We start from the raw sequence: 57,288 nt of genomic DNA, 5'->3' as shown, positions 1-57,288 counted from the left end.
CGCCTGGCGGCGGCCACTCGACGACTGGCTCGCCTCGGTCGCGTTCCGGCTCCTGGAACCGGTTCCGTTCCGTGCGGCGCTCATCGGCTTCGAGGTCTTCACCGACCTCTACCTCAACCTGGCCGACGGCGAGCCGATCGAGGGCTACGCGCGGCTGGCCGACCGCTACTCCGGGATCGTCCTCTCGGGCCCTCCGCCCATCTACCACCCGGCGAACCGCTGACGTTCCGGTCACCGCCAGGGACACTGCCCGCCACCGCAGGACACCGGCACCGGGCCGGCCGCCAGGAGGTGACGACGTGGACGAGCTGCGCTTCTTCGCGCCCGACGAGGAGTTCTTCGAGTTCACCAACTTCGCGCCCTTCCCGGTCCTGATCGAGGGGCTCCGGTGGCCGACGACCGAGCACTACTTCCAGGCGGCGAAGTTCGCCGATGCCGGGCTGCGCGAGCGGATCCGCACCTGCCCCAGCCCTCGCGCAGCCCTCGATCTCGCCCGGCAGCTGCACCGGCACGTGCGCCGGGACTGGATGTCGGTCCGCGTCGACGTCATGCGGACGGCGCTGCGCGCCAAGTTCACCCAGCACCCCGCACTCGGCGTCCTACTCGTGGGCACGGGCGACGCCCGGCTGGTCGAGGCCAGCCCGCGCGACTCCTTCTGGGGGCGGGGGCCCCGCGGGACGGGAGCGAACGTGCTGGGTCTGCTGCTCGTGGAGCTGCGCAGCGAGCTCGCGGCCAGCACCGCCGCCGATCCCGCCGATCCGGTGCACCGGGGCGGGCAGCCGGGAGCAGCGGACGGTGACGCGAGCTGACCGCGACGGCGCGCTCCAGCGGCGACCGGAGGTGCTCCCGCAGCCCGTGGTGCCGCTCCAGCGCCACGATCCCCCGGGGCCGACCTCACGCTCGTGCGCACTCCTCCGCCGGGTCCTGGCAGCAGGACGGCGCCGGATCGTCCTCCCGGACGGCATGCAGGCACGAGGCCTGCGCCACGGGCCGGGCCCGACCTGCGCGCGTTCCCGCGGGGCACGTGGTACGCACCGACCTCGACGCCCCGTCGAGGACGCCGGACCGATCTGCCGCCACCGTCAGGGATGCGGGATGGTGAAGAACCAGTTGACGAGGCCCTCGACGTCCTGGTTCACACCCTTGGCCCAGACCTCGTAGGGCTTCGAGTCGTACGTCCAGACGAGGAGGGCCATCCCGTCCTGGTCGGGGAAGCAGTAGAGGGTGCCGGTGTCGGTCACGGCACCGGCAGTGCTCTTGATGGTGAACGTGTCGCACGGGTTCTGGCCGAGCCCCTGGACGGCTGCGTCACGGTCCAACGTGTCCGCGTACTCGTAGACCGCCAGGTCCCGGCTGTAGTTCTCCCCCGTCCGGTACGTGCCGGGGACGACGCAGCCCAGCCCGGCCGTGGCCGGCGGCACCGGGTTGATCCCGCTGCACTGCGCGTACAGGTCGCCGGGCAGCTCCTCCCAGATTGCGCACTCGCTGCTGGTGAGCAGGGCACAGGGGTCGTCACCCCCACCACTGCCGGTCCCGGTGCCGCTGCCCGAGCCGCTGCCGGTCCCGGTGTCGCTGCCCGAGCCGGTGCCGGTGCCGGTGCCGCTACCGGTGCCGCTGCCGGTCTCGGTGCCCGTCACGTCTTCGGGTGGCGGGTCGGGCTGGGGGATCGTGCGCATGACGCCCAGGACGACCGACACCAGCACGACCGGGGCCGCCGCACCGATGAGCCACCACTTGCGCCGCACCGACCGGCCGGCCGGCGTCCCGGTGCCCGGCGGAGGAGACGGTGGTCGGCCGGGGTGCCCCGAGGAGGGATGACCCGCTCCGGGCCCCGGTGATTCCTGGCCGCTCGACGCTCCGAGCGCCGCTGCCACGGTGCCCACCGCCCATGCCGCGTCCAGCCGCGTCAGGCCACGCCGCTCGACCAGCTCCGCGGTCAGCCGATCGAGCTCGCCGGTCAGCCGATCGGGCGGCGTGTCGAGGACGCGCCGGGCCACGCCGTGCTCGAGGGCCGCCGACAGCAGTGCCGTCTGGTGAGACGCGGAGGGGACGGCGTCGTGCAGGACGGCCCGCACGCGCCGGGGCTGGTCGAGGAAGGAGGGCCCGCACCGGCGCACCCACTCGGTCAGCACGTCGCGGGCGTCCGTGGGCGTCGTCATGCCGGCACCACTTCGTCTGGCTGGAGGTCGCTACAAGGTAGGTGGCGGCCCCTGGCACGGCAAGGCTCGCGGCCACCGGGGCACCAGCGGCGCGGGGTCAACCGAGCGCCCCGGTCACGACGACGAGCTTGGGGTCGGCACGGGTGCGTGGTTCGGTGTCGAGCGCGTCCCAGAGCCGGCGGTGCACCAGCGGGATCCGCGAGGACCCGCCAGTGAGGTAGAGGGCATGCAGGTCGCGGGGCGTGCACCCGGCCTCGGCGATGGTGGCCACCATGAGCTCGACGCTGCGGTCGACCAGCGGGCCGATGAGCCGCTCCAAGTCCTCGGCCGTGACGGTGACCGATTCCTCGGCGCCGGGTACGTACACCGTCCAGGCCGGATGGGCGGAGAGCGCCTCCTTGGCCGCACGGACCTCGCGCTGCAGCTCCCGCCGGTGGCGCCGCCAGGCCATGTCGGGCGGGTCGTCCAGCTTGGCCCAGACCTCCGGCTTGCGGTCGGCCACGACGTCCCCGAGGTGGTCGAGCAGGAGGCGGTCGAAGTCGACGCCGCCGAGCGGGTCAATGCCGGCCGGTGGCCCCGCCAGCCGCCAGCCGTCGTCGGTGCGCTCGACGACGGCGGCGTCGAACGTGCCCCCTCCCAGGTCGTAGACGGCGGCCAGCGCCCCGACCGCGACCGAGTCGCCCGAGGTGTAGGCAGCGGCCGCGGCGACCGGTTCGGGGACGAGCGTGACCTCGCCCAGGCCGGCGCGCCCGGCCGCATCGACGAGCATCCCCAGCCGTGCCCCGCGCCAGTCGGCGGGATGGGTGAGCACCACCGGCAGACCGCGTCCGTGCTGCCGGTGGACCTCGTCGGCGGCGTGCCGCAGGACGGCGGCGACCAGGTCCACCACGGCCATCTCCTCGCCACCGAGGACGACGGTCTCGTGGCCGACGAGCCGCTTCGGGGTGGGCTCGAAGGCGTGCGGGTGCATGGCCGCCTGGGCCTCGGCCTGGGTAGCGACCAGCAACGACCCGCCGGGCTGCCGCAGCACCCCGGAGGGGTACCGGGTGTGGCCGCTGTCGAAGGCGATGGTGGTCACCGTGCCTGCGGCGTCCCGCACGGCGGCCGAGGTGTACGTGGTGCCGAAGTCGATGGCGGCCGACGGTCCGGCCCGGGCCCGCTCCGGTGTCCCCCGCTCCCACCGGACGGGCCGGATCCCGTTCACCGGATCGGAGCGCGGTGGACCCGCTGGGCGTGCGACCGCGGGGCCCACCCGCGCCGCCGCTGCCTGGTGAGCCCCGCTCCAGACGGCGCGGAGCACCTCGGCGAGGTGGTCCGGCCGGGCGACATGCACGGGGCGGGCGTCCGGCCGGCCGAGGAACTCCTGCAGGACGGCGAGGTCGGCGTCCGGACCGATGCCCACGGCGAACCGCTGCGCCCGGGCTCCCCACGGTGCCGAGGCCAGGACCTGGAGGCCGATCTGGTATTCGTCGGTCGGCTCTCCGTCGGAGACGAGGACGAGGACGGGCGGCAGGGCGGTCGGGTCCTCCGGCAGCGCGCCCAGCGCACCCGACACCTCGCGCAGCGCCGCGCCCAGGTCGGTGTAACCGCCGGCCGGGGGCAGGGCGGGCCAGGTGAGGTCCTCCACCGGCACGGGCTGCGCGACGTGCCACCGCGCGCCGGAGGAGAAGGTGAGCGCGCGGATGAGGACACGGATCCGCGGATCGCGGGAGACGATGCTCGCGCAGTGCAGGAGGGCGTCGCGGATGGCGCCGTCGACGGCTCGCAGCCTCCCGTCCAGCTGCATGGAGCCGGAACAGTCCACCAGCCAGATGAGGTGCAGAGGCGCGCCCGGGCGACCTCCAGGTGACCGCTGGTCCATCGGCGCCCCCGTCCGGCCGGCGTGTCGCAGGATGACGCGGGATGGTAGGCCCCGATCCGGTCCGGCGGTGTCCCGCGCGCCGGGCTGCGCGGAACCGGCCTGGCACCGCTCACCAGCAGTAACGTCCCCTCCCCGCCTCACGACGGGCGCGCACCCGGTCCGGTTCGCCCCGGGCCGCGCGCCCCAGCGCACGGGAGGACCCCGGTGACCGACCCCCAGCAGACCGGGCGAGCACCCTCCCCCGCGGCTTCCGCGTGGGCCGTTCCCGGCGCTCCCCCGCCGCCGCAGGTCCCGCCGCCTCCCGGGCACCACCGATGGGTCCTGGCGGCGGTGCTGGGACTGGCGGCCCTGGTCACGGTGGCGGTGGTCCTGGCGGTGAACCTGACGCTCGGCCTCGAGCCCCGCCCGTCCCCGGATGCCGCGCCCCCGCCGACCACCGGGGCCGCTCCCCCGCGGTCCCCGACCCCTCCGACCGGGGCCGCACCCGCCACGGGGCTCGACGGGTCCTGGACCGGCACGGCCGTGCTGCGCTCGTGCCGGGGAACGGAGGCCCCCTGCCCCGAGACGCTCCCCATGGAGCTGACCATCGACTGCCCCGAGCGGCCCGGGTCGCCGTGCTCGGTCGTAGCCCGCAGGGGCTACGACCGAGCGCCGCTGTCCCCCGCCGACCCGCTCGGCAGGCACACCGCCAAGGGGATAGTCCCCGCAGGACGCGCGGCGGTGTGCGAGGGAGCGGGGCCGGCGAGCACGGGGTGGCTGCTGCGGTTCTCGGGCGAGGACGGCAGCCTGACCGGCGACTACGCGGAGCACTCCTCGGGCGCTACCTGCCCCGGTGCCGAGGCACGCTGGCGCTTCGTGCTCACCCGCGACTGACGGGACGGCGGTCGGCCGGCGGCCCCCGTCACCGGCGGCCCCCGTCACCGGCGGTCCCTGGCCGCCCGGTGCGCGAGCACCGCCGCCCGCGTGGAGGCCACACCCAGCGCGGCACGGGCCGAGGCCAGCCGGCGGTTGGCCGTGCGCAGCGACAGGAACGACCGCGCTGCGGCCTCGGGGATCGACGCGCCGTCCGCGAGCGCGTCCAGCACCGCTGCTTCCTCGGCCGTCAGCGCCCGGACCGGGACCGGCCGGGTGGCCGTCCCCGCCTCGCCGACCAGGCCGATGCGGTGGAGCTGGTCGAGGAACGCCTCCACGCTCACCGGGTCGGCGACGTCGACCACCACCACGAGCCCGGCCCCCCGGACCGCGAGCTCGACGGCGTCCGGGAGGGCGGCGTCACCGACCGTCATCGCCACCACGTGCCCGCGGTCGCGCAGGTCCCAGGGCTCCCGCGGGACGGCGTCGGGACCGGTGACCGTCCAGCCCTCGTCCCGCAGCGCGGCGGCCGCCACCCGCGCCGCCGCCTCGTCGGGAGCGACGAGCAGGGGCGGCGGGACGTCGTCCGTCATCGACCCTCCGCGGCGAACAGGACGGCGGCCTCGGTGCGGTTGCGCCCGCCGAGCTTGGCGACGGCCGAACGGACGTGCGTCTCCACCGTCTCGGCGGAGACGAGCAGGCGGCGGGCGACGGCAGCCGTGGTCATGCCCGCCGCGACCAGGGTCATGACCTCGCTCTCCCGGTCGGTGAGCCGACCCCGCACCGCCTGGCGGCGGGCGTGGGCGGCGGCCTCGCCGTCGCTGGCGGCATCGGCGGCCTCCGCCGCGGCCTGCCAGAGCTGCCGCCGGCGCTCGCCCCGGGCCAGCCCGGCGGCGAAGGCGAGGAGGCGGGCCCGCTCGCCGGCGCCGAGCTCGCGGGCGGCCCGGATCGCCAGCCCGACGGCGCCCTCGGGATCGCCGGACCCGGCGAGGTGGCGGACCCGGTCCCACGGGTCACGGCTGACCGCGGCGAGGTGGCGGTGCAGCGCCGCGAGCGCCTCGGCGGAGGCCAGCGTGCCGGCCAGGGCGTAGGTGGCGGCCGAGGGGAAGGCCAGGAGGGGGTCGTCGCCCGGACCCGCCGGCATGGCCAGGCCGTGGTCCACCAGCTCCGCCGCGCCCGGTCCGAGGCGCCCGGCGCGGGTGGGGCGGCCGCGAAGCCCCAGGACGACGAGCGCGGTACGGCCGGCCACGCTGAGGGCCCGGGCGCGCACGGCGAGAGCCCGCCGGGCCGAACGGCTGTCCCCCGCGACCAGGGCGAGGGCCGCTGCCGGGTTCCCCCGGGCAGCGGCCACGATCCGCGCCACGTCGTCCTCGGGAGCCGCCGGGTCGGCCCGCCGGACGAGTGCGGCGACATTGGCGTCGGCCAGGGGGGCGAGCCGGAACGTGGTGCGGGCCGCTGCGCGGGCGACCGGTGCAGACGTCCCGGCGTCCCCTGCCCCACCGGCCTCGTGACCCTCCTCGGTGACGCAGAGCAGGGTGCGGACCGCCGCCGCCGACGCCACGGTCACCCGCACCGAGTGCGCGTCGGCCCACTGCACGTCGTCGAGGAGCAGGACCCCGTCGCGGGTGAGGGCGACGACGAGCGTGGCCGCGTCCTGGGGCTCGGCGGGCACGGGCACCCGCACGGCACGCGCCAGGGCCAGGCCGGGACGGTCGGCCAGGGCGGGCAGCCCCCCTCCTGCCCACACCTCCCGCCCGGTCCGGTCCGCGGCAGCCGTGGCCACGGTGGTCCTGCCGATCCCCGCCGGGCCGGCCACGAGCTGCACCCCGGCGTCCTCGAGTGCGCCGCTGATCGCCGCGATGGTGTCGGCCCGCCCGACGACCGGCGTCCCCTGGCCCGTGCCGGTCATCTCCGGCCTCCTCGCTGCGGGTCGGTCGCGATGGGTGGACGCTAGAGCGCCGGAGCGGCGAGGGGATCCTCGTTCCGCGCCACCCCCGGCACCCGTTCAGGAGCCGGCCCCACCAAGCATGCGGAGGAGGATGCGGGCCGCCTGCTGGTCGAGGTCGTCCCGGCCGCGGTCGGAGACGGCCTGGAGCAGCGTCCCGGTGTCGTCGGCGTCGGCCGGCGGTGGCATCCCGGGAGCGGCCCGCCGCCACAGCAGCTGGGCCACCTGCGCGATCTCCGGGTCGCCGGGGAGGTCGTCGTCGGCGTCGGTGTCCGTCCCGCCGGGGAGCACCGAGGGGTCGACCCAGTCGCCGGCGAACCAGGACCCCAGGTCGCCGTCCTCGTCCCCGTCCGGGTCGTCCTCCGGGTCCCCGTCCGGGTCGTCGTCCGGGCCGTCGTCCTCGTCGGAGGGGTGGTCGCTGCCGTGGCCGGGGTCTGCGGCCTCCGGCGCGCCGTGGTCCGCGGGCTCGTGGGCGTACGGGTCGTCGGGGGTCCCGCCGACGCCCTCGCCGGCGAGGGACGTGGCGCCGTCGTCCGGCCGCCAGCCGCCGTCCGTGCGGTCCGGGACGTCCTCCGGGCCGGGCGGGTCGGGAGTCATGGTCACCTCACCGCAGCCGTCCGCCGCCCGGGCGGAACGGCGAGCGGCGACCTCAGCAGGGTGTCGACCCGTTCGGCGTGCTTGGCCAGCGTCCTGCGCTGCGTCTCAAGGGCCGTCCGCTGTGCGGCCAGCTCGGCCGCCGACCGCTGCCGAGCGGCCTTGGACGCGTCCAGGAACTCCTGGGCCTCCGCCTTGGCCTGCTGCAGCGCGGCCCGGAAGGCCTCGGCCAGGGAGAAGCGCGCCTGGACGGTGTTGCGCTCGACCTCCGAGCGGATCTCGGCCTCGGCCTGGGTGATCCACGAGGTGAGGGCCGCGCGGACGTCGGCCTGCCGCCCGCTGTCCCGGGTCACCCAGTGCCGCAGCGCGATCCCGGCGACGCCCCCGACCGCACCGAGGGCCCAGCCGAGCGGCCCGAGGCCGGTGAGGGCGACCACCGCCGCACCGGCACCCCCGCCGAGCCCGCTGCCCATCAGCCACCCGTAGTAGAGGTCCATCGTGTCCTTGACCCCGTGGGACCGGTTCGGCGGGAGGCGGCTCGGGGACGGCAGGACGGCGTCCGTACCAAGGCTGTCCAGCGCCGTGACGACCGACGCCGTGTCGGCCAGTTCGGCGAACAGCTCGCCGGCGACCGCCCGGAAGCGGGTGCAGGTCAGTGCGAGCACGTCCCGGCCGATGACGCCGAGGTCCCCCTGCAGCTCGTCGCAGAGCCGGGCGAAGGTCGCGTCGTCGGGTGCCCGCCGCAGGGTGCGCAGCCGCTCGGACCACCTGTCCCGCTGGTCGTCGACCCGGGTGGCCAGCTGCCGGTTGATGTCGATGCGCAGCAGGTTGAGGTCCTTCTCCAGGCGCGGGGCCCAGGTGCGCTGCTCGTCCTCGAGCTCGACCAGCCGCCGGTGGTGCTCGGCGACGGCCTCCTCGAGCGCGGGGTCGGCCTGCAGCTGCGCCAGCCGCAGGGCCAGCTCGCGGTCGGCCCGGGCGGCGATCGACCGGACCGCACGCAAGGTGTTCGCCGCCGCGAGCGTCTCGGCCGCCGGTGCCAGCTCGGTGCGCACGACGTCCAGGAGCTCGCCGACCCCCGACTCCTCCCAGTCCTCGAGCGCGTCGGTCACGTCCTCGTCGGGAACGCCGGCCGCGGAGCCGACCTCGGAGGGGTGGGCGTCGAGGCTCTCGAGGGCCTGCGCGGCCAGCCGGGAGTCGACGGCGACCCAGCGAGCGGAGGCGAAGCGCGGCGCCGCCGCCGCGAGGTTCGCCTTGTTCTCGTCCAGCACCGCCGACCAGCCCGGCTGCGGACCGATTTTGGTCAGCGCGAACACGACCGTCTCCACGCGCTCGGACACCTGGCGCAGGAAGTCCAGCTCCACCCCGGACAGCGGGGCGAGCGCGTCGGTGACGAAGAGCAGCGCCGACGCCCGGCCGGCCGCCTCGAGCGCCGCCGTCGCGTGCGCCGCGACGAGACCGCCGGCCCCGGGGGTGTCGACGAGCACGAGGTCGTCGAGCCACGGCGCGGCGACCGTGACCTCGGCGTACCGCACCGGGGCCGGCGCGTCCGGGGTGGCCCACGCCGGCAGGTCGGCGACGGGCACCTGGACCGGCGGCGCGCCGTCGGCGAGGTGCAGGGTCGCGCCCTCAGGTCCACCGGACCGGAACAGCAGGTAGGTGGAGGTCGTGACGGTGACGTCGACCGGGGAGGTCCCGGGTCGGCCCACGAGCGCGTTCACCAGCGAGGACTTGCCCTGTTTTACCTCGCCGACCACGACCACGACCGTCCGCCCCGCGGCCCGCGCCGACGCCTCGGCCTCGTCGATCTCCCGCGGCAGCCGGTCGTCCACGGCGGCGACCGCGCTGCGCACCCCGGCGATCGTCCGGTCGAGGGCCGCACGGGCCGGGTCACTCATCGCGCCTCCTCCCACACGACGACCGCGGCGCGCCGGTAGAGGCGGCCCTGCTGCAGCAGCCCGACCTGCTCGACCGCGGCGATGGTCCCCGGGGCGGCGCCGTCGGTCGCCGCCTCGGTGTCCACGGCGGTGTGGACACCCGGGTCAAAGGGCTCGCCCGGGGCCGGCGTGATCAGCTCGAAGCCGGCGCTGCGGATCCCGTCGTCGAGCCGGGCGCGCAGCGCCGTGTTGTCCAGCAGGTCCCGCACCTCGAGGACCCTGCGGACCAGACCGTCGTCCGGCTGCGGGGCCGCCACCACCGGCTGCGGCACCGGCAATGGCACCGGCGGCTGCGGGACGGCCGGCGCCGCGGCCGGACGGGCCAGGGCGTCCCGGAGGCCCAGCGCCAGCAGGGCGCCGCCGAGGGCCGCGGCCAGGACCAGGGCCGCCCGGGCGGCGAGCGCCCCCGTGCCGAGGTCCCGGACCCACCACGCGGTCTGGGTCACGGCCCCGGCTACGAGGACGACGCCGAGCACGGCCGTGAGCAGCCCCTGCCGGACCGGGACACGCGCCGTCCCGGCGCCGGTACCGGCGGGCGCAGCGGTCATCGGGTGCTCCCGTCGGTGCGTCGGAGGTGGATGCTGCGGGCGGCGACCCTGGCGACGTGGGCGTCCGCGGGGGCCGCGTCGAACGCGAACCGGGCGAAGCGCTCCCCGAGGCCGCGCAGCTCGGCGTGCGAGCTGGGCACCGGACCGTCCTCCCGGTCGGCGTCCACGAGCCTCCGGAACTCGACCTCCAGGTCACCGGGCAGCCGGGCGCGGCCCGCCGTGAGCTCGCCCAGGGCGTGCAGTTCCGCGATGGCGTGCATCGCCGGGTCCAGGCGGAGGAGCTCGACCTGGTCCCCCAGCCAGGCGCGCCCCTCGCCGGACAGGGACCTGTCCCACGCCATCCGGCCGAGCCGCGCCAAGGCGGCGGAGGCCTTGAGGGCGTCCGCCCGGGCCGCGAAGGTCTTCTCGACGACGCCGCGGACGTCCTGCAGCCGGGACCGGCCGGCCAGGACAGCGGTGAGGCCCGCCGCGGTCCGCGCGCCCCCCCGGACCGCGGCGATCGCCGTGTCGACGCCGTACAGGGACAGCCGCGCGAGCAGGGACGCCCGCACGGCTCCGGAAACGGGGACGTCGCGGGTGCGGAAGGCGTCCGCGGTCCGCAGGAGGCGGCGCAGGCTCCGGTCGTCGAGCGCGGCCAGCAGGTCCAGCGCGTCGGCGTCGGCCTCCGTGAACGCGCCGGCCGCCACGGTCTCGGCCAGGAGGCCGCTGACCGGCACCACCTCGGTCACCTCGTGGACCAGACGGGTGCGGAAGTCGGCGGCCAGCCGCTCGGCGACCGGCCATGGGTCGTCCCCCGGATCGGTGAGCAGGTCGGCCTTGGTCAGGACGCCGAGGGTGTTCACCGGGGACGGCGAGCCGACGGGCGACGTCGTCCGCCGGAAGGCGCCGATCGTGTCCCGCTCGTCGGCCCGCAGCGACGCGGCGAAGACGAACAGCACCGCGTCGGCCCGACCGGTCGCCTCGGTGGACCGCGCGTCCATCATGGAGGCGTCCGCGTCGTCGCGCCTGCCGGTGCCCAGGGCGGCCTCGGTGCGGGCGCTGTGTCCCCCGGTGGCCGAGGCCAGGCCAGGGGTGTCGACGATGGTCAACCTCTCCAGTGCGGCCACCGGAAGGCGGACCTCGAGCCGCTCCACGTCGGCGGTCGGCGCGCCCACGTCCTCCGGCAGGCGTCCCTCCGGGGTGAGCCGGACGGTGCGGGTGCCGCCCCGGCGGAGGACGACGTCCACCTTCTCGACCGGGCCATGGCGGTACCAGGTGACCAGCTTGGTGCATTCCGTCTCGCGGGTGGGGGCGACCCGCCGCCCCAGCAGAGCGTTGACCAAGGTGGACTTCCCCGAGCTGACCCGGCCCGCGACGGCGAGGCAGAGCGGCTCGCGCACCGTGGCGGCGACCCGCGCGGCATGGTCGGCCAAGACCGGGTCACCGACTCCGTCCGCCCGCTCACACAGATCGACAACTTTCGACGACAGCCGGTTCAGGGTCACGGACAGCTCTGATCCTGCACGGTCGAGGGCTGCTCTGGCGCACGCGGCCTAGTACGCCGCAGGACCGCATATCGCCGTTTCAACCCGGGTGACTCCGTGACCGCTGTCCTCGTGGGTCTTCCTACAAGAGCGCTCGCTTGAACAGAAGGGGGTCTAAGCAGGGGCCCGGCGACACATTGCGGACACAAGACTGCGCTGATCGTCCACTCGAAAACTCCGACCGGCACGTCCCGGTCGTCAGCACTGGCCTTCGTCACAGTGACGTCGACGGTCAGAGGCGCGTGCGAAACCATGGCGGCCCACCCTTCCGGCGTCGTCGGCCTCTGGACCCGGAGGCCAGGTCAGGAAGGGTAGTTCTGCGACGGTGCCCCACCATCCCCAGACCGTGCCGTCATGTCGTGGGGGGCCACAACCCCGCTCTTCTATCCCGCCAAGCCCTCAGCCCACTGGCTGATGGTTGCCGAGGTCGCCAGCCGCGTCTTGACCGTGCCCTTAACGGTCGATCAACTCGGCGATCTCCCGCAGCGAGCGGCCGACGGCGTACTCGGCAAGCACGAAGGCCTCCAGCTGCGCCTGCAGCCGCTGGCTGGGCACGGTGCCGGTGCGGCGGTTCCGCCAAACGCCGGCAGCGGGCGCAGCTGCGGTCGGGGCGGATACGGCATGGCGCTGCGGCCCCTACTAAGAGGCTCGGTCGAGGAACTGTCGGCGGGCGCGGTTGACGGCCTCCGCGGTGCTCATGGGCAGGTCCATCTCATCCTCGCCATCGTGAATGTCCACGATGCGTGCGACGTAGGTTTCGGCCTCGGCGCGGCTGCCCTCGTGGTAGGCGACCCACATCGCGTCGAGCAGCACCTTCTCGTCGTCCGGCGCGACGAGAAGGGCAGTTGCGGAGGCGGCGCGGGCCGCAGCCAGGTCATCGCCAGTGAGAGCAGCGGTGACGACCTGATGGGCGACGTCGCAGATGCCCGCGGTCAGCGTGAGGTCCAGGCCGTCCAGCCACTCGTAACCCGCGGGACGCTGGGCGAACGGCGGTCCGGACACCAGCTCGAGTGCGGCAAGCAGATCGGGCAGACCGTCGTCGCCGCGAACTTCGGCACGGGCGCGCAGCTGGCGAAAGAGGTCGGCGTCGACGAGCACGCCGGTCAGCGTGTAACGGCCGCGGTAGCCGGAGCTTAGATGCTTCTCGCCGGTCGCCGGGTCGTCGCCGAGCCAGGCGCGGGCACCGGCGGTCATCCGGTGCACGTAGGCGCGGACGCTGACCGGGTCGGTCTTGCCGCCGCGGGCCGGCTGCAAAGCGGTGGCGGCCTCGTCGGCGGTGGCGCCGTGCGGGCGGGTGGCCAGGTAGGCGACCACCTCTTCGTAGCGGCGCCGCCGCCCGGACCTGGCGACGGCGTGCTCGTCGCCATGCGCGCGCAGGGTGACCGGTCCGAGGAGGCTCAGCCGGGGCCTGGCGCAGTCCGACGACCACCAGTCCGCCAGATCACGGTCGAGCTGCTCGAGGTCGTCCTCGATCCGCTGACGCAGCTCGGTCGGGCGCGACTGGCCTGGCGACTTCACGCCGTTGCCATCCGAACCCTTGGGGCGGTCCTCCGGCGGCACCGGCCCGAGTGCGGCGCCGCCAGCAGAAGCCCGGCGGGGTGGCCGTGGCTGAGGCAGGCGGTGCGGAGCGTCGCCGGGCTCCTCCGCCTTCGCGTCATCCAGCAGCGCTCCGGCGGCGTCGGTGTGGACCTGCCACGGCCGGTCCCCGCCGGATGCGGGGATGGCGTCGTCCATCGCGTCGCGCTCGAACGACAGGAGGGTGGCGATGTCGCGAGCTTGTTGGGCGGTCAGCTGCGGGGCGGGGAGCCGCAGTCCGAGTGCCGGGACGAGCAGCGATCCGTCGTCGGTCAGCGTGAGCAGCCCCTCGTCGCTGGCCTGTGCCGGCTCAACGCCGAGCACGAGTGCGAGCGCTGCGCGCTGCTCCGAGCCCCGCAGGACGGCGGCGGCCTCGGCCAGCTCGCCGTCGTCCTGACGCGCTCGGTGTGGAGTGAGGACGACGTGCGGCATCCAGCCGTCGCCGGCTCCGGCTCGTAGCCGCCCGTCCAGCAGGTCGTCGGAGTCGCGCTCGACTGCTTCACACAGGGTGGAGCGAAGTTCGGGGTCGGCGGGTGTGTCCACAGGGTGGATGCGGTGTGGTGCCAGGTCGACCAGCTCGTCGCCGAAGCCGACGGGAGTGATGGTCAGCAGGTCCGACCAGCTGTTGACGGCCAGTTCGGCGGCCAAGTGCCGGGCGAAGTCCTGACGCCGGTCGGCCGGTCCGGTGATGTACACGGCGCCGAGGCGTTCCAGGTCCAGCAGCCAGCGGTCTGCGCCGTTCACGCCGATGGTCACCAGAGTCGGGTAGGGCGCCAGGCGTGCCCGGGCCACCTCGGGAGCGACGCCCGTGTCCTGGTCCAGCTGTACCGACCACCACAAGCCGGTGTCGTCGGCGGTCCACGGCTCGGGCGGCGGACGGTCGGCGGGGGTGTGCAGCCGGAGGTCGAGTCGGCCGTCGTGGAGGCGGGCGGCGACGACGTCGGGCAGCCGCCCGTCAGGGTCGTCGGAGATCCGGACGGCGAGGCTGCGCAGAGCGAGGTCAAGCGCGGCGTAGTCGGCCGTGCCCGCGTCGGCAGCCGAGGTCACGGCCGTCTGCGTGGCCGACAGTTCCTGCGGCACCGGGGCCAGTCGTCGGCCGGTACGCCGGCGGCGCAGCCGCTGGCGGCGGTGGGCCAGCCACGCCACACCCGTGCCAGCGGCGAGCAACGCCCCGCTGCCGGCGAGGACGGCCGCCAGTTCCGACGGGAACTGGTCGGCCTCGGCATCGCGGCTGTCGGCTGCCGGTGGTGCTGGTTCGTCGGAACGACTCGCCGATGGCGGCGAGACCGGTGGTGTCGGCGAGGGCTCGGCCGGCATGGGCGCCTCGGCCTCACTCGGCGGGGGCGGCGACGGCGGCGCGTCCTCGGCGGGTGGTTCCGGAGCGGCCGGCGGAGGCGGGTCGGGGGTTGCGAGCTCGGCGGGTGGGAGGTCGAGGACCTGCCCGGGGCGGATCAGGTCGGGGTCGGTGAACCGGCCGCCGCCGGGAAGCGGTTCGCCGGCGTTGATGTCGAAGATCGGCTGCCAGCCGTTCAGCCCCTGCTGCTCGGCGATGTCGGCAAGGGTGTCGCCGGGCTGCACCGTCACCTCAACGGCGGTTGCTCCAGCCTCGGGCGGGGTGGCGTCGGCTGGGAGGACCAGGACCCAGCCGGGGCGGATCAGCGCCGGGTCGGCCAGGACGGCGCCGTCGGGCTGGGTGCGACCGCGATTGAGCTCGAGGATCTCCTCGAACCGCGCCCAGTCCCCCAGGGAGCGGGCGGCGATACGGCCGAGCGTGTCGCGCGGTTGCACGGTGTAGGTGGGGCCGTTCGCGGCAGGCTCTGCCGGCTCGGCATCCGGTGATGGGGCAGGTAGTGGTGGCGGCTCGTCGGTCGGCTGCTCCGCGACCACGGGTGGTCCCGCGATCGCCGGGGCGGCGAGGAGGGGCGCACCCCCGACGCCGACGACGGCGGCAACGAGGAGGCCGGCCAGCTGCTGTGGTGCCGCCAGGCCGGGCAGCCGTAGCGGTGGGAGACCGCGCAACTGAGCGGCGAGCTCGACGGCCACCGAGAGGGCGAACACCGCCCACGCGGCCCAGCCGATCACGACGAGCAGGCCGAGGAAGACCGCGCCGGTGTCCGGCCCGCTCAACGCAGCCGTGACCTGCTCCCATGAAGGGAGTGCCGTCGGCAGGTAGGCGGCGCCGAGCTGCCAGAGCGCGGTCGGGACGCCAGCAAGTGCAGCTACCAGAGCCAGAAGCGCGAGCAGCCGGCGCAGCAGGTCGAGCGACCGCGGTGTGGTGGTCATGGTCCCGCTCCCCCGCTCTGGTCGGTGATGAGGTCGGCGATCCCGGAGCCCTCCACGGTCATGGTCTGAATGCCGATGAGGCCGAGGAAGGTGGTGGGCTCAGTGATCGTCGTGGTCACCGTCAGGGTGTCGCCGTCCACGACCGTCACCCCGCCCTGCACGCCATTGCGGTCGAGATAGTCCTGCGCGGCGGCGACCGCGGACGCTGGGTCCACCAGCACCTGCCCGGCGAGGGCGGCGGAGACGTCGAGGGCTTGGCCGCCGGCGCGGGCGGCCTCGTCGGCGATGGCGTTGGCGCGCTGAGTGGCGGCCACCTTCACGCCGCCGTCGACGGCCAGGCCGATGATCAGCAGCAGCCCAGGGACGAGGACGGTGAGGAAGACGCCGAGGGCCCCGCGCTCGGCGTCCTGGCCTTGTGGGCGCTCGCGGGAGGTCATCGTTCGCGGTAGGCGTCGACGGGGCTGGTGAAGGTCGCGTCCACGCTCACCGATCCGGGCAGGCCGGGCGCGAGCAGGTCGGCCATGCCGACGACGCACGTGATCGACACCGTGACGTCGCCGGGCTGGCCGGGTGGTGCCTGGAAGCCGGCGGTGTCGACATCGATGGCGGTGCGCTCACATCGCAGGTCCTGAGCGGCCAGGGTGCGCTCCGCCTGCGCGGTGGCCGAGGCCGTCGCGATGGCGGGATCGCGGGACAGGGACGCTTCCCGGGCGGCCGCGCGAGCGGCCTCGGCGACGGCGGCTTCGGCGACCTGGCTACGGCCGGCGACAACGGCGAAGGACAGCAGCAGGAGCAGCGCCGGGGCCAGCAGCGCCAGCTCGACCGACACCGACCCCCGCTCCCCTACCGGACCGTTCACGGGGCGGGCCGTTCCACCGGGCCGACGGCACTCTGGGTGACCGACCAGCCGGACAGCCCGGGGAAGAGACTGATCGAGGTTCCGCTCACGGTCACCTCGATGCTGCTCGGCGAGCCGGCCACGGTCACGACCCGGCCGGTGAGCAGGTCGGAGGCGGTCTGATCGAGGAAGCCCTCGGCCGCCGTCTCGGCGCGCGCGGTCGAGGCAGGCTGCACCCGGCCCTCGCGGGCACCCTCCTGCGCTGCACCGAGGGCGATCGAGCGGGCATGGAACCACAGGGCCGCCTGGATCAGAGTCATGACCAGCAGGAGCACGACCGGGAACGTGACCGCCAGCTCCACCGACGCCGCGCCACGCTCACCGGACAGCCGTCGACGCACCACGTCGCTGGCCTGGCGGCCATGGACGTGGCCGAGCCGGGACGGCGGTCTGGGGCCGCGCGGGCTGGCAGAGCGGGCCACGAGTGGCTACTGGATCGAGCTCGAGCGAGAGGTGACCGCGTTGGCGATCACTGCGACCAGTGCGACGGCGATACCGATCAGCGCCACCGTGATGATCACCTGCTCCACCGACAGCGAGCCGCGTTCCGGCTCGTCGCGCAGATCGTGGAGCCGGTCGCGCAGGGCAGCGGCGAGGGCGGTGAGGGTACTGATCAGCGGCATCATCGGGGTTCCCTTCGACTCGGGGACGCTGGGGTCAGCTGGCCATCAGTCGGACCAGGGCGGGATAGAGGAACAGCAGCAGGAAGGCGATCGACAGCAGGGCGACCGGAGCGGTGAGCTTCTCGCTGGCGGTGTTGGCCGCGGCCTCCTCCTCGGCCAGCAGCTGAACCCGCAGCGACTGGGCGCGGGCCCGCAGCGTCGGGGCGATCGAGGCGCCTTCGACGGCGGCGACCGCGGCGATGTCCGCGACGTCGGCCAGCTCGCCGACGCCGGTGTCGGCGGCCAACCGGCGCAGCCCGTCCCACGGCGGTTCGCCGGCCAACCGGGCGGCGACCAGCGCGTCGGTGATCCGGGCGAACACCCACCCGTCGCCGAGCGCGGCAGCCCGCTCCAGGGCGATGGTCGGGCCCTCGCTGGCGTCGCGGCGGAGGCTGACCAGGTCTAGGTAGGAGCACAGCGCCCGGCGCATCTGGGAGCGCGCCTCGGCGGCCTCATCACGTACGACGAGGTCGACGACGAAGAAGAGGACGACGGCCAGCGCCAGCGATCCGACCACCGGGACCGCTACTGGCATGCGGACGCCGATCAATCCCAGTACGGCTGTCAGCAGCGGCACGAAGACCGCGCCGAACGCGGCGAGGCCGACCTTGCGGACGGCGTAGCCCTCCGGCGTCCACCCGATCAACGCCAGCGCCTGGCTGGGCGCCCGCCGTCCCGCGACCGGCAGTCGGGCACCGACCCAAATTCCGGCGCGGCCGGCTGCGCGCGCCCACCGGTCACTCGCCTCGGAGACCGACGCGACCCGTACCGCGGAAGACGCGCCGTTCAGCCGGGCCAACGCGTCGGCCAGCTGCGGCTGTTCGGCCACCAGGGCGGCGCGCAGCAGCAGAAACACGCCGAGCCCGACGACCGCGCCGGAGCCGATCAACAACGCCTGGGTGCCGCTCACCGGGCCGGCACCTCGTCCGGGTCGAGCTCGGTCCGCCGTCCGCCGTCGCGATCGACCAGGAACCGTGCTGACGGCGCGGCCACGGTGAGCCGGCGCATCCACAGCAGGCAGCCCACGATCAGCGCGCAGATGACCGCCAGCACCAGCTGGCCCAGCCCGGTGCCGTAGGGCGCGAGGTAGTCGCCGTTCAGCGCCGCCAGCCCGGCCGCGGCGACCGTGATCAGCAGCAGCCAGCGGGCGTTCGCGCGGGGTTTGGCGCGGTCGGCCTCGACCTTGCGGCGCATGGTCACCTCTTCGGTGAGGCTTCCCGCCAGTTCGGTCAGCACCCGTGCCAGCCCCGGCCCGCGCAGTTCCGCACCGAGAAGCAGGGCGCCGACGACCAGGTCACCGGCGGCGTCGTCGAGATCGTCGGCGAAGGCCAGTAGCGCCCGCGACGTCGGCCACCGCGCCTGCAGCCGCGCGCCCAGCGTGACCACCTCCGCCTGGATCGGCCCGGGCGCCGTGCGGGCCGAGCGGATCAGTGTCTGCTCCAGCCCGCCGCCCGCGGCCAGGACGTCAGAGGTGCGGCGCACCCACTCCTGTAGCGCCTCCAGCCGCTCGACCGCGGCGTTGCCGGCGGAGAACTGCGCCAGCAGCCACGGCACCCCTATCACCGCCAGCCCGACCAGCACCCCGCCGACCGGCCAGCCGGAGGCCAGCCACACCGTGGCCGCCGCCACGGCGGCGGCTCCCCACAGTGCCCGCTGCCACCGCGCCGGACGGTCGACCGACGACGCCGGACGTGGTCTGCGGCGCCGCGGCCGAGCTGGTGTGTCTGGGGCGGTGAGCGCGTGCGCGGCCAGCAGCAAGCCGGCGACCAAGAGCGCCCCGCACACGCCGGCCAGCAGGCCCGCGCCGCTCAACGTCGTCCCTCGACCGTGCCGGACCAGGCTCGTTGGCCGACGCGCAGCCAAGCCGGATCGAAGCCGACCCGGACGTAGTCGGCCAGGTCCACGGGGTCGTGCTCGGGTACCGCTCGACCGTCGGCTCCCGGAGCGAAGACCTCGGTGACCGCCGGGCGCCCGCCCTCGCCGATGCCGTTGCACTCGACGACCTGGCTGACGAACCGCTGCCGCTCACCGCCGATCCACCGCTCGTCCACGGTGGTGATGTGCACGATCAGGTCGATCGCCGACGCGCACGACCTGTAGGCGTGGTCCGGGGTGACCGCCGCGCGACCGCGCATGCACAGGTTGGCCAGCCGCTCGAAGGCGTGGTGCGCGGAGCGGGCGTGCAAGGTGCAGCACGAGCCGCCCTCGCCGGCCTCCATCACCTCGATCAGCGGCCAGGCCTCCTCGCCGCGGACCTCGCCCAGCCATACCCGGGACACGTTCATCACCAGCGCCTGCTCCACCAGCTCGGTCAGCGTCACCTCGCCGAGACGGCGGCCGTCCGGGCCGCGCTCGCCGGTGCCCTCCCGTGCCTCAAACGGCACCACCCGGGGGTGCCGGTCGGACAGCTCGTGCAGCAACAGCTCGAAGTGCTTCTCGATCGTGGCCAGGTTCTCGCTCACCGGCAGCTCGTTGGCCAGCGCGCGCAGCATCAGCGTCTTGCCCGCACCCTGCGCGCCGGTGACTACGATGTTCTTCCGCGCCCGAACCGCCGCCCGGAGGAACTCCGCCAGCGGCCGGTCGATCGCGCGGAGGCCGATCAGGTCGTCGAGGTCGACGTTGCGGATCCGGTGCCGGCGGATCACCAGCTGCGGACGCGGCACGGTCTCGATCACGGCGGCCAACCGCGACCCGTCCGGCAGGCGCATGGTCAGCAGCGGGCTGGCCGTGGTCAGCGTGCGCTCGGCGCGGCCCAGCCGGGCGGCGATGTGCTGGAGCTGCCGCACCAAGTCCTCGTCCGAGTCGGCGATCGGGTCGACCCGGACGTCGCGGCCGTCGGCGTAGCCGACCCACACGTTGTCGTGCCCGTGCGCCTCGATGTTCTCCACCCGCTGGTCGTCCACGTAGGGCTGCAGCCGGCCGAGCCCGAACTGGGCCGCGAACACCGCCTCGGCGATCGCCTGTTCGTCCTCCGGGGTAGGCACCGCCTGCCCGGCGCGCATCCGCTCGCGCACCAGTTCGTCGACGCCGTCCTGGACGAGCGTGCGGGCAAGCTCTTGCTGCGCCACCGCGCTGAGCGTCGGACGGCGCTTGAGCTCCGCGGCCAGCGCCGTCGCCGTCGCCTCATGAAGTCGGCGCACCAGCGCCCAGTCCACCGAGACCGGTGGCACATCACGTCGACGAGGCACGGCCCCGACGCCCAGGAGGCCAGCAGCGAGGTCAGCGGACACGGCTGTCCCCGATCGCGGTCGCGGCCGAAGGAACGGGCGCCGGCGGTGGCGCCAACCGGGTTTCGTGCGCCGCGGCGAACTCGTCCAAGCGGGTCGCGACCGTCCGCGCAGCCCGCAGCAGCGCTGACTGGGCGAACAGCCGGCCGGCCGGCGCGCCGTCACTGAGCACCGACGCCGCCTTGGCATCGCGCGGCAGCGAACCGATGACCTGAACGCCGAGCGCCTCGCCGATCTCCCGCTCGCCGTACGGCTCACCCGGACCGATCACCAGCGTGGCCACCAGGCCGGCACGGCCCTCTCCTCCGCGAAGCTCGGCGATCGCCTGTGTCGCCGCACGTACGGCACGCAGCGTCGAGCCGGTGGCCAAGACCACGGCGGCAGCCCGCCGGACGACGGCTGCCGGAAAGTGCTCGGCGCGCAACCGACCGCAGTCGGCGATGACGTCAACCGCGCCGTCCTCCACCGTCGCCAGCACGGCTGCCAGGCGGTCCCAGTCCACGTGCCGGGCGCCGGCGGGGTCGGCCAAGCCGGGTAGGAGGCGCGCTCGCCCCTCGGAGTCGAGCCGCAGCAGCTGGCTGTCCAGGTGTCGGGCCAGTCCGCCACGCCGCGCCGCCAGCTCCAGGTCGGCCAGCCCGCCGGCGGACAACTCACCTCGGCCGTATCCGGCCAGCACGTCGCCGCCGGCCGGGTCCAGCTCGGCCAGTACCGCCGGCCGCGGCCAGGACAGCGCCAGCGCCAGGCCGCTGGTGGTCACTCCGGGCGCGCCCTTGGCCGAGCACAGCGCGACCAACACGGCAGCCGCCTACTCGCCGGCGACCACGACGATGGCGATCAGGCCTGCAGCGGCGCGGGCGGCGACGTCGGGCCCGTCGGCCGCGGCGACGAGCACGTCGACCACTCGCAGCCCGTCGGTTCCCGGCGTACCGGTCTGCACCACGGTCGCGTCCACCACGCCTGGAGCTCCTGCCTCGTTCCCTGCTGGAGCGCTGCCTGCGGCCACGGGCACCAGGAGGACGTCATCGCCGGGCCGCAGCGCGGTCGCCGGCAGCTGCACCGCCGACACCCCGACTCCGACCAGTTGCTGACCCGGGGCCGGGAGCCGCTGATCGGTCAGCGCGTCGCGGGTGAGCAGCGAACCTGGCGCCAGGGTGGTCGCCGCCACCATGCCGATCACCTGGTCGCGATCACCGTACGGAATCGGCTGCAACGCCGGATCAGGCGAGATCCTCGCCTCCACCAAGTCGGCAGCGGTGATGACCTGGCCCCAGGGCACCTCCCGTGCCAGCGCGATCACCGGAGACGTGTGGCCCAGCGAGGTCGCCAGGTAGGTCGCCCCCAGCGCTCCGAGGACCACCATGGTCACCGCCAGCGCCAGCAGCGCCGGACGGCGTCGGCGGCGCGGAGGTGGCAGCACCGGCGCCCGGGGGAGCCCGTTGCCCGCCGCCGCAGGGGGCAGTGCGCTGGCTTTCGGTGGCTGGGTGCGCGTCATCGACTGCCCTCGTCCTGGTTCAGGACGTGCAACTCGCCGACGAACAGTTCCGCCGACGAGGACAGCTCCAGCGTCTCGGTTCCCGACAGCCCTCCGCCGGACCAGGTGACCGTCCATGTGCTCGTCGCGGTGATCGGCCACGGGCCACCGCCTGGCACATGTCGGCTCGACGCCTGTGCATAGACGTGGCCGCAGTCCGGTGAGGAGCCCTCGGCGCCCGGCGAGTACGGCGTTCCGGCGCCGCAGACAACCGTGGTGCCGTCCCCCATGTCCCAGACGATGCGGCTCACCTCGCCCACGGCGGCGACCGTGACACCACCGGCCGACACCGACTGCCGGGTCGGCCCGAGGAACTCCTCCCCGCGCTCGGTCCACATCCACACCGGCAGACCCACCAGACCCCCGGTAGACCCGGGTGGCGGCGCCATTCGGATCTCTGGGGCACGCATGACGAGCGAGGCGATCGCCTGCTCGGCCAGGACACGCGGGTCCACGGGTGGTCCGGCCGGCGGAGCGGAGCCGGTCGGTATGTACACGAGCAGCGTGGTGAGGCCGGACCCGTCCACCCGTGGACAGACCTTCGCGTACATCGCTCCGTCGGCCGGAGACTGTCCCGCCCAAAGCGCACTTGTAGACGCCGGCTGCGGCTGCGCTTTCGTGTACGTGCACGGGTCCTGGGGCGAGGCCTCACCGCCCGTCGCCTGGCTCCCACCAGGCTTGGCGCCGCTGGCCACCGGGTCCGCGCCCGCGTCCTGCCCGGGAGAAGTCGCCTCGACCAGGCAGATGCCGGTTTGTGCGTCCTGCTTCGCGCAGTCGACAGGTGGGGCAGCCATGGCGCTGGTCAGCCCGCCCGGAACGGCGAGCATCGCAGCCGTCAGCAAGGCCACGCGGGACAGCCTCAGCACGGTCGATCCGTCAACGGGTCAAGCTGGTTAACCAGCCACGGGGATCCAGGTTCGGCCTCGTACCGGGTCACGGTGATGTCCCAGACGTACCGAAGCGGGGTCCCTGGCGGCACGACCTCGCCGGACTCCACCTTCACGACCCGCGTGCTCTGGCTGTCGTAGCAGCCCGTGATCCTCACGGTCGGCCCTTCGGGAGACGCCAGGTCGACGCCGGCGACCTCCAGGTCGACCGCGGTGTCGCCTTCCTGGCGGAGGCCGATCGTCGCGTAGTCCCGAACTGCAGTGACGGCGAGCAGGGCAGCGGGGTCGCCCGCGAATCGCCGGATCTCCGGTTCCCAGTCCCTGGCGCCTGGATCCTTCTTGGCCGCGTCGGTCACGCGCAACATCTCGTCGACCGCTGCGGTCGCAGCCTCTGCCGCCTCCTCCTCGGGAGTCGGCGCGCTGCTCGTTACAGGAACCGGCAGAGTCTGCGACGCCGAGGTCGTCGTCGGGCTCGGCGAGGAGTCCGGACTCGCGTTGCTCTCCGCGCAGCCGGCGAGAAGCAGAAGCGCCAGCAGTAGGCCAGCCGTCCATCTCTGCGTCGTCATCGCGAGTGCACTCGCCGGAGAGGCCGCGGGCCACGCTCCGGCAGGAGCACGCCCCGAAAGCAGGCGGGCTACGAGCTTCGAGGGCACGCCCGCCCAGGTCGCGCTCGACTCTGTCGTGCAAACCATGGGCACCTCCCGGGCAAGTGGTGGGGGAAATTACCACCAAGATCGCCCGTGAAGACAAGCTCTTCCTCCCGTAATCCTCCTGTTTAGCTGCCGAAGGAGGCCACGGCCGCGTGGTCGCTGCGAGAACGGCGGACGGCCGCCTCCACGCGAGCGACGTCCACACCGAGGACTTCGGCGACGGCGGCAATCACCGTGGCGGAGTGATCTACACCGGGGCGACCGTCCTCCAGGCGCACGTACGTCATGACCGACAAACCGGGAGCAGTCACCTGGTTCGTGGCAAATCCAGCCGCCAGGCGGAGAGCCGCCAAGGGCGGGTCCCCTGCATCGACGTCCAGGAGATGCAACGGATCGACTTTCAGGGCAGCCGCCAGCTGCGGTACGAAGCGGGGCCGCGGGCGTTCGAGCCCGGTCTCCCAGACCCGGATGCGCGCCGGGCCGGAGAGATCCAGCTTGGTGGCCAGTTCTTCTCTGGTCAGCCCCACGGCCTCACGGGCAGCCCGTAAGCGGTCACCTCGAAGCAGTGGCCGCGCCATGGCAGCTCTCCTCCACGTCACCCGTTCGGTGGACACCCCGCTCGTGTGCCGCCGAACCCTAGCCGCAACCTCGACTTCGTCCGACGGGCCTCGTCGTGGCGCGATCGGGCTCTCGACGGGAGAACTACAGGAGCAACACCGGAGAACGCACTCGGAGCTCCAGGTAATGCAGTCGGAATCTCGAGGCGTCGTCGTCTCATGACTCCTGCATGGTGGAGCAGCCACCCAGGAACGTCCGCGTGCGTCCGTCCGCTCAACCCTCATCCCGAACCGGGTCACAGGTGCTGAACGCGGCATTGCCGTCCTTTCGCCCCGTGACAGGTGGCCATCGCCACCGCGGTGGGACGGCTGCTGGCCTGAGGCATGCGGACCTGGCGAAACCCGCGCTCCCAGCCGCCCCGCGGTCGTGCGTCGGCTGCTGCCGGTGGCCCCGTCACTGGGTGCCTGAGCCCGGGCGGTTGCCCACAGTGCCCTCGGCCGGCGGCACCAGAAGGGGACGCCAGTGCACCGGCTCGTTGACGGTGCCTGGCCCCCGGGCACCGGGGCGGGCATGGAGGAGTTGACGGGACCTACTCCGGTCCGGATGCTGTTCGCCGGGCCGGCGCGGGGGCCGCCTCGGGCAGATGGGCGGGAAACAGGATGCTGTTGCCAGCTCCTCCGACGGCAGCGACCGGCGCCCGGTGGCGCCCCAACAGCCGCCGATGCCGCCTTACGGGGGCACTGGCCGCAGGCGTGCTCCTACTGACGTCGGGTTGCACCGCCGACGAGCCCGCCGATGTCGGCGGCACCACGGCCACCGACACGGCCACCGTCGACGTGTCTCCTACGGAGGCGCTCGAGGTGACCCTCGACGGCGTCGGCCAGCTCACCGCACCGGCCGGTACCTTCGCCACGCCCGGCACCGTGACCGTCACCCCGTCCGCCGACGCCCCACCGCCGACCGACGGTCTCACCCCGGCCGGGTCGGGTATCGACGTCACCTTCGACGGGACGCAGCCGGCCACGCCGCTGCGGCTCGTCCTCACCGACGTCGCAGCCGCCCGCGGACCCGACGACATCCCCGTCGTTCAGCACCAGCGGCACGACGGCACGTGGGAGACGCTTCCGGCCGAGGTCACCGCCGACGGGCACATCGTGGTCGAGACGACCGAGTTCTCCCCTCAGTGGCCGGCCTGGCTCAACCCGGTGAACTGGGTGCGTAGCCTGGCCGACGCCACCACTGACGCGCTGCTGAGCCGGACCGATGCACTGGCATGTGCCGACAACGGGCCGGGCTTCGCGATGATGCGGCCGGCTACGACGCTGCTGCACAGCTGCCTCATCACCAACACCGACTCGGACAGCGGCCGGGACCGGGCCGAGGTGCAGCTGACCCCCAACCGCCGCTTTTACGTGTGGATCAGCGTGCCCGACGGCGTGGAGTACACCTGGCTGGAGACCCAGCCGGCGGCGCTGCGGGCCGCGCTCGGCCAGGTGTTCGGCTTCGATTCCGACCGGCAGGTGCTCGTCGACTCGGGAACGCTGTTCACCGCCGGCGCCGGCCAACCGGGCCTGGACCGGACGCTGACGTTCACCTCCTACACCGACGGGAAGAGCGCAGCACTGTCCCTCGGCGCGGGGCTGACCGGGCTGCTCGGTCTCGAGCCGCGGCAGGGGCTGCTTGCGGTCACCTACCTCAGCGTCCAGTGCGCCGACAAGATCCCCGCCTCGATCGACGACGCCGGCGGGATGGCCGACTTTGCCGTGTGCTTCGCGCAAGCCGCGCTGTCGGCACTAGAGGACCCCGACCGGGCGTTCGCCGGGGCGCTCAACCTCTTCGGTGAGGACGCCTACGCGCGCGAGGCAGAGGCGGCGCTGGAGAGGACGTCGAAGACGCTGCGGCTGCTGGGGAAGGCGCTGGCGGTGGCCGGCGCGGCCGGCGCGGTGCGCGACATCTGGACGCAGCTGCCCGACGCGTTCTCGCAGAACGGCGTCGACCGGCCCGGCGACGTGCACCTCGACCTCGCCGGCCGAGGCCCGGTCACCGACGTCACCGTCGGGCTGGACGGCATCGGCCCGGTCCCGTGGGGCACGCCGGTTCCCGCAGCCGAGGAGGCGCTCGGGGCGCGCTTCGACGTCAGCGAGGACAACGGCCTGGGCTGCGCTCAGGCCACCCTGCCCCAATTCCCCGGCCTGACGTTCGGCCTGCAGGACGGTCAGGTCGCCGTCGCGGCCTACGGCGGCGGTGACGCGCCGGCCACCGACACCGGGGTGACGCTGGGCGGCGATGTAGCCGAGGTGGAGGCGGCCTACCCCGGTGCCGTCGTCGACGCCGACCCCAGCGACGCCTTCACCACTCGGTACACCGCCAGCTCCGGGGGGCATGCGGCGCAGTTCCTCAGCTTCGACCAGGCCACCGTGGACTACATGCAGTTCGGTCTGGCGGCCGCCGTCGGCGAGGCGCCCTGCGTCTGACCGCGTCCGCGTACGCCACGCCGACATGCGCTCCGCGGCAGGCCCTGCCCCGGAGCGATCCGGCCGCCCTTGCGAGCGGCGCGGCCGGCGCTCGGCGGGCGGGCGAGGCATCCGGTGCAGGGAGTTAGGCGGTGCGCAGGGATCGCCTCCATCTCCATGCGACGCCGACGACGGAGGAGAACGCCCCTGGCAAGCTGCTGCCCGCCGACCACCTCCGCCATGTGCTCCAGCCGACACTGACCAGATGGGGTCGGCCGCCGGTCGCGCGCCGGCCGCGGCTTGCATCCTCGCCAGCGACGGCAGCAGCCCTTGACCCCCAGTGGCGGTCCTGTGACGCTCCCTCGGCCAGGCTGGCGGCGGGCCGGCCGCGGGGGCGGGGGCGATTCACCATGACAGCTGGCATTTTCTCCATCCGCCGTCTGGGCGCGGCCGCGGCACTCGGCGCGCTGCTGGTCGTCACCGGCTGCGAGGACGACACCGCCGCACAGGCGCCGCAGTCCTCGGCAGCCGCCGAGTCAGCGACGCAGGACCAGGAGCCGACCACCGAGACGTCGGCGCCACCGGCGCCTACGTTCGTGTCGGCCGTCTGCGACGAGATCGGCGGCCTGTTCACCGAGATGCAGGCCTTCTCCGACCGGATGGCCCAGAGCACCGGGGGTGGCGCCGCGGACTCGGCGCAGGTGCAGCAGATGGTCACCGAGGCGGCCGCAGCGAGCACAGAGTTCGCTGACCGTGCCGCTGCGGCGCAGGTCACGCTGGCAGCGGCGGAGGAACCGACCTTCGACGGCGGCGAGGCCGTCGCAGCTCGTGCGGACACCGCCATGCAGCAGGTCGAGCAGGCGCTACGGGGCATCAGCGCGAGCCTGTCCGACCTCGACCCGTCCGCCCCCGACTACCGCACCAAAGCGCTCGGGCAGCTCGTGGGCATGGCCATCGCCGTGCTGCCGGTGATCACCATCTTCGTCGACCAGGACACCCTCACCAACAGCGCCGGCCTCGACGCCGCGCAGGTCGTGGCCCGGTCCCCGGGCTCCGTCGGCTTCTACCGGGAGGCCCGGGACACACCCAGCTGTGCGGTGTTCTTCGAGGGCTACGACCGGGCGGAGATCGACGCGCTCATCGGCACGGACGACAGCGGCACCGCGGCCGAGGACCCGGCCGGCGTGGACTCCGGTGGCGGGGGCACCGCCGGCGGGCCGCCGGCGGAGTTCCTCGGCGACTGGTACGCGCACGGGGCGCAGCTGACAATTCACGGCGCCGGCGGCGTGATGACCTACGGGTCCACCTGCGGGGATGAGTGGTGCAACGACGTCGAGCAGTTTAGCTACACAGTCGACGACTCCACCCTCACCGCCACGATCACGGCGGTCACCGTCACCGACACCCAGGGCGTCGACCGCAGCGCCGAGCAGCCGCCCTTCCACGACGTCGGCTACCAGTTCATGCTGGAGCTGCAGGCCCCGCACGTGCTACTGGAGACCCCGCTCAGCGATAGCGTGAACGGGCCCGGATCCTGGTGCCAGGACGGCGCCGCCCCGGAGGACGCCTACAGCTGCGGCCAGTGACCCGAGCGTGCGGCACCTCACCGCGGGGGAAGCCACATCATTCGCACCCGAGCACCCACGCGCCACGTTGCCTGGGCGCCCACCGGCTCGTTCCCGCCGGCCCCGGCACCGGCACGGCGGAGACCCGCACACCCGCGGCCGTCGCATCACCTCACGACGCCTCGGCCGAGTCGTTGTGACCAGCTCCGGGCGCTCGCCGTGGAGCGCTGCGCCGCTCGGGACCGCGGCGGGCCGGGTCCGGGTGCGGCGGGACGTCGACGGTCGTGTCCCTGCTGGCGCCGGCCGTCGACCAGCAGCAGGGTCAGGGGCCGTACCCGAGGAAACCGGTCACCTCGTAGCGGATTTCCTCACCCGGCGGCGCCGTGTATTGCCCAGTGGTTGGGTCGTACTCGCCGTTGACCGGCTGCACGGCGAAGGTCAGCCCTGTCCCGTGTGCTGCGCCGGCGTCGGCGTCGAAGAGGACGAGGCACTCGGCGCTGATGTCCCCGACGGCCTCGCAGCCGTCGACCTGCCACGCGGTGGCCGGCACCGTCGTCACGTCCGCGATGGCGCTGCGTTCACCCTCTGTCAGCCCGCTGTGGTCATCGTCGACCAGGGCGCGCACGACCCGGCACACCGCGGTCGTCAGGGCGTCGACGTCGCAGCCTGCTCCTGAGGCCGGTCCCGGCGGCTCAGGAGCCGCCCGCTGTACGGTGATCGTGTAGCTGCTCTGCCCGCGGAGGTCGTCGACCAGGGCAGCGGTGCTGTTCCACACGTACGCGACGGCCGACCCGATGAGGTTGGCGAACTTCAGCACGATGTGCCCGGCGATGTTGCCGAGGGTGTTGGTGATGGCGTCGGGGTCGAAACAAGCGGCGACCGTGGAGCCCACCCGGCCCTCGTCGCTCACGTCGAAGGCCAGGTCGATGAGCTTTGGCGCGCAGGCGGCCGCGTTGAGCGTGTTGTCCATCAGCTCGGCGCGGCCCACCCCGGGACGGGCGATGGACGCGATCGTCACCATCGCCTCGGCCGCCACCTGCAGGGAGACCAGCGACTGAGCGAACCCGTCGAAGTCGGCGACGAGTCGGCTGGTCTGCCCCGGCTGCAGCCGGACGTCGAGGGTCGTGGTGCCGCCGGGGCTCATGGTGATCTGCCCGGTGGTCAGCGCGTCTGTCGCTGCCTGCGCCAGGCGCACGCCCAGCTCCCCGGCCGTGGTCTGCCGGACGCTGAACCCGCCGCCCAGGACCGCGACGAGCGGGTAGCGGCGGCTGGCGATGATCTTCAGTTCGGGGCTGCCGTCCGTCCGCAGGCCCAGGCACCACTGCAGCACCGACGTCCGGGTGGAGGTGACCGAGTAGCCGGCGTCACGCGCTTCACGCTCCCGGGCGCAGCGCGGCGGATCGGGCGAGAAGTCGATGTTGCCGAGGATCCCGTTGAGGATGTCCTCGGTCTGTGCGCGCAGGTCGGCGAACGACGGCAGGCGGACGTCGAAGATGGAGAGCCGGTCGGTGGAGACGGTGACGACGCCGCGGTCCCGGTCGAGTTGCCCGGTCAGTGGCTCCCAGTCCTCCCCGCCGTGCCGGTGCGCGACGAGGACGTCGTCGTCGGCGTCTGCGGGCAACGACTCGTAGGCCGCCAGCGCGACGGGGATCTCGACGGTGACCGGCTCGGTGGGCTGGTCGCTGGCGGTCACCTCGACGGCGCCGGCGGACGGGAACCCCGAAAGCTCCAGAAGCCCTCCGGTGACCTGCCCACCGGCGATGTCCACGGCGTCCGGGAGTGCCCCGGCCGGCGCGATGAGCCGCGCGCCGCCGCCGAGCTCATAGGTGTCCGGTTCACCGTCAGCCGCTCCAGTGGTACCGCTGCCGGTGCACGCGCTGAGCAGTACCACGGTCGCCAGCAGCCCGGCCGAGTACCGACGCATCCCGCCTCCCCCGTTAGGGGGAACCTACGCAGCCGCGCGCACGGACGACAAGGATCGCGGCCCTGCGGCCCGTCTCCGAGGAGGACGACCGTGGTACCACCTCATCTGGCCGACGGTTCGCGTGTCGTCCTCCCCAGTTCGGCCTCCGCTCAGTCTGAGCGCCTCGGACCCGCCCGGCCCGGAGACGCGCTCGATCAACAGCCGGCTCGCGTCGACCCCACGTCCGCAACGAGCCTCAAGGGCCGCGCGACCGCTACCGCCGACCTGCCCCTCCCGCCGTCGGGACGCGACTTGGGGCAGGGTTCCGGGTCGCGTCGAGGGTCAAGACTCGGATGAGTCGCCCGCACGTGCTCAGCAGCGACGCCGTGGCCCAGACGACGGTATGCGGCCTCGTGGCGACCCGGCACGTCGGCGGGCGGTCTGCCGTCACGACGTCTCACAGTCAGGTGAGCCGTCATGCCGCCTGCGAGCTGTGGCGCCGGGCGGGACGAGTCAGGCGCACGCTTCTCGTCGCTCGACGCCAAACGAGGTGCCTGCCTGGGTATCCGGCGAGCGGCGAGCTGATCTCCGCCTCGGCTGCCCCGTCGGGGCATGAGATGACTCGCGGAACCGGAGGACTACAGGAGGAAGACCGGGGGACTTGCGAGCGGACCTTGTGGCTCACCGAGACGTCGCTGCGGTCACTGGCGGAAAACCGGAGGGGCAGACATCACGCTCACCCACATGAGCCGACCGAATCCTTTGCGCGCCGCTACGGCCCACGCCCCACAGGATGAACTGTTGACCATCGGTCAAGCCGGGGAGTACCTCGGGACCGGCGAGCGATTCATCCGCCGACTCGTTGCCCAGCGGCGCATCTCCTACGTCAAGCTCGGCAAGTACGTGCGCCTGCAGCGCTCATCACTCGACGCCTTCATCGAGGCAGGCCGTGTCCCCAGCGAGTGACCTGAGGCGCACGAGACGTCCGCCGGCCCCCTGGTGTGGAAGAGGTGGGCGAGCATCTCCCGCCGCACAGTGCGTTTCAGTGGCCGGTAAAAGGTGGGGGTAAAGTGGGGCACGGTGGGTTTGCTGACTCCCTCCAAGCTACGAGCAGCTTGCTGAGCTGGACCTTTGAGCCGACGGGGGGACTCGAACCCCCAACCGCCCGATTACAAGTCGGGTGCGCTACCAGTTGCGCCACGCCGGCGGACCACGGGGACGAGTCTAGGGACCCGGAGGCGCCGACCCGGCCGCCCGACGTGGTGGTGTCGTACAGCACCCTGCCGCGGTGCCCTGCCGGGTCGGCCACGACGCCGGCGTCGAACCTGGGGCCCGCGGGGCCGGGGAGCGCTCAGGGGCGGTCCCGGAGCAGGTCCGCCGGGCTCCGCGGCGGGCGGCCGGTGACGTCGGCCACCGCGGTGCTCACCGCGGCCATCTCGCCGGCGGCGATCGCGGTGTAGGTCGACACCCAGGCGTCCACCTGCCAGTCGGGCGCGCCGGTGGCGGCGCGGGAGGCGTACGCCTCCTGCACCGTCTCCGCGTGGTAGGTCACCGCCCGGCCGGTGGCTGCGGTCAGCGTGTCCGCCACCTCGGCGAGGGTCAGGGCCGCGGGTCCGGTGAGGTCGTGGGTCCGCCCGACGTGGGCGCCCGGGTCACGGAGGACGACGGCCGCCACCTCGGCGACGTCGTCCCGGGCGACGGCGGAGACGCGCCCGTCGCCGGCCGGCCCGCGGATCACGCCGTCCTCCCCCACCAGCGCCGGCAGGAAGTCGGCGTAGAGGTTGTCCCGCAGGAACGTGGCGGACAGCCCGCTGGCCCGCACGTGCTGCTCGGTCGCCCAGTGGTCGCGCGCGAGGGTGAACGTGGCGTCGGGGGCGGCGCCGAGGAAGGAGACGTAGACCAGGTGCCGCACGCCGGCGTCGACGGCGGCGTCGACGAAGGCGCGGTGCTGGTCGAGGCGGTCGGGCGTCTCGGAGGCCGAGACCATCAGGACGGTGGGGACGCCGGTCAGGGCCTGCCGCACCGCGGCGCGGTCGCCGAAGGTGGCGACGGCGGTGGTGGCGCCGGGCACTCGTGGGGCGCGCGACGGGTCACGGACGAGCAGCCGCTGGGCGACGCCCGTGCCGGCGAGGATGCGGGCGACCCGGCCCCCGAGGCCGCCCGTGGCACCGGTGACGGCGACGGGCGGGGGCGCTGCGGCGCGGGGGATCGACACGGCGGCTCCTGGTGCGCGGTGGAGGAGGCGACGCGCGCGTCGGGTGTGCCCGCCCCGCCTCGGGGACTCAGGGGGCGGGGTCGCCGTGCCGCAGCTCGCCGCCGGGGTCGCTGTCGGCCACGGGCAGGCCGGCGATCCACCGCGCGAAGCCCTCCGGGTCGCGCCGCTCGAGCTCGTCGAGGGTCTCCTCGCGGCGGGCGACGATCGCTGCGCGGGTGGCGGCGTCCAGCCGGCCGGCCAGCGCCGCCGACGTCCGCGTCCACTCCCGGCCCAGCTCGTCGGTCGCCAGCGCGGACACCGGCCGCGGGGACGACGGCCGGCGGGCCGCGGCGGGCGCGGACGGCGCCGGCGCGCGGTGCGCGCGGACCAGCCACGTGACGGTGCCGGCCAGCGCGGCGGCCCCGGCCAGCAGGAGGGTGAGCACCGACCCGCCGAGGACGGCGGCCCCGCACAGGGCCAGGAGCGCCACGACGGTCGCCGCCCCGGCCTTCCAGGCGACGTCGACGACCTCAGCCGGCCCGGGCAGGGAGTCGCGGGAGACGCCGGCGACCAGCGAGGCGGCCACCACCGCGGCCATCCCCACCGCGACCAGGCCGGGCGGGCGCAGGGCCAGGCCACCGGCGACGACGAGCACGCCGACGGCGACGGCGCCGAGACCGAGCAGGAGGCGGTGGAGCAGACCGCGGGTGGACACGGGGCACCCTCCAGGAGCGGGGGCGGACACGAGGGACCGGGCGCCACCGGCGAGCGGGGGTCCGGGTCCCGCCCCTACCCAGCCCGCACGCAGTTGCACCCTCCGTGGCCGGACGGCTTCCCAGCGGCGGCGCGGGCGAGGACCCTCGACGGCAGCCACGGGGGGACGACCGTCATCCGGAGGTGCCCGTGTCCACGACGACCCCGACCCCAGCCGGGACGACGCCTGCGCCGCGCGCGCCGGGGGACGGCCCGCCGCCACCGCCCGTCGTGGTCGGCGCCGACGGCAGCGAGTGCGGGCTGCGCGCGGTCCGGTGGGCCGCCGAGGACGCCGCCCGCCGCGGCGCCCCGCTGCGGATCGTGCACGCCACGCCCCACCTCGGGCACCGCGGCGTCGCCGGCTCCCCCGCGGCCTGGCTGCCGCGCGCCCGCGGCGCCACCGCGCAGGCGTACACGGTCGCCGTGCACACCGCGCCGTCGGTCCCCGTCTCCACCGAGGTGGTGCCCGGTGACCCGGCGGCCGCGCTGCTGCGCGCCGCCGAGGACGCGCAGCTCGTCGTCCTCGGCATCGCCACCACCGGCGTGGCCGACGAGCTGGTGCTCGCCTCGGTCGCCCAGCGGGTCGCTGCCCGCTCCCCCCGCCCGGTGGTCGTCGTCCCGCGGTCCCGGCCCGGTGGCACCGGCTCCCGCCCGGACGTGGCGGTGCTCGGCCTCGGCGAGCGGGAGGACGACGAGCCGGTGGTGGCGTTCGCGGCGGAGGCCGCGCTGCGCACCCGGACACCGCTGCTGGTGCTGCACACCCGGCCGGACGACGGCGGCGCGTGGGCCGCCGACTCCCCGCAGTGGGACGAGCGCTGGCCCGACCTGCGGGTGACGCACGCACCGGTGCCCTCCCCGACCGGCGGGCGGGTGCTGGCCGCGGCCTGCCCGACGCCGCTGCTGGTGATGACCGCGGGGCACGGCGGGCTGCTGCACCGGCCGCTGGACGGGCTGCACCGCTGGCTGCTGCGGCACTGCACCTCGCCGATGGTCTTCGTGCCCCCGGTGCACCGGCGGTCCTCCACCGAGCCCCGCGAGGAGATCATCGCCGTCGGGTGAGGCGCCTCGCGCGCGGGAGGCACCTCGGGGACGGCGCGGTGCATGATCGACACCCGTGGGTTCCTCCGCCGTCGACCTCGGGCCCCGGCTGGCGGCAGCCCTGGTCGCGCTCACCGCGGTCGCCGCCGTGGCCGGCCGGCTGTCCGGCCTGGGCCAGGACCGCCCGGTCGTGGTGGCCGCCGTGCGCGCGACCGTCCAGCTGGCCGCGGTCTCGGCCGTGCTGCTCGTCGTCGTCCGCTCGCTGCCCCTCTCGGCGCTGTTCGTGCTGCTCATGGTCGGCGTCGCCGCCGTCACCGCGGCCGGGCGGGCGACCGGGCCGGCGCTGCGCAGCGCCGGTGCCGCCGGCCGGGTGGGCACCGCCGCCGTCCCGGTGCTCGCCGGCGCGGTCCCGGTGGTGGCCCTCGTGCTGGCCAGCGGCACCGTGCCGCTGCGCGGGGAGGCGGTGGTCCCGGTCGCCGGGATCCTCGTCGGCGGGGCGATGACCGCGACGTCGCTGGCCGGCCGGCGGCTGCGGGAGGAGCTGGCCGCCCGGCGCGGGGAGGTGGAAGCCGCGCTCGCCGTCGGGCTGCTGCGGCGCGACGCCGTCCGCGAGGTGCTCGGCCCGGCGGCGGCCACCGCGCTGGTGCCGCCGCTGGACCAGACCCGCACCGTCGGGCTGGTCACGCTGCCCGGCGCCTTCGTCGGGGTGCTGCTCGGCGGCGGGACGCCGCTGGAGGCCGGTGCCACCCAGCTGCTGGTGCTGGTCGGCCTGCTGGCCGCGCAGGTCACCACCGTGTGGACGGTGCTGGAGCTGGTGGCGCGCGGCAGGCTGGTGCCCGGCGTCCCCGGCTGAGGCGTCCAGCGACCTCACAGGGGACCGTCAGCGGCGGACCAGTCGCAGGGACGACAGTGGTGGCCCGAGGGTGGCGCAGGGCCGCCCACGAGGAGGACGAGGACACGTGGACCCCTACGGCAACCCCACCCCGGCGCCGGGCACCTGGGCGCAGCCGGGCTGGCCGCAGCGGTCGGCCGACGGGCCGGCGGCGCAGGGTCCCACCGCACCCGGACAGCCCTACCCCGGGCCGCCGCCGTTCGGCCCGCCGGTCCCGCAGCAGCCGGGCCCGCAGCAGCCGTCCCACCGCGCCGGCCGGCTGCGGATGGGCGTGGCCGGCCTGCTCGCCGGCGCCCTGGTCGGCGGCGGCGCCGGCGCCGGGGTCGTGCTGCTCGCCGACGGTGCCGACGGCCCCGGCAGCGACGCCGGCACGGCCGCCGCGCAGAACGTCACCATCACCAACCCGGAGACGGCCACCGCCGTCACCGCGGCCGCGGCCAAGGCGGCGCCCAGCGCGGTCACCGTCTACGTCACCAACGGCTCGGGCTCGGGCAGCGGCTCGGGCGTCGTCCTCAGCGAGGACGGCTACGTGCTGACCAACGACCACGTGGTCAGCATCGACGGCGCCGGCCAGCCGGTCGTCTCGGTGCGCACCCCCGACGGCACCCTCTACGACGCCACCGTCGTCGGCACCCAGCCGGTGTACGACCTGGCGGTGCTGCGGCTGGAGGACGCCTCCGGCCTCGCCCCGGCCACGTTCGGCGACTCCGACGCGGTGCAGGTCGGCGACCTGGCCGTCGCCATCGGCGCCCCGCTCGGCCTGTCCGACACCGTCACCGACGGCATCATCAGCGCCCGGGGGCGGGCGGTGGCCACCGGCTCCACCGAGGGCGACGCCACCGTCATCGACGCGCTGCAGACCGACGCCGCCATCAACCCCGGCAACTCCGGCGGCGCGCTGGTCAACGGCGCCGGCGAGGTGATCGGCATCAACACCGCGATCGCCACGGTGGCCTCGGGCGCGCCCGGCCAGCAGGCGCAGAGCGGCAGCATCGGCGTCGGGTTCGCCATCCCGGGCAACACCGCGGAGCGGATCGCCCAGGAGATCGTGGCCGACGGCTCGGCCGACATCACCTACCTCGGCGTCAGCGCCCAGACCGCCCCGGACGGCACCAACCCCGGGATCGGCACCGGCGCGCAGGTGGTGCAGGTGCAGCCCGGCACGCCGGCGTCGGACGCGGGCCTGCAGGCCGGCGACGTGGTCACCGCGGTCGGCGACCGGTTGGTGACCACCTCCACCGAGCTGACCGCCGCCGTCCGCAGCGCCTCGCCCGGTGAGGAGGTCACCCTCACCGTGCGGCGCGGGCAGTCCACCGAGCAGATCGACGTCACCCTCGGTGCCACCGAGGGCTGAGCGGCCCCCGTCCGGGCCCGCGACGAGCCTCGCGACCAGGCCGCTCTCTCAAGGGCCGCTCTCATAAGGTGGGCGGGGTGTCGTCCAGCTCGCCGCCCGCCCCGCTGGCCGCCTCCCTGGACGACCCGGAGCGGGCCCGCGACCTGGCCCGGATGAAGCGGCTGGCCACCGGGCTGTTCGTGCTCGCCGCCGCCGTCTTCCTCGGCTGCGTGCTGCTCGGCGAGGAGGCCGGCGCGTGGGTCGGCTACGTGCGGGCCACCGCGGAGGCCTCCATGGTCGGGGCGCTGGCCGACTGGTTCGCCGTCACCGCGATCTTCCGGCACCCGATGCGGCTGCCCATCCCGCACACGGCGATCATCCCGCGCAAGAAGGACCAGATCGGCGCGAGCCTGGGCACCTTCGTGCAGCAGAACTTCCTGACCCGCAGCGTGGTCGAGGAGAAGCTGACCACCATCGACGTCCCCGGCCGGCTGGGTGCCTTCCTCGCCGCACCCGGCCGCGCCGAGCGGCTGGCCGGGGACGCCGGGGCGCTGCTGCACTCGGTCGCCGGGCTGCTCAAGGACGACGACCTGCGGCCCGCGGTCGCCGACCTGGTGGACCGCAGGCTGCACGCCACCCCGGCCGCCCCGGTGGTGGCGCGGACGCTGGAGCTGGTGGTGGACGGCGACCGGCACCAGGAGGTGCTGTCCGCCGCGCTGCGCGGGCTGGCCCGCTTCCTCGAGGACAACCGGGTGGTCTTCCGCGCCCAGCTGGGCGACGCCTCCCCCGCCTGGGTTCCCGACTGGGTCGACGACCGGGTGTTCGACCGCGTCTTCTCCGGGGTGCAGGTCTTCCTCGCGGAGGTCGGCGACGACCCCCGCCACGAGCTGCGCCGGGTGTACGACGCCCGGCTGCGCCGCTACGTGCACGCGCTGCGCACCGACCCGGCCACCGCGGCCCGCGTCGAGGAGCTCAAGGCCGAACTGCTCGACCACCCCGCCGTCCGGACCTGGTCCGGGTCGCTGTGGACGACGCTCAAGGACGCCGCGCTGGCCGCCGCCGCCGACCCCGGGTCGGCGCTGCGCGCCCGGCTGGCCGGCATGGTCCGCGAGGGCGCCGGGCTGCTGCAGACCGACCCGCGGGTGCGCGAGCTGGTGCAGCGGCACGCGCACGGGGCCGCCGGCTACCTGGTGGAGCGGTTCTCCGGCGACCTCGCCGACCTCGTGGGCAGCACCGTTGCGCGCTGGGACACCGAGGAGACCAGCCGCCGCATCGAGCTGCAGGTCGGCCGGGATCTCCAGTTCATCCGGATCAACGGGACCGTGGTCGGCGGCCTGGCCGGCCTGGTGATCTACACCGTCGCCCAGCTGCTGGGGTAGCGACCGCACCCGCGAGGCGCCCTGCGAGGGCCGCCGAGGAGTGGGGCCCGGAGGGGTCCGCGACGAGGTGGCGGAACGGCTCAGCTCACGCCGTGCCGCCACCCGGCCGCGGTGCGGCCCGGAGGGTCGCAGTGTGGTAGAGCGCGATGCCGGCGGCCACGCTGACGTTGAGCGACTCGGTGTCCCGTGCGATGGGGATGCGGACGACGACGTCGCAGCGCTCGCGGACCAGCCGGGACAGCCCCGTCCCCTCGGCGCCGACCACCAGGGCGAGCGGGTCGGCGAAGCCGTCGAAGTCGTGCACGTCGACGTCGCCGTCGCCGGCCAGCCCGACGGTCATCAGCCCGGCGTCCTGGTAGGAGCCCAGCGCCCGGGCCAGGTTGACCGCGCGGGCCACCGGCAGCCGCGCCGCGGCGCCGGCGCTGGTGCGCCAGGCCGACGCGGTCATGCCGACCGACCGGCGCTGCGGGACGACGACGCCGTGCGCATCGAACGCGGCGGCCGAGCGGACGACGGCGCCGAGGTTGCGCGGGTCGGTGACACCGTCCATGGCGACCACCAGCGGCGGGCGGCCGGAGTCGCGGGCGAGGTCGAGCAGGTCGTCGGGGTGCGCGTACTGGTAGGGCGGCACCTGCAGGCCGATGCCCTGGTGCAGCGCCCCGTTGGACATCCGGTCGAACTCGGCCCGGCCCACCTCCAGCAGCGGCAGGCCACGGTCGTTGGCCAGGTGCAGCGCCTCGGTGATCCGCTCGTCGGTCTGGGCCCGGGAGTCCCCGGTGACCACGTACAGCGCGGTGGCCGGGATCTGCGCCCGCAGCGCCTCCACCACCGGGTTGCGGCCCAGCAGCAGCTCGGGCGCCTCCTCGGTGCGCTGGCGGCTGCGGTCACGCTCGGTCCGCCGCCGGGCGTCGGCGGCGGCGCGCCGCTGGGCGGGGTGCCCCGGGCGCATCTCGGCCGGCGGGGTGGCGCCCCGCCCGGCCAGCGAGCGCCGGTTCTTGCCGCCGGTGCCGGCGGTCGCGGTCTTCTTGCCCGCGCCGGCCGAGCGCCCCCGGCGCTGGCTGTTGCCCGCCATCAGCGGCTCAGCTCCCATCGCGGTCCGGAGGGGGTGTCCTCGACCTGGACACCGAGTGCTGCCAGGGAGCCCCGGATGGCGTCGGCCGCGGCGTAGTCCCGGCGCGCGCGGGCGGACTGCCGCTGCTCCAGGGCGAGCGCGACCAGCCCGTCGGCCACCCCGGACAGCCGGTCGTCGCCTCCCCCGCCGGCCCAGTGGGGGTCCAGCGGGTCCAGGCCGAGGACGCCGAGCATCGCGCGCACCGAGCCCAGCGCGCCGGCGACCGCCTTGTCGTCGCCCTCGGCCAGCGCGGTGTTGCCCTGCCGGACCGTCTCGTGGACGGCGGCGACCGCGGCGGGGGTGGCCAGGTCGTCGTCCAGGGCGGCGGTGAAGTCGGCGCACAGCACCGGGCCGCCGGCGTCCGCGCCCACCCGCTCAGCGGCGCGCCGCACGAAGGACTCGATCCGGCGGTAGGCGGCCCCGGCCTCGGCCAGCGCGGCGTCGGTGAACTCGATCGTCGAGCGGTAGTGCGGGGCGACCAGGTAGTAGCGCAGCTCGACCGGCCGGGCCCGCCGCACCACCTCGTCGACCAGCGCGGTGTTGCCCAGCGACTTGCTCATCTTCTCCCCGCCGAGGGTCACCCAGCCGTTGTGCACCCAGTACCGGGCGAACCCGTCGCCGGCGGCGCGCGACTGGGCCTGCTCGTTCTCGTGGTGCGGGAAGCGCAGGTCCAGCCCGCCACCGTGGAGGTCGAACTCCGGCCCGAGGTACCGCTCGGCCATCGCCGAGCACTCCAGGTGCCAGCCCGGGCGGCCGCGGCCCCACGGGGTGGCCCACGACGCGGTCTCCGGCTCGCCGGGCTTGTGCGCCTTCCACAGCGCGAAGTCGCGGGGGTCGTGCTTGCGCTCGTCGGTCTCGGTGTCGGCGGCCGGCTCCAGGTCCTCCACCCGCTGGCGGGTCAGGGCGCCGTAGTCGGGGAAGGAGCGGACGTCGAAGTAGACGTCGCCGTCGACGGCGTAGGCGTGGCCACGCTCCACCAGCCGCGCGATCAGCTCGACCATGTCCGGGACGTGCCCGGTGGCGCGCGGCTCGTACGTGGGCGGCAGCACCCCGAGAGCGTCGTAGGCGCGGGTGCAGGCCAGCTCGTTGGTGTACGCCCAGGCCCACCACGGCACGCCCCGCTCGGCGGCCCGGGCGAGGATCTTGTCGTCGATGTCGGTGACGTTGCGGACGTAGGTGACCTCGAGGCCGGAGGCGGCCAGCCAGCGGCGCAGCACGTCGAAGGACAGCGCGGCGCGGACGTGCCCGACGTGCGGCGGCCCCTGCACGGTGAGCCCGCAGACGTAGACGGAGGCCTGCCCGGCACGCAGGGGCGTGAACTCGCGGACCGCGCGGGCGGCCGTGTCGTACAGGCGGAGGCTCACCGCGGGGAGTCTACGGCCGCCGTCCGGACCACCAGCGCCGTCGCCATCGCCGCCCGGCCCTCGCCGCGACCGGTGAGGCCCAGGCCGTCGGTCGTGGTCGCCGTGACGCTCACCGGCGCGCCCAGCGCCTCCCCGAGCACCCGCTCGGCCTCCGCGCGGCGGGGACCGACCCGCGGCGTGCTGCCGACCAGCTGCACGGCGGCGTTGCCGACCCGCCACCCGGCCGTCTCCAGGACCTCGCGCACGTGGGCGAGGACGGCCGCCCCGCGCGCCCCGGCCCAGCGGGGGTCGCCGGTGCCCAGCAGGCCGCCGATGTCGCCGAGCCCGGCGGCGGACAGGACGGCGTCGGTGAGCGCGTGGGCCGCGACGTCGCCGTCGGAGTGCCCCGCGCAGCCGTCCACGCCCGGCCACTCCAGCCCGGCCAGCCAGCAGGGGCGGCCGGCCTCGACCGGGTGCACGTCGACGCCGATGCCCACCCTCGGCAGCACGTCGGTCACCGGAGCACCCGATGCTCGCTCGCCCGTCGTCCTCACGGTCAACTCGGCCAGTGCCAGGTCGTGCGCCACCGTCACCTTCGCCGAGCGCTCGTCGCCGGCCACCGTCGCCACCGCCACCCCGTCGGCGCGCACGACGGCGGCGTCGTCGGTCAGCTCCGCGCCGGGGGGCAGCCGGCCGTAGGCGTCGGCGAGGACGGCCCGCGCGAAGCCCTGCGGGGTCTGCACGCGGCGCAGCGTCTCCCGCGGCAGCGTGCCGGTGACCACGCCGTCGCCGGCCACGCTGACGGTGGTGTCGACCACGGGCAGCACCGGCACCACGGCCGGGGCGCCGGCGGCCAGCGCGGCGAGCACGCGGGCCACCACACCGGGCGGGGTCAGCGGGCGGGCCGCGTCGTGCACCAGGACCGCGTCGGCGTGGTCGCCGACGGCGGCGAGGGCGGCGCGCACCGACGCCGTCCGGCTGGTGCCGCCGACGACCAGCCGGACGTCGGCGGGCAGGACGGCGGCGAAGGCGGCGAGCTCGTCGGCGGGCACGGCCACCACCACCTCGGCCACCCCGCCGGCCAGGAGCGCCTCCACCGACCAGCGAACCAGCGGGCGGCCGGCGAGCGGGACCAGCGCCTTCGGCCGGTCCGCCCCCAGACGCGAGCCACTCCCGGCCGCTGCGACGATGCCGGCAGCGTGCACGGGAGTGGTCCGGGGGTGCGGGCCGAGCTCGGGGGGCGAGCTCAGCTGGCGAGGACCTCGTCGAGGAGGACCTCGGCCTTGTCCTCGTTGGTGCCCTCCGCGAGGGCGAGCTCGCTGACCAGGATCTGACGCGCCTTGGACAGCATGCGCTTCTCGCCGGCGGACAGCCCGCGGTCCTTGTCGCGGCGCCACAGGTCACGGACGACCTCGGCGACCTTGTTGACGTCGCCGGAGGCGAGCTTCTCGAGGTTGGCCTTGTAGCGGCGCGACCAGTTGGTCGGCTCCTCGGTGTGCGGGGCGCGCAGCACCTCGAAGACCCGGTTCAGTCCGTCCTGACCGACGACGTCCCGGACGCCGACGATCTCTGCGTTGTCGGCCGGCACGCGCACGGTGAGGTCGCCCTGGGCGACCTTCAGCACGAGGTAGGCCCTCTCTTCACCCTTGATGGTCCGCGTCTCGATCGCCTCGATGAGAGCGGCTCCGTGGTGCGGGTAGACAACGGTCTCGCCGACAGTGAAGCCCATGTGTGTGTGACCCCTTTCGCTGTCCACAGGCTACCACGGCAGCCCGGCGAACGGGACCCCCTGGATCCGTAAACGCGCAGGTCAGCGGCCCGGTGGAGTCGCTGCGAGGGGTTGACAGGAGCCCGGTCGATGTGCGTGCGGGCGGGGCGTCGCACCTCCCGGTCCGCCCTCCGCGCCACCGGCGGGGCGGCCGGACCGGGGTGGGTGCGGGAGGCGTCCCCGCAGGTCAGGTGCCCGGCGGCCACGCGTCGGACGACCCGCCGGGGACGGCGCGGGCCCGGCGCACCGGGCCCGCGCCGGAGGAGTCCGGCGCGGGCCCGGTGCCGGCGCTCAGAGCTGGTTCAGCCCGATGGCGAGGTCGGTGACCGGCATCCGGAAGGTGCCGCGGTCGGCGGCCTCGCCGGTGGCCAGGTTGACCGAGTAGAGCCGGCTCTCGCCGCCCACGGTCAGGGTCGCGAAGCCCTGCACGGCGACCGAGCGCCCGTCGCGCACGGTGCTGTAGATGTCGAAGCCGGCGTCCGGCCCGGCGTCGACGCCGAGCTGCCCCACCGGGGCGAGCGTGCCGGCGTTGGCCGGCGACTGGATGTCCAGCCGGTCCAGGGCGGTGTCGACGTCGTACAGCACCGTCCCGGTGTCGGCGTCCAGGTCGTTGTTCGTGTACGCCGAGCCGCTGATGCCGGTCGCCGGCGTGGTGCCCGTCCCGGGCGGGGGCACGGGATTGGTCAGCCGGCCGTCCACGACGGTCGCGCCGTTGGGCGCGTCCGGGTTCGCCGCCCCCGCGAAGGGCTGGCGCAGGTTCTGGCCGGTGTCGCTGGTGATCCGCAGGGCGTTGGCCGCGGGGTTGAAGTCGACGCCGAAGTACGTCCCCGCCAGCGCCACGCTGAGCCGGCCGACCTTGGTCGCGTCGGCCTTGCCGGCGTCGAGCACGTAGATGCCGCCCTTCTCGCCGACGCCGTACAGCTCGCCGTTCTGCACGCGGTAGTCGATGCCGACCAGGCGGGTGTCGCCCTCGAGCTGCACCTGGCCCACCTGCCGCGCGTCGCGGGCGTCGGAGGTGCGGAAGGAGACCAGCGTGCGGCCGTCCTGGCCCAGGCCGACCGCGCGGAGCCGGTCGCCGCCGTTGCCGCGGTCGTCCGAGCGGCTGCTGTCGTCGCCGCCGCGGTAGCCGTCGGTCGCGGTGGCGGTCGCCGGGGCGGCCACCGCCCCGGTCAGCAGCGCGGCTGCCACGACGAGGGTCGTCCTGCGAAGGGTGGTGCGCATGGTTCCTCCAGGTGCTGGGCGGCCGCGGTGCCCGGGCGGGCTGCGGCGTCCGGGCATACGTCGTCCACCCGAGGCGCGTTCACCGGTTCGGGTGAACAGTTGCCGCGGCGTCCGGCCCCGGTCCGCTTAGGGTCGCCGCGTGGTGCACGCCCCGGGCCGACGGACCGCGCCCCCGCTGCGCGCGCTGGTGGTGGCCACGCACGCCGGCCCGACGGTCGCGGTCACCACGACGGCCGCCCTGCTCGCGGTCGCCGCGGGCGTCCCGCCGGGTCGGGTGGTCCTGCTCGCGGTGGCCGTCCTCGCCGGGCAGGTGTCGATCGGCTGGAGCAACGACTGGCTGGACGCCGACCGCGACCGCACGGTGGCCCGGGCCGACAAGCCGGTCGCGCAGGGCGCGGTCACCCCGGACCTGCTGCGCACGCTGGCCGCCGGGTCGGCCGCCGCGGCCGTCGTGCTGTCCCTGCTGCTCGGCCCCGTGCCGGGGCTGCTGCTGCTCGTCCTGGTCGCCAGTGGCTGGGCGTACAACGCCGGGCTCAAGCGGACGGCAGCCTCCGTGCTCCCCTACGCGACCGGCTTCGGGGCGCTGCCGGCCGGGGTGGTCGCCGCCGCGCCGGGCGCTCCGGCCGCGCCGTGGTGGCTGGTCACCGCCGGTGCCGCGCTCGGCGCCGCCGCGCACCTGGCCAACGCCGCTCCCGACCTGGAGGACGACCTGGCCACCGGGGTCCGCGGACTGCCGCACCGGATCGGTGCCCGGGGCTCGGCCGTCGGCTGCGCGGTGCTGCTCGGCGCGGCGTCCCTGGTGCTGGTGGCCGGCCCCGAGGGGGCGCCGTCCGCGGCCGGCTGGGCGGTGCTCGCGCTGGCCGTGCCGGCCGTCGCCGTCGCGGCCCTGGCGGGGACGGCGCGCTTCCGCCGGGCGGCCTTCCCCGCGGTCATGCTGCTGACCGTCCTCGACGTGGCGCTGCTGCTGGCCGGCGGGGCCGCGGTCACCTGACCGCGGCCCCGCGGCAGGTCACCGCCCGCTCTTGCCGTTGCCCTTCCCGTTGCCCTTCCCGTTGCCCTTGTCGTTGCCCTCGCCCTGCTGCGCGGTGACCGGCTCGTCAGCGGCCGGCTCGTCAGCGGCCGGCTCGTCGACCGGCTCGTCGACCGGCTCGGGGGCGGCGCGCTCGGCCCGCCGCTGCTCGTTGCGCTCCCGGGCCTCCCGGCTGACCGTCCCGCCGTCCACCCAGCCCTGCTGGGCGCCCTCGCTGACCCAGGACCCGTGCGACTCCCCGGCCGCCGGCCCGTCGGCCCACTCCGTCTGCGTCCGCGCCGCGGCGGGGTCGCCGGTGCCGGTGTCCCCGGTGGCGGGAGGCTCCGGCGTCTCCGGCGTCTCCGGCGTCTCCGGCGTCTCCGGCGTCTCCGGCGTCTCCGTCGTCGGGTCCGGCGTCTCCGTCGTCGGGTCCGTCGGGTCCGGCGTCTCCGTCGTCGGGTCCGGCGTCTCCGGCGTCGTCTGCACGACGGCGGGCGCCGGCTCCTCGGGGGTGGTCAGGACGACGGTGGTCGCGGTGCCGGTGAGCGCGACGGCGACGACTCCTGCGCCGGCGGCGGCCTTGGCGACGGCACCGGCGGCCGCGAGCTTGGCGACGAGGGTGGTGATGAGCATCTGGGGCCTCTTCCGTGAGGTCCGGGCGGGTCGCCCGGCCGTCCCGCGGGACGGTTCCTGGGTGGGGACGAGGAGACCGGTCACCAGCAGTCCTGCCAGCGCCGCGTTCGGCCGCCCGGGCGCCGTGGCGCTCGCCCGGACCGCGTCGGTGAACGCGGCCAGGCCGGCCGCGCCCTCGGGCACGGGACGGCCGGCGAGACAGGCCGCGAAGGCCCGCTCGTCGGCGGCGGCGTCTGCTGGAGTGGTCATCTCGTCCCTGTCATCGCCGGAGGGCCGCAGAAGGGTGCGCGCCGACCCCCACCCCTCCGGGTGAGGTCGCGTCGAGGGCGGTCCGCAGGGTGCGCAGTCCCCGTCGCTGCAGGGCCTTCACCGAGCCCACGGACCTGCCGAGCACCTCCGCGACCTGCTCGACCGTGAGGTCGGCGAGGATGCGCAGCAGCAGGACGGCCCGCTGGTCGGTCGGCAGGCCGGCGCAGAGCCGGTCCACCTCCGCGGTGCCCACCCGCGCGAGGACGTCGTCCTCGACGTCGCCGCCGCGGTGCTCCGCGAGCAGCGTGTCGTCGTCGGTCAGCTGCGGGCGCCGGCCGCGGCGGCGCCAGTCGTCGACCAGCCGCCGGTGGGCGATGGTGAAGACCCAGGCGCGCAGGGCCTCCTCGCCGCCGCGGAAGGCCGGGAGGCCGGTCAGGACGCCGATGAAGGTCTCGCTGGCGAGGTCGTCGGGCTCGGCCGCGCCGTGCAGGCGAAGGTAGCCGGTCACCGCGGGCGACAGGTCCCGGTAGAGCACCTCGAAGGCCCACGGCGCGCCGGCCTGCGCCGCGGCCAGGACGTCGTCGAAGGCCGGTCCCGTCCGCATCCCGCACCTCCGCCCGCGATCCCGTCGTCCCTGGGATCGGCAGGTGCGGGGGCGCACCGCACCCCGGTCACCCGGACGGGTGCGGCTAGATCGCCCCGGTGCCGCGCAGCCGCTCCTGCTCGACGACCTCCTCCAGGCCCTTGAGCCGGTCGAGGCCCTGCAGCGCGCGGCGCATCCGCGGGTTGGGCGCCAGCCGCTCCCGGTTGCGCTCGAGGAAGGCCCAGTAGCCGGCGGTGAAGGGGCAGGCGTCCTCGCCCAGCCGCTTGCGCGGGTCGTAGCGGCAGCCGCGGCAGTAGTCGCTCATCCGGTCGATGTAGGCCCCGCCGGAGGCGTAGGGCTTGGTGGCCAGCAGGCCGCCGTCGGCGTGCTGGCTCATGCCGACGACGTTGGCGACCATCACCCAGTCGTAGCCGTCGACGAAGTTGCGGTGGAACCAGTCGGTCATCGCCAGCGGGTCGATGCCGCGCTGCAGCGCGTAGTTGCCGAGCACCATCAGCCGCGGGATGTGGTGCACCCAGCCGTCCCGCCGCAGGTCGCCGAGGACGTCGGACATGCAGGCCGCGTCCACGGCGCCGTCGTCGAGGTCGGCCAGCCAGTCCGGCACCGCCTCGTGCGCGGCCAGCGCGTTGCCGTGCCGGAAGTCGCGGCCGAAGTGCCAGTAGGTGTGCCAGATGTAGTCCCGCCAGCCCATCACCTGGCGGACGAACCCCTCCACGCTGTTCAGCGGCAGCGGGTCGCCCGTCGCCACCGAGTCGCGGTAGCGCTGCTCGGCCGCCTGCACCACCTCGACCGGGTCCAGCAGGCCGAGGTTCAGCGCCGGCGACAGCAGCGAGTGGGCCATCCACCGCTCGCCGGCCAGCATCGCGTCCTCGTGCGGCCCGAACGCGCCCAGCCGGGTGTCCAGGAAGTCGCGCAGCCGGTGCAGCGCCTCTGCGCGGGTCACCGGGAACAGCCGCGGGCCGTCGTCCCCCACGAACGCGACCTCGCCGTCGGCCGCCCAGCGGTCGAGGTCGGCGCGCACCTGCGCGTCGATCTCGTCCTCCTCCGGCCACCACGGCTCCGGGACCCCGATCCGCCCGTCCCGGGGCGGCGGCTCGCGGTTGTCGTGGTCGAGGTTCCAGCGCCCGCCGACCGGCTCGGCGCCGTCCATGAGCACGTCGTGCCGGCGGCGGTTGTGCCGGTAGAAGTCCTCCATGAGCAGCCGCTGGCGGCCCCGTCCGGCGGCCCAGCCGGCGAACTCCTCCTGGGTGGCCACGAACCCCCGGGCGGCCAGGACGGTGAGGCCGGGACGGCGCAGCACGTAGTCGCGGCTGCTCCAGGTGGTGGGCGCGCACACGCTCACCGCCTCCCGCACCCGGTCCAGCGCCTCGGCGTAGCCGTGCACCCGGTGCAGCTCGGCCTGCTCGCCCAGCTCGGCGGCCCGGTGCCGCAGCGCCGACAGCACCAGGTGGGCCTTCTGGCGGTGGAAGCGGCGGCGGGCGAAGACCGCCTTCGACTCGACGAGCAGCACCGGCTGGTCGGGGCCGTCGAGGAAGTGCGGGCCGAGCTGGTCGGCGAAGCACCAGCGCCGGGTGCCCGGTGCGCGGGCGGGGAAGGCGGCCAGCGCGGGGTCCTCCCCCGGCCGCCTCGGCGTGCGCGGCTCGTGCGGCACTCCCTCACCTCCCGGCGCCCATCCTGGGGCGGGAGTTAGGCTCGACGCGACTCGGGCCATCGACGTGCGGTGGCCGGCACGTCCCCCTGGAGGTCGACGGCTGTGAACCGCGCACTGCGCGCTGCCACGATGGGCGCCCTGCTGCTCAGCCCGGTCGCGCTCACCGCGTGCAGCGCCGGCCAGGTCGCCCAGACGGCCACCCAGAACCGGGACAAGGTCGGCCCGCAGGCCGCGGTGGGCGACGTCGAGCTGCGCGCGATCACCCTCGCCTACCCGCAGGACGGGGTGTACGAGGAGGGCGAGGACGCCGAGCTGGAGATGGCGATCGTCAACACCGACAACGAGCCCGACCGGCTGGTGTCCATCGAGGGCGAGGCCTTCGAGGGCGTCGTGGTGTCCGGGCAGACCACCGCCGTCCCCGCCGTCCCGGGCTCGCCGTCCGCCGAGCCGGTGGCCGCGCCCACCACGCCCGTGCCGGCCCCGGCGCCGACGGACCCCGCGGCGACGCCGTCCCCCGGCGCGCTCCCGGCGCCGACCACCCCCGCCACCCCGACCGCCCCGGCCACGCCGACGGCCAGCTCGGAGGTCGACATCCCCGTCCCGGCGCAGTCCACGGTCTTCCTCGGCGGCACCAGCGGCGCGACGGTCGAGGTGGTCGGCCTGGCCGAGGAGCTGACCGCCGGCCAGAGCATCGAGGCCACCCTGACCTTCGAGCGCGCCGGTGAGATCACCGTGCAGGCGCTGGTCAACACGCCCGCCCGGGTGCTGCCGCGCGAGGAGCCCTTCGACTTCCACCACGAGGAGGGCGAGGAGAGCGGCACCGACGGCGCCGAGGACGTCGCCCGCGAGCGGGAGGCCGAGGCCGGCGGGGGCGACGGCGACTAGAGAAGGACCCCGCGTCCCCGCGCCGTCCCCGGGATCGTCACCCCCGGCGGTTAGCGTCGCGGTGTGCCACCTGCCGGAGTGAGGTCCACCCGCCCCGCCCACCGCTGCACCGAGTGCGGCCACGCCTCGGCCAAGTGGGTCGGCCGGTGCCCCGAGTGCCAGGCCTGGGGCACCCTGCAGGAGGTCGGCACCCCCGCCTCGCCGCTGCGGGCCGTGGCCGCCGGGCCGGTGACCGCACCGGCGGTGCCCATCGCCCAGGTGGAGCTGGCCGCCGCCCGTGCGGTGCCCACCGGCATCGACGAGTTCGACCGCGTCCTCGGCGGCGGCCTGGTGCCCGGCGCGGTGCTGCTGGTCGCCGGCGAGCCGGGCGTCGGCAAGTCCACGCTGCTGCTCGAGGTCGCCCACCGGGTGGCCGCCACGAACGGCCCGGCCCTCGTGGTCTCCGGCGAGGAGTCCGCGGCCCAGGTGCGGCTGCGCGCCGAGCGCATCGGCGCCCTGCACGACCAGCTGTACCTGGCCGCGGAGACCGAGCTGTCCGCCGTCCTCGCCCACGTCGAGGACGTCGCGCCCTCCCTGCTGGTGCTCGACAGCGTGCAGACGGTGCGCTCCCCCGCGGTCGAGGGCACCGACGGCGGGTCCACCCAGGTGCGGGCGGTGGCCAGCGCGCTCACCGCCGTCGCCAAGAGCCGGGGGATGACCACCATCCTGGTCGGCCACGTCACCAAGGACGGCGCCATCGCCGGGCCGCGCACGCTGGAGCACCTCGTCGACGTGGTGGTCTCCTTCGACGGGGAGCGGCACTCGACGCTGCGGCTGGTGCGGGCGATGAAGAACCGGTTCGGCCCGGCCGACGAGATCGGCTGCTTCGAGATCGGCGACACCGGGGTCGTCGGCGTCCCCGACCCCTCGTCGCTGTTCGTGTCCCGGCGCAGCGCACCGGTCCCCGGCAGCTGCGTCACCGTCACGCTGGAGGGCAGCCGGCCGCTGCTGGCCGAGGTGCAGGCCCTCGTCGCGGGCACCGGCGGCGGTGGCTCGCCCCGCCGGGCGGTCAGCGGCCTGGACTCCCAGCGCGTCGCCATGGTCAACGCCGTGGTGGAGCGGCGCGGCCGGGTCAAGCTCGCCGACGCCGACGTCTTCGCCGCCTCCGTGGGCGGGGTGCGCATCGCGGAGCCCGCCGCCGACCTCGCGCTGGCGCTGGCCATCGCGTCGGCGGCCAAGGACGTCCCCCTCCCCCGCGGCCTGGTCGCGGTGGGCGAGGTCGGCCTGTCCGGGGAGATCCGCCGCGTCGGCGGCACCGGCCGGCGGCTGGCCGAGGCGGCCCGGCAGGGCTACAAGGTCGCGTTCGTCCCCGAGGACGCCGGCAGCGCACCCCGGGGCATGCGGCTGGTCGAGGTGCCCGACCTCGGGGCCGCCTTCGCCCGCCTGTTCTGAGGCCCACCCGTCTCGATCCGGCAGCGGTGGCTCACCGGCGACCGCCGGCACGCCCCGCGCCACGTAGACTCAGCCGCCACCACGTCGAACGTCAGGAGCGCTCGTGCCCCCCGCTGTGGACTCCGAGGTCGCGCTCCGCGAACTGCTCGGCCGCATCGCACCGGGTACGGCACTGCGGGACGGCCTGGAGCGCATCCTGGCCGGGCGGACCGGTGCGCTCATCGTGCTCGGGTACGACCGGGTGGTCGAGTCCATCTGCACCGGCGGCTTCGCCCTCGACGTCGCGCTGTCGGCCACCCGGCTGCGGGAGCTGGCCAAGATGGACGGCGCGGTGATCGTGTCCTACGACGGCACGCGGATCGTGCGGGCCGGCGTCCACCTGATGCCCGACCCCACCGTGCCCACCGAGGAGTCCGGCACCCGGCACCGCACCGCCGAGCGGGTCGCCATCCAGAGCGGCTTCCCGGTGATCTCGGTCAGCCAGTCGATGCTCATCATCAGCGTCTACGTCGCCGGGCGGCGCTACACGCTGGAGCACCCGACCACCATCCTGGCCCGCGCCAACCAGGCCCTGGCCGCCCTGGAGCGGTACAAGCTGCGCCTGGACGAGGTGGCCAGCACGCTGTCGGCACTGGAGATCGAGGACCTCGTCACCGTCCGCGACGCCATGAGCGTCAGCCAGCGGCTGGAGATGGTCCGCCGCATCGCCGACGAGATCGAGGGCTTCGTCGTCGAGCTGGGCACCGACGGCCGGCTGCTGGCGCTGCAGCTCGACGAGATGCTCGCCGGCGTCGAGGAGGACCGCGCGCTGCTCGTGCGCGACTACCTGCCCTCGGGGCTGCGCCGGCCGCGGGGCATCGAGGAGGTCCTCGCCGACCTGCGCGCGCTGTCAGCCACCGAGCTGCTCGACCTGTCCGCGGTGGCCCGCTGCTACGGGCTGCCGACGTCCGCCGACGCCCTGGACTCCCCCGTCAGCCCGCGCGGCTACCGCCTGCTGGCCCGCGTCCCGCGGCTGCCCGCGAGCATCATCGACCGGCTGGTCGACCACTTCGGCGGGCTGCAGAAGCTGCTCGCCGCCACCATCGAGGACCTGCTGGCCGTCGAGGGCGTCGGCGAGGCGCGGGCCCGCGGCATCCGGGAGGGCCTCTCCCGGCTGGCCGAGACCTCGATCCTCGACCGCTACAGCTGAACGGCCCTGTCCAGGGCCCCAACCCGAGCTCGCGAGGTTGCGGAGGACGGGGTCCTTCCACTGCCCCCCACCGCTCGCAAGCCCGCGGCGGGACCCTGCAGGAGGGCCGGCTCAGGAGATCGTGAAGGGCACGTCGGGGCTCACCTCGGTGTCCAGCCGGCCGCGCAGCAGGTAGTCGCCCGGCTGCGGCGTGGTCCGGGGTGTGGTGCACGACGGCTCGCTGGTCCGGCCGCCCCACACCAGCGCGGCGGTCACCGACTCCCCCGGCGCCAGGGTGCGGGTCTCGGTGCCGTCCCCGGGGAAGCAGTCGTTGCTGCCCCACACCCGCCGGCCGGCCGCGTCCAGCATCAGCACCTCCTGCAGGCGCTCGTCGAGGACCCGCACGCACGGCACCGGCGAGACGTTGGTGACCACGAGCTCGAACGTCGGCTTGCTGCCGGCCGGCGCGCCGGCAGGGCCGCGCACCTCCAGCTCGATCGAGTCGTCCGAGCAGGGCCCCCCGGGGGTCTGCGTCGGCGCGGGCGCCGGCTCGGCGGGCGGCTCGGGCGCCGGGGTGGGCGTCCGCACGCCGGCCACCGAGGGCAGCACCCGTTCCAGTGCCGGCGGCCCGGTGGCGGCGGCCTGCGGCGTCGCCGCGGCGGTGGCCGTCGCCGCCCGCCCCGGGGTCCCGCCGAGCGCGGCCACCAGCAGCCACCCCCCGCCGCCCAGGACCGCCACGACCAGCAGCAGGACCAGCAGCCGCCGCCGCCAGTAGACCGCCGCGGGCAGGGGGCCGACCGGGCGCAGCACGCCGAGAACGGTAGTGCGCGCCCGCGGACCGGTCCGCGGCGGCACGCCGTCCCCCGTTGGCGGCACACTGGGACCTCGTGGACAGCCCGGCCCGCGCCCTCCCGCCGTCGCCCGACACCGTCGGCGACACCCTCGTCGACTGGTTCGCCCGCGCCGCCCGCGACCTGCCGTGGCGCCGCCCGGACACCGACCCGTGGGCGGTGCTGGTCAGCGAGGTGATGCTGCAGCAGACGCCGGTGGCCCGCGTCGAGCCGGTGTGGCGGGAGTGGGTGGCCCGCTGGCCCACCCCGGCGGCCCTGGCCGCGGCGTCCCCGGCCGAGGTCATCCGCGCCTGGGGCAAGCTCGGCTACCCGCGGCGGGCGCTGCGGCTGCGGGAGACCGCTGTCGCCCTGACCGAGCGGCACGGCGGCGCCGTCCCCGCGGACGTGGCCGCGCTGGAGGCGCTGCCGGGTGTCGGCACCTACACCGCCCGCGCCGTCGCCTGCTTCGGCCACGGGCAGCCGCAGCCGGTGGTCGACACCAACGTGCGGCGGGTGGTGGCCCGGCTGGTGCACGGCCGGGCCGACGCCGCGCCCGCGAGAGCCGCCGATCTCACCGACGTCGCGGAGCTCGCTCCCGCGGACCCGGCGCGCGCGGTGCGGTTCTCGGTCGCGGTCATGGAGCTCGGCGCGCTGGTGTGCGTGGCGCGGACGCCGCGCTGCGGGGCCTGCCCCGTCCGGGACCGCTGTGCGTGGCGGCTGGCCGGCTCCCCGGCGGCCGACGGCCCGCCCCGCCGGGTGCAGCGGTTCGCCGGCACGGACCGGCAGGTGCGGGGGCGGCTGCTGGACGTCCTGCGCGCCGCCGAGGGGCCCGTGGCGGCGCCCGCGCTGGACGGCGCGTGGGACGACGCCGTCCAGCGCTCCCGCTGCCTGGACTCGCTGCTGGCCGACGGGCTGGTCGAGCAGACCGCGGACGGCCGCTTCCGGCTGCCCGCCTGACCCCGGCCGCCGCGGTCAGCGGGCCCGGAGACGCCGGAGGGGCCGCCCCCCTCGCGGGAGACGGCCCCTCCGGTCCTCCTGCAGGAGCTCACTCGGCCTGGGCCGGAGGCTCCTCCTCGCCGCCGGACAGGGCGACCGGCGGGGTGTCGGGGAGGTCGATCGGCTTGGCCTCGCCGCGGAAGGTGAACCTCGCGTCGGCGCCCTCGCCCTCGACGTCCACCACGATGATCTGACCGGCGGTCAGCTCGCCGTAGAGGATCTTCTCGCTCAGGGCGTCCTCGATCTCCCGCTGGATCGTCCGGCGCAGCGGCCGGGCGCCCAGCACCGGGTCGAACCCGCGCTGTGCCAGCAGCTTCTTCGCCGCGGGGGTGATCTCCAGGGCCATGTCCTTGTTGGCCAGCTGGCTCTCCACCCGGGCGGCCATGAGGTCGACGATCTCGATGATCTCGTCCTCGGTCAGCTGGTGGAACACCACGATGTCGTCGATGCGGTTGAGGAACTCCGGCCGGAAGTGCTGCTTGAGCTCCTCGTTGACCTTGAGCTTCATCCGCTCGTAGTTCGACTGGGTGTCGTTGCCGACCTGGAAGCCCAGACCCACGGCCTTGGAGATGTCCCGCGTCCCGAGGTTGGTCGTGAGGATGAGGATCGTGTTCTTGAAGTCCACGATCCGGCCCTGACCGTCGGTGAGCCGGCCGTCCTCCAGCACCTGCAGGAGCGTGTTGAACACGTCCGCGTGCGCCTTCTCGATCTCGTCGAAGAGGACCACCGAGAACGGCTTGCGCCGCACCTTCTCGGTCAGCTGGCCACCCTCGTCGTAGCCGACGTAGCCGGGAGGGGCACCGACCAGCCGCGACACGGTGAACCGGTCGTGGAACTCGCCCATGTCGATCTGGATCAGCGCGTCGTCCTCGCCGAAGAGGAACTGCGCGAGCGCCTTGGCCAGCTCGGTCTTCCCGACACCGGAGGGGCCGGCGAAGATGAACGAGCCGCCGGGACGGCGCGGGTCCTTGAGGCCCGCCCGCGTCCGCCGGATCGCCTGGCTGACGCTCTTGATGGCCTCTTCCTGGCCGATGATCCGCTTGTGGAGCTCCTGCTCCATGCGCAGGAGGCGGGTGGTCTCCTCCTCGGTGAGCTTGAAGACGGGGATGCCGGTCCAGTTGGCCAGCACCTCGGCGATCTGCTCGTCGTCGACCTCGGCGACGACGTCCATGTCGCCAGCCTTCCACTGCTTCTCGCGCTCGGCCTTCTCGCCCAGGAGCTGCTTCTCCTTGTCGCGCAGCGACGCGGCCTTCTCGAAGTCCTGCGCGTCGATGGCGGACTCCTTCTCGCGGCGGATGGCCGCGATCCGGTCGTCGAACTCGCGCAGGTCCGGCGGCGCGGTCATCCGCTTGATCCGCATCCGGGCGCCGGCCTCGTCGATCAGGTCGATCGCCTTGTCCGGCAGGAAGCGGTCGGAGATGTACCGGTCGGCCAGCGTCGCAGCGGCCACGAGCGCGCCGTCGGTGATGCTGATCCGGTGGTGTGCCTCGTAGCGGTCCCGCAGGCCCTTGAGGATCTCGATGGTGTGGGTGAGCGTCGGCTCGCCGACCTGGATGGGCTGGAAGCGCCGCTCGAGGGCGGCGTCCTTCTCCAGGTGCTTGCGGTACTCGTCGAGCGTGGTGGCGCCGATGGTCTGCAGCTCGCCGCGGGCCAGCATCGGCTTGAGGATGCTGGCGGCGTCGATCGCGCCCTCCGCGGCACCCGCCCCGACGAGGGTGTGGATCTCGTCGATGAACAGGATGATGTCGCCGCGGGTGCGGATCTCCTTGAGCACCTTCTTGAGCCGTTCCTCGAAGTCACCGCGGTAGCGGGAACCGGCGACCAGCGCGCCCAGGTCGAGGGTGTAGAGCTGCTTGTCCTTCAGCGTCTCGGGGACCTCGCCCTTGACGATCGCCTGGGCCAGGCCCTCGACGACGGCGGTCTTGCCGACGCCGGGCTCGCCGATGAGGACGGGGTTGTTCTTGGTCCGCCGCGACAGGACCTGCATGACCCGCTCGATCTCCTTGGCCCGCCCGATGACCGGGTCGAGCTTGGAGTCGCGGGCGGCCTGCGTCAGGTTGCGGCCGAACTGGTCGAGCACGAGCGAGGTCGACGGGGTGCCCTCGGCCGGGCCGCCGGCGGCGGCCGGCTCCTTGCCCTGGTAGCCGGACAGCAGCTGGATGACCTGCTGGCGGACGCGGTTGAGGTCGGCGCCCAGCTTCACCAGGACCTGGGCGGCGACGCCCTCGCCCTCGCGGATCAGGCCGAGCAGGATGTGCTCGGTGCCGATGTAGTTGTGGCCGAGCTGCAGCGCCTCGCGCAGGGACAGCTCCAGCACCTTCTTGGCGCGCGGCGTGAAGGGGATGTGGCCGGAGGGCGCCTGCTGGCCCTGGCCGATGATCTCCTCCACCTGCTGGCGGACGCCCTCCAGCGAGATGCCGAGGGACTCGAGCGCCTTGGCGGCGACACCCTCACCCTCGTGGATCAGGCCCAGGAGGATGTGCTCGGTGCCGATGTAGTTGTGGTTGAGCATCCGGGCCTCTTCCTGGGCCAGGACGACCACGCGGCGGGCTCGGTCGGTGAACCGTTCGAACATCTGCTGCTTCTCCTCTGACCGGCTGGTCCGGCGCTGCCCTCCCCTGGTGGGGAGGAGCACCCGACGTCCGTCGGCGCGCGGGGCACCGGTCTTTCCACTGTAGTCGCGGTCTCCGTCCCTCCGTCGGCACGCGGCCGGTGCGGAGGAGGGAGCTGTCCGGTCCAACCGATGGTGGCGGACCGGTGTTCCGCGGCGGTTACGCCCAGAGCAGACGGGCGTCAGCGGGTCAGGGCCAGGCAGACCCAGCACAGCGGCCCGTCGTGGTCCCCGTCGTCCGGCCACGACCACAGGGCCGGGTCGAGCAGGGTGACCGGCGCCAGGCACAGCGCCCGGCCGGCGACGAGCCCCTCGTCGCCGACGGCGTGCAGCCGGCTGGGCGCGGTGCCGCCCCAGGGCGACCGGGGGGCCACGGCGTCCACGCCGGCGGTCCAGCGGTCCCGGCCGGAGGCGGCCACCCGGCGCCGTCCCGCCGCCTGCCACGGCCCCTGCACCGCGGCCGGCGTGAGGGGTCGCGGTGCGGCGACGCCCGCGGCGGGCGCCGGGTCGTGACGGGCGGTGGTCTCGGCCGCGTCCTGGCTCATGCCCCGACCGTCACCGCACCGTCCGGAACCCCCCAGGGTCGAAGGTCCCTGCCCGACCGCCGGTGACGCCGGGTGACCGGATGACAGCGGCCCGGCACCTCGTCGAGGTGCCGAGCCGCGGCGCCGTGCTGGAACGGCCCCCTCGCAGGGGCCCGCCGCGAGCCTGCGAGCGGCGGGGGGCGAGGGGGTCCTCCTAGTGCGCGGCCTCGTAGGCCTCGACGACGCTGCTCGGGATGCGCCCGCGGTCGCTGACCGCGTGGCCGTTCTTGCGCGCCCAGTCGCGGATCGCGCCGGCCTGCTCACGGTCCATGCGGCCACCGCCGCCGGTGGCCCGCGACCGGCCGCCGCCGGACGCCCGGCCGCCGCCGCCGCGACCGACCTTGCGGGCGGCCTGGACGTACCGGGAGAACGTGTCTCGCAATTCCTGCGCGTTCTTCTCCGACAGGTCGATCTCGTAGCTGGTGCCGTCGAGCGAGAAACTCACCGTCTCGTCCGCGGGCACGTCCTCGTCGAGGTCGTCACTGAGGATGACCTGCACCTTGCGCGCCATTCGCCTGCTCCACTCCCACACTGCTCGCTCGGTCCGGGGACGATTTCGCCCGGATCGGGATCGACTCTTCTGCCGGACACGACCATAGACCATTCCCGGAAAGAACAGGCACGCATCCGCACAATGGGGTGAAAGAGGACCGCCCCGTTCAGGTGGGGAGCGGCCGCACCAACGGGAAGAGGATCGTCTCCCGGATGCCCGAGCCGGTGAGCGTCATCATCAACCGGTCCATGCCCATCCCCATGCCACCGGTGGGCGGCATCCCGTACTCCAGCGCCTCGAGGAAGTCCTCGTCGAACGCCATCGCCTCCGGGTCGCCCTGGGCGGCCAGGCGGGCCTGCCCGACCAGGCGCTCGCGCTGCGCCACCGGGTCGACCAGCTCGGAGTAGGCCGTGGCCCGCTCCACGCCGGCGACGTAGAGGTCCCACTTCTCGGCCAGCCCGGACTGCGACCGGTGCGCGCGGGTCAGCGGCGAGGTGTCCAGGGGGTAGTCGACGACGAAGGTGGGCTCCTGCAGCGTGTCCTGCACCAGCGCCTCGAACAGCTCCTCGACCACCTTGCCCGGCAGCCAGGCCGGGTCCACGCCCACGTCGTGCCGCTCGGCGAGTGCCCGCAGGGCCGCCACGGGCGTCTCCGGGGTGACCTCCTCGCCGACGGCCTCGGAGACCGCCGCGTACAGCGGCACCTGCCGCCACTCCCCCGACAGGTCGACCTCGGTGCCGTCGTTGTGCCGCGCCACGTGGTCGCCGAACACCGCGGCGCAGCACTCCTGCGTCAGCTCCCGGGTGAGGGTGGCCATCACCTGGTAGTCGGCGTGGGCCTGATAGGCCTCCAGCATCGCGAACTCCGGCGAGTGCGTGCTGTCGGCCCCCTCGTTGCGGAAGTTCCGGTTGATCTCGAAGACCCGGTCCAGGCCGCCGACGATGCAGCGCTTCAGGAACAGCTCCGGCGCGATGCGCAGGTACAGGTCGAGGTCGAATGCGTTCATGTGCGTGCGGAACGGCCGGGCCGCGGCCCCGCCGTGGACCGTCTGCAACATCGGTGTCTCGACCTCGAGGAAACCGCGCGCGGCCATCGACGACCGCAGCGTGGACATGACGGTCGCGCGCTGGCGCACGGTGCGCCGGGCCTCGTCGCGCACGATGAGGTCGACGTAGCGGCGGCGCACCCGCAGTTCCTCGCTCATCGGCTTGTGCGCCACCGGCAGCGGCCGCAGCGCCTTGGCGGCCATCCGCCAGGAGTCGGCGAAGACCGACAGCTCCCCGCGGCGCGACGTCCCGACCTCGCCCTCGACGAAGACGTGGTCGCCGAGGTCGACGTCGGACTTCCACGCGCCGAGGGCGTCGGCGCCGACCCGGTCCAGGGAGAGCATCACCTGCAGCTCGGCGTCGCCCTCCCGCAGCGTCGCGAAGCACAGCTTGCCGGTGTTGCGCACGAAGATGACCCGCCCCGTGACGCCGACCCGCTCCCCCGTCAGCGTGTCCGG

General features: G+C 75.0%; 52 protein-coding genes and 1 tRNA gene (2 of these 53 running past the window's edge). 15 read left to right on the top strand and 38 right to left on the bottom strand.

Translation table 11 applies throughout. The features are described 5' to 3' along the window. Positions 1–223 carry the 3' portion of a hypothetical protein gene (locus CHB98_RS14115; RefSeq protein WP_089306233.1) on the top strand. Its footprint begins 317 nt before the window's first position, so only the last 223 of its 540 coding nucleotides appear in the window; its start codon lies off the left edge, out of view; its stop codon occupies positions 221–223. A 76-nt stretch (positions 224–299) separates the two neighbouring features. Further along, positions 300–809, top strand: coding sequence for a riboflavin biosynthesis intermediates N-glycosidase (locus tag CHB98_RS14110; RefSeq protein ID WP_089306232.1), 510 nt, complete (start codon positions 300–302; stop codon positions 807–809). Between the two features lie 273 nt (positions 810–1,082). Here the strand turns inward: CHB98_RS14110 and CHB98_RS14105 are convergent, their stop codons facing one another. Further along, entirely contained in the window at positions 1,083–2,159 is a 1,077-nt protein-coding gene (locus CHB98_RS14105; protein WP_089306231.1) for a hypothetical protein, read from the bottom strand. Positions 2,160–2,256: 97 nt separating this feature from the next. After that, entirely contained in the window at positions 2,257–3,963 is a 1,707-nt protein-coding gene (locus CHB98_RS14100) for an Hsp70 family protein (RefSeq protein WP_179224505.1), read from the bottom strand. 630 nt (positions 3,964–4,593) lie between these two features. Between CHB98_RS14100 and CHB98_RS21690 the strand changes: the two genes are divergently transcribed. Next, positions 4,594–4,893 carry a hypothetical protein gene (locus CHB98_RS21690; protein ID WP_179224503.1) on the top strand — a complete coding sequence of 100 codons (300 nt, stop codon included), beginning with the start codon at positions 4,594–4,596 and terminating at the stop codon, positions 4,891–4,893. A gap of 44 nt (positions 4,894–4,937) precedes the next feature. Here CHB98_RS21690 and CHB98_RS14090 read toward each other — a convergent pair whose 3' ends face one another. The 19 genes from CHB98_RS14090 to CHB98_RS13995 all read right to left on the bottom strand — a co-directional run bounded on the left by CHB98_RS14090 (position 4,938) and on the right by CHB98_RS13995 (position 23,707). After that, on the bottom strand, positions 4,938–5,465 hold the full coding sequence (locus CHB98_RS14090; protein ID WP_089306228.1) for a helix-turn-helix domain-containing protein: 528 nt from the start codon (positions 5,463–5,465) through the stop codon (positions 4,938–4,940). Next, a complete protein-coding gene (locus CHB98_RS14085) occupies positions 5,462–6,781 on the bottom strand; it encodes a LuxR C-terminal-related transcriptional regulator (protein ID WP_089306227.1) in 1,320 nt (439 codons plus the stop codon). The genes CHB98_RS14090 and CHB98_RS14085 overlap by 4 nt, the downstream gene beginning before the upstream one ends. 96 nt (positions 6,782–6,877) lie before the next feature. Further along, the gene (locus tag CHB98_RS14080) at positions 6,878–7,414 is read right to left on the bottom strand and encodes a hypothetical protein (RefSeq protein ID WP_089306226.1); all 537 of its coding nucleotides are present in this window, start codon (positions 7,412–7,414) and stop codon (positions 6,878–6,880) included. A 2-nt stretch (positions 7,415–7,416) separates the two neighbouring features. Then, positions 7,417–9,306, bottom strand: coding sequence for a GTPase (locus CHB98_RS14075; RefSeq protein ID WP_089306225.1), 1,890 nt, complete (start codon positions 9,304–9,306; stop codon positions 7,417–7,419). After that, positions 9,303–9,893, bottom strand: a complete 591-nt coding sequence (gene grpE / locus CHB98_RS14070) for a nucleotide exchange factor GrpE (protein ID WP_089306224.1) — start codon at positions 9,891–9,893, stop codon at positions 9,303–9,305. Before grpE ends, CHB98_RS14075 begins: the two co-directional genes overlap by 4 nt. Beyond that, on the bottom strand, positions 9,890–11,305 hold the full coding sequence (locus CHB98_RS14065; protein WP_143425088.1) for a dynamin family protein: 1,416 nt from the start codon (positions 11,303–11,305) through the stop codon (positions 9,890–9,892). Before CHB98_RS14065 ends, grpE begins: the two co-directional genes overlap by 4 nt. Positions 11,306–12,055: 750 nt before the next feature. Then, the gene (locus CHB98_RS14055; RefSeq protein WP_089306222.1) at positions 12,056–15,274 is read right to left on the bottom strand and encodes a LysM peptidoglycan-binding domain-containing protein; all 3,219 of its coding nucleotides are present in this window, start codon (positions 15,272–15,274) and stop codon (positions 12,056–12,058) included. Then, the gene (locus CHB98_RS14050; protein WP_089306221.1) at positions 15,271–15,711 is read right to left on the bottom strand and encodes a TadE/TadG family type IV pilus assembly protein; all 441 of its coding nucleotides are present in this window, start codon (positions 15,709–15,711) and stop codon (positions 15,271–15,273) included. The genes CHB98_RS14055 and CHB98_RS14050 overlap by 4 nt, the downstream gene beginning before the upstream one ends. Beyond that, a complete protein-coding gene (locus tag CHB98_RS14045; RefSeq protein ID WP_089306220.1) occupies positions 15,708–16,103 on the bottom strand; it encodes a TadE/TadG family type IV pilus assembly protein in 396 nt (131 codons plus the stop codon). Before CHB98_RS14045 ends, CHB98_RS14050 begins: the two co-directional genes overlap by 4 nt. A 26-nt stretch (positions 16,104–16,129) precedes the next feature. Further along, positions 16,130–16,516 (bottom strand): TadE/TadG family type IV pilus assembly protein, encoded by a 387-nt coding sequence (locus tag CHB98_RS14040; protein ID WP_245821158.1) that lies wholly within the window; start codon positions 16,514–16,516, stop codon positions 16,130–16,132. Positions 16,517–16,600: 84 nt separating this feature from the next. Further along, positions 16,601–16,798: a hypothetical protein gene (locus CHB98_RS14035; protein WP_089306218.1), complete on the bottom strand. Its 198-nt coding sequence runs from the start codon at positions 16,796–16,798 to the stop codon at positions 16,601–16,603. A gap of 31 nt (positions 16,799–16,829) precedes the next feature. Next, complete coding sequence (locus CHB98_RS14030; RefSeq protein ID WP_089306217.1) at positions 16,830–17,744, bottom strand: type II secretion system F family protein; 915 nt, start codon at positions 17,742–17,744, stop codon at positions 16,830–16,832. Beyond that, the gene (locus tag CHB98_RS14025) at positions 17,741–18,463 is read right to left on the bottom strand and encodes a type II secretion system F family protein (protein WP_245821157.1); all 723 of its coding nucleotides are present in this window, start codon (positions 18,461–18,463) and stop codon (positions 17,741–17,743) included. Before CHB98_RS14025 ends, CHB98_RS14030 begins: the two co-directional genes overlap by 4 nt. Before the next feature lie 179 nt (positions 18,464–18,642). Continuing rightward, positions 18,643–19,989, bottom strand: coding sequence for a TadA family conjugal transfer-associated ATPase (locus CHB98_RS14020; protein ID WP_245821156.1), 1,347 nt, complete (start codon positions 19,987–19,989; stop codon positions 18,643–18,645). A gap of 64 nt (positions 19,990–20,053) precedes the next feature. Continuing rightward, entirely contained in the window at positions 20,054–20,857 is an 804-nt protein-coding gene (locus CHB98_RS14015; protein WP_089306214.1) for a CpaE/TadZ family protein, read from the bottom strand. Positions 20,858–20,866: 9 nt separating this feature from the next. Beyond that, positions 20,867–21,553 (bottom strand): SAF domain-containing protein, encoded by a 687-nt coding sequence (locus CHB98_RS14010; RefSeq protein ID WP_089306213.1) that lies wholly within the window; start codon positions 21,551–21,553, stop codon positions 20,867–20,869. Beyond that, positions 21,550–22,440: an ATP/GTP-binding protein gene (locus tag CHB98_RS14005; RefSeq protein ID WP_089306281.1), complete on the bottom strand. Its 891-nt coding sequence runs from the start codon at positions 22,438–22,440 to the stop codon at positions 21,550–21,552. The genes CHB98_RS14010 and CHB98_RS14005 overlap by 4 nt, the downstream gene beginning before the upstream one ends. An 11-nt stretch (positions 22,441–22,451) precedes the next feature. Then, positions 22,452–23,045 (bottom strand): hypothetical protein, encoded by a 594-nt coding sequence (locus CHB98_RS14000; RefSeq protein WP_245821155.1) that lies wholly within the window; start codon positions 23,043–23,045, stop codon positions 22,452–22,454. Positions 23,046–23,254: 209 nt separating this feature from the next. Further along, positions 23,255–23,707 carry a helix-turn-helix domain-containing protein gene (locus CHB98_RS13995; RefSeq protein WP_089306211.1) on the bottom strand — a complete coding sequence of 151 codons (453 nt, stop codon included), beginning with the start codon at positions 23,705–23,707 and terminating at the stop codon, positions 23,255–23,257. A gap of 816 nt (positions 23,708–24,523) precedes the next feature. Between CHB98_RS13995 and CHB98_RS13990 the strand changes: the two genes are divergently transcribed. Then, positions 24,524–26,161, top strand: a complete 1,638-nt coding sequence (locus CHB98_RS13990) for a hypothetical protein (protein WP_143425087.1) — start codon at positions 24,524–24,526, stop codon at positions 26,159–26,161. Positions 26,162–26,550: 389 nt separating this feature from the next. Beyond that, a complete protein-coding gene (locus tag CHB98_RS13985; protein ID WP_089306209.1) occupies positions 26,551–27,726 on the top strand; it encodes a hypothetical protein in 1,176 nt (391 codons plus the stop codon). A 301-nt stretch (positions 27,727–28,027) separates the two neighbouring features. Here CHB98_RS13985 and CHB98_RS13980 read toward each other — a convergent pair whose 3' ends face one another. After that, positions 28,028–29,629, bottom strand: a complete 1,602-nt coding sequence (locus tag CHB98_RS13980) for a hypothetical protein (RefSeq protein ID WP_089306208.1) — start codon at positions 29,627–29,629, stop codon at positions 28,028–28,030. 723 nt (positions 29,630–30,352) lie between these two features. On the opposite strand from CHB98_RS13980, the gene CHB98_RS13975 reads away from it, so the two are divergent. Further along, positions 30,353–30,574 (top strand): excisionase family DNA-binding protein, encoded by a 222-nt coding sequence (locus CHB98_RS13975; RefSeq protein WP_089306207.1) that lies wholly within the window; start codon positions 30,353–30,355, stop codon positions 30,572–30,574. A 168-nt stretch (positions 30,575–30,742) separates the two neighbouring features. Here the strand turns inward: CHB98_RS13975 and CHB98_RS13970 are convergent. The 3 genes from CHB98_RS13970 to CHB98_RS13960 form a co-directional block, all read right to left on the bottom strand. After that, positions 30,743–30,815, bottom strand: a tRNA-Thr gene (locus CHB98_RS13970). A gap of 144 nt (positions 30,816–30,959) precedes the next feature. Continuing rightward, on the bottom strand, positions 30,960–31,823 hold the full coding sequence (locus tag CHB98_RS13965; protein WP_245821153.1) for an SDR family oxidoreductase: 864 nt from the start codon (positions 31,821–31,823) through the stop codon (positions 30,960–30,962). A 67-nt stretch (positions 31,824–31,890) separates the two neighbouring features. Beyond that, on the bottom strand, positions 31,891–32,517 hold the full coding sequence (locus CHB98_RS13960) for a hypothetical protein (RefSeq protein ID WP_089306206.1): 627 nt from the start codon (positions 32,515–32,517) through the stop codon (positions 31,891–31,893). A gap of 188 nt (positions 32,518–32,705) precedes the next feature. Here CHB98_RS13960 and CHB98_RS13955 point away from each other — a divergent pair, with 188 nt between their 5' ends. The 4 genes from CHB98_RS13955 (at position 32,706) to CHB98_RS13940 (ending at position 37,197) form a co-directional block, all read left to right on the top strand. Continuing rightward, a complete protein-coding gene (locus CHB98_RS13955) occupies positions 32,706–33,614 on the top strand; it encodes a universal stress protein (protein ID WP_089306279.1) in 909 nt (302 codons plus the stop codon). Positions 33,615–33,669: 55 nt separating this feature from the next. Continuing rightward, complete coding sequence (locus tag CHB98_RS13950; RefSeq protein ID WP_089306205.1) at positions 33,670–34,446, top strand: ABC transporter permease; 777 nt, start codon at positions 33,670–33,672, stop codon at positions 34,444–34,446. 106 nt (positions 34,447–34,552) lie between these two features. Beyond that, a complete protein-coding gene (locus tag CHB98_RS13945) occupies positions 34,553–35,839 on the top strand; it encodes a S1C family serine protease (RefSeq protein WP_089306204.1) in 1,287 nt (428 codons plus the stop codon). Positions 35,840–35,916: 77 nt separating this feature from the next. Next, entirely contained in the window at positions 35,917–37,197 is a 1,281-nt protein-coding gene (locus CHB98_RS13940; RefSeq protein WP_089306203.1) for a DUF445 domain-containing protein, read from the top strand. An 85-nt stretch (positions 37,198–37,282) separates the two neighbouring features. Here CHB98_RS13940 and rlmB read toward each other — a convergent pair whose 3' ends face one another. From rlmB to CHB98_RS13915, 5 genes are all read right to left on the bottom strand, one after another. Next, entirely contained in the window at positions 37,283–38,269 is a 987-nt protein-coding gene (gene rlmB, locus CHB98_RS13935) for a 23S rRNA (guanosine(2251)-2'-O)-methyltransferase RlmB (RefSeq protein WP_089306278.1), read from the bottom strand. Further along, on the bottom strand, positions 38,269–39,672 hold the full coding sequence (gene cysS, locus CHB98_RS13930; RefSeq protein WP_089306202.1) for a cysteine--tRNA ligase: 1,404 nt from the start codon (positions 39,670–39,672) through the stop codon (positions 38,269–38,271). The genes rlmB and cysS overlap by 1 nt, the downstream gene beginning before the upstream one ends. Further along, the gene (ispD, locus tag CHB98_RS22440) at positions 39,669–40,856 is read right to left on the bottom strand and encodes a 2-C-methyl-D-erythritol 4-phosphate cytidylyltransferase (RefSeq protein ID WP_089306201.1); all 1,188 of its coding nucleotides are present in this window, start codon (positions 40,854–40,856) and stop codon (positions 39,669–39,671) included. Before ispD ends, cysS begins: the two co-directional genes overlap by 4 nt. A 41-nt stretch (positions 40,857–40,897) precedes the next feature. After that, the gene (locus tag CHB98_RS13920) at positions 40,898–41,380 is read right to left on the bottom strand and encodes a CarD family transcriptional regulator (protein WP_089306200.1); all 483 of its coding nucleotides are present in this window, start codon (positions 41,378–41,380) and stop codon (positions 40,898–40,900) included. A 330-nt stretch (positions 41,381–41,710) separates the two neighbouring features. Further along, the gene (locus tag CHB98_RS13915) at positions 41,711–42,640 is read right to left on the bottom strand and encodes a DUF4394 domain-containing protein (RefSeq protein WP_089306199.1); all 930 of its coding nucleotides are present in this window, start codon (positions 42,638–42,640) and stop codon (positions 41,711–41,713) included. A gap of 139 nt (positions 42,641–42,779) precedes the next feature. Between CHB98_RS13915 and CHB98_RS13910 the strand changes: the two genes are divergently transcribed. Further along, complete coding sequence (locus CHB98_RS13910; RefSeq protein WP_245821152.1) at positions 42,780–43,631, top strand: UbiA family prenyltransferase; 852 nt, start codon at positions 42,780–42,782, stop codon at positions 43,629–43,631. 18 nt (positions 43,632–43,649) lie between these two features. Here CHB98_RS13910 and CHB98_RS21685 read toward each other — a convergent pair whose 3' ends face one another. From CHB98_RS21685 to CHB98_RS13890, 3 genes are all read right to left on the bottom strand, one after another. Next, positions 43,650–44,531: a hypothetical protein gene (locus tag CHB98_RS21685; protein ID WP_179224501.1), complete on the bottom strand. Its 882-nt coding sequence runs from the start codon at positions 44,529–44,531 to the stop codon at positions 43,650–43,652. 10 nt (positions 44,532–44,541) lie between these two features. Beyond that, a complete protein-coding gene (locus CHB98_RS13895) occupies positions 44,542–45,135 on the bottom strand; it encodes an RNA polymerase sigma factor (RefSeq protein ID WP_089306196.1) in 594 nt (197 codons plus the stop codon). A gap of 85 nt (positions 45,136–45,220) precedes the next feature. After that, on the bottom strand, positions 45,221–46,786 hold the full coding sequence (locus tag CHB98_RS13890) for a cryptochrome/photolyase family protein (RefSeq protein WP_218822367.1): 1,566 nt from the start codon (positions 46,784–46,786) through the stop codon (positions 45,221–45,223). A 102-nt stretch (positions 46,787–46,888) separates the two neighbouring features. Here CHB98_RS13890 and CHB98_RS13885 point away from each other — a divergent pair, with 102 nt between their 5' ends. The 3 genes from CHB98_RS13885 (at position 46,889) to disA (ending at position 50,291) form a co-directional block, all read left to right on the top strand. After that, entirely contained in the window at positions 46,889–47,671 is a 783-nt protein-coding gene (locus CHB98_RS13885; RefSeq protein ID WP_143425086.1) for a copper chaperone PCu(A)C domain-containing protein, read from the top strand. 78 nt (positions 47,672–47,749) lie between these two features. After that, the gene (gene radA / locus CHB98_RS13880; RefSeq protein WP_245821151.1) at positions 47,750–49,102 is read left to right on the top strand and encodes a DNA repair protein RadA; all 1,353 of its coding nucleotides are present in this window, start codon (positions 47,750–47,752) and stop codon (positions 49,100–49,102) included. A 103-nt stretch (positions 49,103–49,205) separates the two neighbouring features. Beyond that, entirely contained in the window at positions 49,206–50,291 is a 1,086-nt protein-coding gene (disA, locus tag CHB98_RS13875; RefSeq protein ID WP_089306193.1) for a DNA integrity scanning diadenylate cyclase DisA, read from the top strand. A gap of 111 nt (positions 50,292–50,402) precedes the next feature. Here disA and CHB98_RS13870 read toward each other — a convergent pair whose 3' ends face one another. After that, a complete protein-coding gene (locus tag CHB98_RS13870; protein WP_089306192.1) occupies positions 50,403–51,080 on the bottom strand; it encodes a MucR family transcriptional regulator in 678 nt (225 codons plus the stop codon). A 77-nt stretch (positions 51,081–51,157) separates the two neighbouring features. Here CHB98_RS13870 and CHB98_RS13865 point away from each other — a divergent pair, with 77 nt between their 5' ends. Continuing rightward, positions 51,158–52,057 carry an HhH-GPD family protein gene (locus tag CHB98_RS13865; protein ID WP_089306191.1) on the top strand — a complete coding sequence of 300 codons (900 nt, stop codon included), beginning with the start codon at positions 51,158–51,160 and terminating at the stop codon, positions 52,055–52,057. 88 nt (positions 52,058–52,145) lie between these two features. Here the strand turns inward: CHB98_RS13865 and CHB98_RS13860 are convergent, their stop codons facing one another. From CHB98_RS13860 to lysS, 4 genes are all read right to left on the bottom strand, one after another. Further along, positions 52,146–54,671, bottom strand: a complete 2,526-nt coding sequence (locus CHB98_RS13860) for an ATP-dependent Clp protease ATP-binding subunit (protein WP_089306190.1) — start codon at positions 54,669–54,671, stop codon at positions 52,146–52,148. 218 nt (positions 54,672–54,889) lie between these two features. Continuing rightward, a complete protein-coding gene (locus tag CHB98_RS22435) occupies positions 54,890–55,252 on the bottom strand; it encodes a hypothetical protein (protein WP_245821150.1) in 363 nt (120 codons plus the stop codon). A 193-nt stretch (positions 55,253–55,445) separates the two neighbouring features. Continuing rightward, entirely contained in the window at positions 55,446–55,802 is a 357-nt protein-coding gene (locus tag CHB98_RS13850) for a histone-like nucleoid-structuring protein Lsr2 (RefSeq protein WP_089306189.1), read from the bottom strand. Positions 55,803–55,950: 148 nt separating this feature from the next. Next, on the bottom strand, positions 55,951–57,288 hold the 3' portion of the coding sequence (lysS, locus tag CHB98_RS13845) for a lysine--tRNA ligase (RefSeq protein ID WP_089306188.1). The gene runs 168 nt beyond the window's last position; 1,338 of the gene's 1,506 nt are visible here — the last part of the coding sequence; its start codon lies beyond the right edge, outside the window; the stop codon is at positions 55,951–55,953.

The organism is Geodermatophilus pulveris, assembly GCF_900188375.1.
Lineage (GTDB): Bacteria > Actinomycetota > Actinomycetes > Mycobacteriales > Geodermatophilaceae > Geodermatophilus > Geodermatophilus pulveris.
The sequence above is the reverse complement of the archived record's forward strand: the minus strand, read 5'-3'. Positions and strand labels throughout refer to the sequence as shown.

Excerpts from the sequence above, each read along its gene's own strand:
- CHB98_RS14105 (WP_089306231.1), bottom strand. The coding sequence starts at position 2,159 with ATGACGACGCCCACGGACGCCCGCGACGTGCTGACCGAGTGGGTGCGC.
- CHB98_RS21690 (WP_179224503.1), top strand. The coding sequence starts at position 4,594 with ATGGAGCTGACCATCGACTGCCCCGAGCGGCCCGGGTCGCCGTGCTCG.
- CHB98_RS14090 (WP_089306228.1), bottom strand. The coding sequence starts at position 5,465 with ATGACGGACGACGTCCCGCCGCCCCTGCTCGTCGCTCCCGACGAGGCG.
- CHB98_RS14085 (WP_089306227.1), bottom strand. The coding sequence starts at position 6,781 with ATGACCGGCACGGGCCAGGGGACGCCGGTCGTCGGGCGGGCCGACACC.
- CHB98_RS14080 (WP_089306226.1), bottom strand. The coding sequence starts at position 7,414 with ATGACTCCCGACCCGCCCGGCCCGGAGGACGTCCCGGACCGCACGGAC.
- CHB98_RS14075 (WP_089306225.1), bottom strand. The coding sequence starts at position 9,306 with ATGAGTGACCCGGCCCGTGCGGCCCTCGACCGGACGATCGCCGGGGTG.
- grpE (WP_089306224.1), bottom strand. The coding sequence starts at position 9,893 with ATGACCGCTGCGCCCGCCGGTACCGGCGCCGGGACGGCGCGTGTCCCG.
- CHB98_RS14055 (WP_089306222.1), bottom strand. The coding sequence starts at position 15,274 with ATGACCACCACACCGCGGTCGCTCGACCTGCTGCGCCGGCTGCTCGCG.
- CHB98_RS14050 (WP_089306221.1), bottom strand. The coding sequence starts at position 15,711 with ATGACCTCCCGCGAGCGCCCACAAGGCCAGGACGCCGAGCGCGGGGCC.
- CHB98_RS14035 (WP_089306218.1), bottom strand. The coding sequence starts at position 16,798 with ATGATGCCGCTGATCAGTACCCTCACCGCCCTCGCCGCTGCCCTGCGC.
- CHB98_RS14010 (WP_089306213.1), bottom strand. The coding sequence starts at position 21,553 with ATGACGCGCACCCAGCCACCGAAAGCCAGCGCACTGCCCCCTGCGGCG.
- CHB98_RS14000 (WP_245821155.1), bottom strand. The coding sequence starts at position 23,045 with ATGACGACGCAGAGATGGACGGCTGGCCTACTGCTGGCGCTTCTGCTT.
- CHB98_RS13995 (WP_089306211.1), bottom strand. The coding sequence starts at position 23,707 with ATGGCGCGGCCACTGCTTCGAGGTGACCGCTTACGGGCTGCCCGTGAG.
- CHB98_RS13985 (WP_089306209.1), top strand. The coding sequence starts at position 26,551 with ATGACAGCTGGCATTTTCTCCATCCGCCGTCTGGGCGCGGCCGCGGCA.
- CHB98_RS13980 (WP_089306208.1), bottom strand. The coding sequence starts at position 29,629 with ATGCGTCGGTACTCGGCCGGGCTGCTGGCGACCGTGGTACTGCTCAGC.
- CHB98_RS13975 (WP_089306207.1), top strand. The coding sequence starts at position 30,353 with ATGAGCCGACCGAATCCTTTGCGCGCCGCTACGGCCCACGCCCCACAG.
- rlmB (WP_089306278.1), bottom strand. The coding sequence starts at position 38,269 with ATGGCGGGCAACAGCCAGCGCCGGGGGCGCTCGGCCGGCGCGGGCAAG.
- CHB98_RS13920 (WP_089306200.1), bottom strand. The coding sequence starts at position 41,380 with ATGGGCTTCACTGTCGGCGAGACCGTTGTCTACCCGCACCACGGAGCC.
- CHB98_RS13915 (WP_089306199.1), bottom strand. The coding sequence starts at position 42,640 with ATGCGCACCACCCTTCGCAGGACGACCCTCGTCGTGGCAGCCGCGCTG.
- CHB98_RS21685 (WP_179224501.1), bottom strand. The coding sequence starts at position 44,531 with ATGACCACTCCAGCAGACGCCGCCGCCGACGAGCGGGCCTTCGCGGCC.
- CHB98_RS13895 (WP_089306196.1), bottom strand. The coding sequence starts at position 45,135 with ATGCGGACGGGACCGGCCTTCGACGACGTCCTGGCCGCGGCGCAGGCC.
- CHB98_RS13860 (WP_089306190.1), bottom strand. The coding sequence starts at position 54,671 with ATGTTCGAACGGTTCACCGACCGAGCCCGCCGCGTGGTCGTCCTGGCC.
- CHB98_RS22435 (WP_245821150.1), bottom strand. The coding sequence starts at position 55,252 with ATGAGCCAGGACGCGGCCGAGACCACCGCCCGTCACGACCCGGCGCCC.
- CHB98_RS13850 (WP_089306189.1), bottom strand. The coding sequence starts at position 55,802 with ATGGCGCGCAAGGTGCAGGTCATCCTCAGTGACGACCTCGACGAGGAC.